49 protein-coding genes (1 of these 49 running past the window's edge) are annotated in these 57,671 nt (G+C 65.0%); 21 read left to right on the forward strand and 28 right to left on the reverse strand.

Annotation, left to right across the window (positions count from 1 at the left end):
* The 5 genes from H585_RS0104960 to H585_RS0104980 form a co-directional block, all read left to right on the forward strand.
* Positions 1-251, forward strand: partial view of a BMP family ABC transporter substrate-binding protein gene (locus tag H585_RS0104960; protein WP_027367000.1) — the 3' end only. It extends 874 nt beyond the left edge of the window; 251 of the gene's 1,125 nt are visible here — the last part of the coding sequence; the start codon falls outside the window, past its left edge; it ends in the stop codon at positions 249-251.
* A gap of 27 nt (positions 252-278) precedes the next feature.
* Positions 279-1,334 carry an ABC transporter permease gene (locus tag H585_RS0104965; RefSeq protein ID WP_014259400.1) on the forward strand — a complete coding sequence of 352 codons (1,056 nt, stop codon included), beginning with the start codon at positions 279-281 and terminating at the stop codon, positions 1,332-1,334.
* Between the two features lie 111 nt (positions 1,335-1,445).
* Complete coding sequence (map, locus tag H585_RS0104970; protein ID WP_027367001.1) at positions 1,446-2,189, forward strand: type I methionyl aminopeptidase; 744 nt, start codon at positions 1,446-1,448, stop codon at positions 2,187-2,189.
* Between the two features lie 292 nt (positions 2,190-2,481).
* Positions 2,482-3,402 (forward strand): ABC transporter permease, encoded by a 921-nt coding sequence (locus tag H585_RS0104975; protein WP_014259398.1) that lies wholly within the window; start codon positions 2,482-2,484, stop codon positions 3,400-3,402.
* Between the two features lie 149 nt (positions 3,403-3,551).
* Positions 3,552-5,060: an ATP-binding cassette domain-containing protein gene (locus H585_RS0104980; RefSeq protein ID WP_027367002.1), complete on the forward strand. Its 1,509-nt coding sequence runs from the start codon at positions 3,552-3,554 to the stop codon at positions 5,058-5,060.
* Between the two features lie 456 nt (positions 5,061-5,516).
* Here the strand turns inward: H585_RS0104980 and H585_RS0104985 are convergent, their stop codons facing one another.
* The 5 genes from H585_RS0104985 to H585_RS0105005 are packed head-to-tail and all read right to left on the reverse strand — an operon-like array spanning position 5,517 to position 9,353.
* The gene (locus tag H585_RS0104985) at positions 5,517-5,780 is read right to left on the reverse strand and encodes a phosphopantetheine-binding protein (protein WP_027367003.1); all 264 of its coding nucleotides are present in this window, start codon (positions 5,778-5,780) and stop codon (positions 5,517-5,519) included.
* Between the two features lie 30 nt (positions 5,781-5,810).
* Entirely contained in the window at positions 5,811-7,100 is a 1,290-nt protein-coding gene (locus H585_RS0104990; RefSeq protein ID WP_027367004.1) for an ABC transporter permease, read from the reverse strand.
* Between the two features lie 3 nt (positions 7,101-7,103).
* Entirely contained in the window at positions 7,104-7,895 is a 792-nt protein-coding gene (locus H585_RS0104995) for an ABC transporter ATP-binding protein (protein WP_027367005.1), read from the reverse strand.
* Positions 7,896-7,905: 10 nt separating this feature from the next.
* On the reverse strand, positions 7,906-8,925 hold the full coding sequence (gene darH / locus H585_RS0105000; RefSeq protein ID WP_027367006.1) for a BtrH-related acyltransferase DarH: 1,020 nt from the start codon (positions 8,923-8,925) through the stop codon (positions 7,906-7,908).
* Positions 8,922-9,353: a DarG family dialkylresorcinol biosynthesis protein gene (locus tag H585_RS0105005; RefSeq protein WP_027367007.1), complete on the reverse strand. Its 432-nt coding sequence runs from the start codon at positions 9,351-9,353 to the stop codon at positions 8,922-8,924. Before H585_RS0105005 ends, darH begins: the two co-directional genes overlap by 4 nt.
* A 246-nt stretch (positions 9,354-9,599) precedes the next feature.
* Here H585_RS0105005 and H585_RS0105010 point away from each other — a divergent pair, with 246 nt between their 5' ends.
* A complete protein-coding gene (locus H585_RS0105010; protein ID WP_027367008.1) occupies positions 9,600-9,785 on the forward strand; it encodes a hypothetical protein in 186 nt (61 codons plus the stop codon).
* Positions 9,786-9,875: 90 nt separating this feature from the next.
* On the opposite strand, the gene H585_RS0105015 is transcribed toward H585_RS0105010, so the two are convergent.
* The 3 genes from H585_RS0105015 to H585_RS0105025 all read right to left on the reverse strand — a co-directional run bounded on the left by H585_RS0105015 (position 9,876) and on the right by H585_RS0105025 (position 13,990).
* The gene (locus H585_RS0105015; RefSeq protein ID WP_051182956.1) at positions 9,876-11,282 is read right to left on the reverse strand and encodes an FAD-binding oxidoreductase; all 1,407 of its coding nucleotides are present in this window, start codon (positions 11,280-11,282) and stop codon (positions 9,876-9,878) included.
* Between the two features lie 339 nt (positions 11,283-11,621).
* Complete coding sequence (locus H585_RS0105020; RefSeq protein ID WP_027367010.1) at positions 11,622-13,271, reverse strand: AMP-binding protein; 1,650 nt, start codon at positions 13,269-13,271, stop codon at positions 11,622-11,624.
* A gap of 161 nt (positions 13,272-13,432) precedes the next feature.
* Complete coding sequence (locus H585_RS0105025; protein WP_027367011.1) at positions 13,433-13,990, reverse strand: helix-turn-helix domain-containing protein; 558 nt, start codon at positions 13,988-13,990, stop codon at positions 13,433-13,435.
* A gap of 246 nt (positions 13,991-14,236) precedes the next feature.
* On the opposite strand from H585_RS0105025, the gene topA reads away from it, so the two are divergent.
* The 4 genes from topA (at position 14,237) to H585_RS0105045 (ending at position 18,945) form a co-directional block, all read left to right on the forward strand.
* Positions 14,237-16,537, forward strand: a complete 2,301-nt coding sequence (topA, locus tag H585_RS0105030; RefSeq protein WP_027367012.1) for a type I DNA topoisomerase — start codon at positions 14,237-14,239, stop codon at positions 16,535-16,537.
* A 298-nt stretch (positions 16,538-16,835) separates the two neighbouring features.
* Positions 16,836-17,636, forward strand: a complete 801-nt coding sequence (locus H585_RS0105035) for an EcsC family protein (RefSeq protein ID WP_027367013.1) — start codon at positions 16,836-16,838, stop codon at positions 17,634-17,636.
* 103 nt (positions 17,637-17,739) lie between these two features.
* The gene (locus tag H585_RS0105040; RefSeq protein ID WP_027367014.1) at positions 17,740-18,324 is read left to right on the forward strand and encodes a TetR/AcrR family transcriptional regulator; all 585 of its coding nucleotides are present in this window, start codon (positions 17,740-17,742) and stop codon (positions 18,322-18,324) included.
* A gap of 102 nt (positions 18,325-18,426) precedes the next feature.
* Positions 18,427-18,945, forward strand: coding sequence for a carboxymuconolactone decarboxylase family protein (locus H585_RS0105045; protein ID WP_027367015.1), 519 nt, complete (start codon positions 18,427-18,429; stop codon positions 18,943-18,945).
* 166 nt (positions 18,946-19,111) lie between these two features.
* On the opposite strand, the gene gspN is transcribed toward H585_RS0105045, so the two are convergent.
* From gspN to H585_RS0105130, 17 genes are all read right to left on the reverse strand, one after another.
* The gene (gspN, locus tag H585_RS0105050) at positions 19,112-20,002 is read right to left on the reverse strand and encodes a type II secretion system protein GspN (RefSeq protein WP_027367016.1); all 891 of its coding nucleotides are present in this window, start codon (positions 20,000-20,002) and stop codon (positions 19,112-19,114) included.
* A gap of 29 nt (positions 20,003-20,031) precedes the next feature.
* A complete protein-coding gene (locus H585_RS0105055; RefSeq protein WP_027367017.1) occupies positions 20,032-20,565 on the reverse strand; it encodes a type II secretion system protein M in 534 nt (177 codons plus the stop codon).
* Positions 20,562-22,184, reverse strand: coding sequence for a pilus assembly protein PilM (pilM, locus tag H585_RS0105060; RefSeq protein ID WP_027367018.1), 1,623 nt, complete (start codon positions 22,182-22,184; stop codon positions 20,562-20,564). The genes H585_RS0105055 and pilM overlap by 4 nt, the downstream gene beginning before the upstream one ends.
* A gap of 19 nt (positions 22,185-22,203) precedes the next feature.
* Positions 22,204-23,307, reverse strand: coding sequence for a type II secretion system minor pseudopilin (locus H585_RS0105065; RefSeq protein WP_161628417.1), 1,104 nt, complete (start codon positions 23,305-23,307; stop codon positions 22,204-22,206).
* Entirely contained in the window at positions 23,304-24,182 is an 879-nt protein-coding gene (locus tag H585_RS0105070; protein ID WP_027367020.1) for a PulJ/GspJ family protein, read from the reverse strand. Before H585_RS0105070 ends, H585_RS0105065 begins: the two co-directional genes overlap by 4 nt.
* Positions 24,183-24,295: 113 nt before the next feature.
* Entirely contained in the window at positions 24,296-24,655 is a 360-nt protein-coding gene (locus H585_RS0105075; protein WP_027367021.1) for a type IV pilus modification PilV family protein, read from the reverse strand.
* Positions 24,649-25,194, reverse strand: a complete 546-nt coding sequence (locus H585_RS0105080) for a pilus assembly FimT family protein (RefSeq protein ID WP_027367022.1) — start codon at positions 25,192-25,194, stop codon at positions 24,649-24,651. The genes H585_RS0105075 and H585_RS0105080 overlap by 7 nt, the downstream gene beginning before the upstream one ends.
* Positions 25,195-25,257: 63 nt before the next feature.
* Positions 25,258-25,704, reverse strand: coding sequence for a type II secretion system major pseudopilin GspG (gene gspG / locus H585_RS0105085; RefSeq protein WP_005984583.1), 447 nt, complete (start codon positions 25,702-25,704; stop codon positions 25,258-25,260).
* A gap of 28 nt (positions 25,705-25,732) precedes the next feature.
* Positions 25,733-27,478, reverse strand: a complete 1,746-nt coding sequence (locus H585_RS0105090; RefSeq protein WP_027367023.1) for an ExeA family protein — start codon at positions 27,476-27,478, stop codon at positions 25,733-25,735.
* Positions 27,479-27,491: 13 nt separating this feature from the next.
* Complete coding sequence (locus H585_RS0105095) at positions 27,492-28,289, reverse strand: hypothetical protein (RefSeq protein ID WP_027367024.1); 798 nt, start codon at positions 28,287-28,289, stop codon at positions 27,492-27,494.
* A 49-nt stretch (positions 28,290-28,338) separates the two neighbouring features.
* Positions 28,339-29,649 (reverse strand): type II secretion system inner membrane protein GspF, encoded by a 1,311-nt coding sequence (gene gspF, locus H585_RS0105100; RefSeq protein ID WP_027367025.1) that lies wholly within the window; start codon positions 29,647-29,649, stop codon positions 28,339-28,341.
* A 3-nt stretch (positions 29,650-29,652) separates the two neighbouring features.
* Positions 29,653-31,413, reverse strand: a complete 1,761-nt coding sequence (gspE, locus tag H585_RS0105105; RefSeq protein ID WP_027367026.1) for a type II secretion system ATPase GspE — start codon at positions 31,411-31,413, stop codon at positions 29,653-29,655.
* Positions 31,410-33,485: a type II secretion system secretin GspD gene (gene gspD / locus H585_RS0105110; protein WP_244432483.1), complete on the reverse strand. Its 2,076-nt coding sequence runs from the start codon at positions 33,483-33,485 to the stop codon at positions 31,410-31,412. The genes gspE and gspD overlap by 4 nt, the downstream gene beginning before the upstream one ends.
* On the reverse strand, positions 33,460-34,284 hold the full coding sequence (locus tag H585_RS0105115; protein WP_027367028.1) for a type II secretion system protein N: 825 nt from the start codon (positions 34,282-34,284) through the stop codon (positions 33,460-33,462). The genes gspD and H585_RS0105115 overlap by 26 nt, the downstream gene beginning before the upstream one ends.
* A 30-nt stretch (positions 34,285-34,314) precedes the next feature.
* Positions 34,315-35,343, reverse strand: coding sequence for a tetratricopeptide repeat protein (locus H585_RS0105120; RefSeq protein WP_027367029.1), 1,029 nt, complete (start codon positions 35,341-35,343; stop codon positions 34,315-34,317).
* A gap of 43 nt (positions 35,344-35,386) precedes the next feature.
* Positions 35,387-36,499 carry a glycosyltransferase gene (locus H585_RS0105125; RefSeq protein WP_027367030.1) on the reverse strand — a complete coding sequence of 371 codons (1,113 nt, stop codon included), beginning with the start codon at positions 36,497-36,499 and terminating at the stop codon, positions 35,387-35,389.
* The gene (locus H585_RS0105130) at positions 36,496-37,491 is read right to left on the reverse strand and encodes a glycosyltransferase family 2 protein (RefSeq protein WP_027367031.1); all 996 of its coding nucleotides are present in this window, start codon (positions 37,489-37,491) and stop codon (positions 36,496-36,498) included. The genes H585_RS0105125 and H585_RS0105130 overlap by 4 nt, the downstream gene beginning before the upstream one ends.
* A 412-nt stretch (positions 37,492-37,903) precedes the next feature.
* On the opposite strand from H585_RS0105130, the gene H585_RS0105135 reads away from it, so the two are divergent.
* The 7 genes from H585_RS0105135 to H585_RS0105165 are packed head-to-tail and all read left to right on the forward strand — an operon-like array spanning position 37,904 to position 45,071.
* Positions 37,904-39,154 carry an ABC transporter substrate-binding protein gene (locus H585_RS0105135; RefSeq protein WP_034627187.1) on the forward strand — a complete coding sequence of 417 codons (1,251 nt, stop codon included), beginning with the start codon at positions 37,904-37,906 and terminating at the stop codon, positions 39,152-39,154.
* Positions 39,151-41,130: an ATP-binding protein gene (locus tag H585_RS0105140; RefSeq protein ID WP_034627189.1), complete on the forward strand. Its 1,980-nt coding sequence runs from the start codon at positions 39,151-39,153 to the stop codon at positions 41,128-41,130. The genes H585_RS0105135 and H585_RS0105140 overlap by 4 nt, the downstream gene beginning before the upstream one ends.
* 10 nt (positions 41,131-41,140) lie before the next feature.
* Positions 41,141-41,860, forward strand: coding sequence for a response regulator (locus tag H585_RS0105145; RefSeq protein ID WP_014259365.1), 720 nt, complete (start codon positions 41,141-41,143; stop codon positions 41,858-41,860).
* Between the two features lie 24 nt (positions 41,861-41,884).
* Complete coding sequence (locus H585_RS0105150) at positions 41,885-42,466, forward strand: peroxiredoxin family protein (RefSeq protein ID WP_027367034.1); 582 nt, start codon at positions 41,885-41,887, stop codon at positions 42,464-42,466.
* A gap of 54 nt (positions 42,467-42,520) precedes the next feature.
* Positions 42,521-44,284, forward strand: coding sequence for a rhodanese-like domain-containing protein (locus H585_RS0105155; protein WP_027367035.1), 1,764 nt, complete (start codon positions 42,521-42,523; stop codon positions 44,282-44,284).
* Positions 44,281-44,757: a MauE/DoxX family redox-associated membrane protein gene (locus H585_RS0105160; protein WP_027367036.1), complete on the forward strand. Its 477-nt coding sequence runs from the start codon at positions 44,281-44,283 to the stop codon at positions 44,755-44,757. The genes H585_RS0105155 and H585_RS0105160 overlap by 4 nt, the downstream gene beginning before the upstream one ends.
* Positions 44,754-45,071, forward strand: a complete 318-nt coding sequence (locus H585_RS0105165; RefSeq protein WP_027367037.1) for a hypothetical protein — start codon at positions 44,754-44,756, stop codon at positions 45,069-45,071. The genes H585_RS0105160 and H585_RS0105165 overlap by 4 nt, the downstream gene beginning before the upstream one ends.
* 20 nt (positions 45,072-45,091) lie before the next feature.
* Here the strand turns inward: H585_RS0105165 and H585_RS0105170 are convergent, their stop codons facing one another.
* Positions 45,092-45,598, reverse strand: coding sequence for a peroxiredoxin (locus tag H585_RS0105170; RefSeq protein ID WP_027367038.1), 507 nt, complete (start codon positions 45,596-45,598; stop codon positions 45,092-45,094).
* 168 nt (positions 45,599-45,766) lie between these two features.
* Between H585_RS0105170 and H585_RS0105175 the strand changes: the two genes are divergently transcribed.
* Positions 45,767-45,970 (forward strand): hypothetical protein, encoded by a 204-nt coding sequence (locus H585_RS0105175; protein ID WP_014259359.1) that lies wholly within the window; start codon positions 45,767-45,769, stop codon positions 45,968-45,970.
* Between the two features lie 60 nt (positions 45,971-46,030).
* On the opposite strand, the gene H585_RS0105180 is transcribed toward H585_RS0105175, so the two are convergent.
* On the reverse strand, positions 46,031-47,305 hold the full coding sequence (locus tag H585_RS0105180) for an L-cysteine desulfidase family protein (RefSeq protein ID WP_027367039.1): 1,275 nt from the start codon (positions 47,303-47,305) through the stop codon (positions 46,031-46,033).
* Positions 47,306-47,585: 280 nt separating this feature from the next.
* The gene (locus tag H585_RS0105185) at positions 47,586-51,788 is read right to left on the reverse strand and encodes an acyl-CoA dehydratase activase (protein ID WP_027367040.1); all 4,203 of its coding nucleotides are present in this window, start codon (positions 51,786-51,788) and stop codon (positions 47,586-47,588) included.
* A 550-nt stretch (positions 51,789-52,338) separates the two neighbouring features.
* On the opposite strand from H585_RS0105185, the gene H585_RS0105190 reads away from it, so the two are divergent.
* The 3 genes from H585_RS0105190 (at position 52,339) to H585_RS0105200 (ending at position 57,583) form a co-directional block, all read left to right on the forward strand.
* The gene (locus tag H585_RS0105190; RefSeq protein WP_014259356.1) at positions 52,339-52,965 is read left to right on the forward strand and encodes a TetR/AcrR family transcriptional regulator; all 627 of its coding nucleotides are present in this window, start codon (positions 52,339-52,341) and stop codon (positions 52,963-52,965) included.
* Positions 52,966-53,183: 218 nt separating this feature from the next.
* Positions 53,184-54,431 (forward strand): efflux RND transporter periplasmic adaptor subunit, encoded by a 1,248-nt coding sequence (locus H585_RS0105195; protein ID WP_027367041.1) that lies wholly within the window; start codon positions 53,184-53,186, stop codon positions 54,429-54,431.
* Positions 54,432-54,433: 2 nt separating this feature from the next.
* Positions 54,434-57,583 carry a multidrug efflux RND transporter permease subunit gene (locus tag H585_RS0105200; RefSeq protein WP_027367042.1) on the forward strand — a complete coding sequence of 1,050 codons (3,150 nt, stop codon included), beginning with the start codon at positions 54,434-54,436 and terminating at the stop codon, positions 57,581-57,583.
* Positions 57,584-57,671 lie beyond the last annotated feature (88 nt).

Here is a 57,671-nt window from a genome sequence, read left to right on the forward strand (position 1 = left end):
AGTCCCTGTGGTGGGGCATGGAAACCGGCATCGTGGACATCGCCCCCTTCGGCCCCATGGTACCCGAAGAGGTCAAGGCCCAGGTCGAGGCCGCCAAGCAGAAGATCATCGCCAAGGAGCTGGTGGTCTTTGCCGGCCCGGTCAAGAACCAGAAGGGCGAAGTGGTCATTCCCGACGGCCAGACCGCCACGGACGAGCAGCTGCTCGGCATGAACTGGTTCGTCCAGGGCGTCGTCGGCAGCACCGAATAACGTGACGCTACGAAATGTGACGGTACAATGCGCCTTACGGTGACAAAACGGCAGGAGCCCTGGAAGTGGGGCTCCTGCCTTATTTTTCCGGCCGCCCTGGCCTTGGCCCTGGGACTGTCCGCGTTGCTGCTCGCCCTGCACGGCAAGCCGCCGCTCGAAGGCATGCGCCTGCTGTTCGAAGGGGCCTTTGGCTCCATGCACTCCCTGGAAGATTCCCTGCGCAAGGCCGTGCCCCTGTTCCTGGCCTCGCTCGGCGTGGCCGTGACCTTCCGCATGCAGGTCTGGAACATCGGGGCCGAGGGCCAGTTCGCCCTGGGCTGCATCGGCGCGACCTGGGCCGTGCTGACCTTCCCCAACCTGCCCATGCCGCTCATGCTCACGCTCATGCTCCTGTGCGCGGCCGCGGCCGGAGCCCTGTGGGCATTGGTGCCCGCCCTGCTCAAGACCAGGCTCGGCGTAAGCGAGATCATCACCTCGCTCATGCTCAACTACATCGGCATCCTGCTCCTGGAGTATCTGGTCTACGGGCCCTGGAAGGACCCGGCCAGCTTCGGCTTCCCCATGACCATCGAGTTCCCGGTCGCCGCGACAATCCCGCGCTTACCCGGCACGCGCCTGCACTGGGGACTGGCCCTGTGCGCCGTCTTCGCCGTGCTGATCCATGTGCTCTTCCGCCACACGCGCATCGGCTACGAGCTGCGCGCCAGTGGCTCCGGCGCGCGCGCCTCGCGCTACGCGCGCATGAACTACAATTTCCTGGTCGTGCTCTCCATGCTCATCTGCGGCAGCCTGGCCGGCATCGCCGGTTTCGTGGAGATCTCGGCCGTGGTGGGCCGCTTGCAGCCCAGCGTCATGGCCGGCTACGGCTTCACGGCCATCGTGGTGGCCTGGCTGTCCAGGCTGCAACCGCTGGTCATCGCCCTGGTCAGCGTGCTGCTCGCGGGCCTGCGAGTGGGCGTGGAGAACCTCATGCTCGACCTGCAGGTGCCCGCGGCCTTCGGCGGCATCATCGAAGGCCTGGTGCTCCTCACGGTCCTGTCCGGGCAATTCTTCCTGATCTACAGGATCAAGCGGGTCGAATAGCAGGCCAGTAGGCCAGCTAGGCGAAGAGAATCGAGGGCGCTGCCGCAGGGTATGGTAGGAAACCCTTTACTTTGGGTCAGCCGAATCTAGCTTGAATAACGAGGAGCAGTTGTGACCGCTGAAGGCGACAAGGACATAGCGGGATTGAAGGCCATAGGCCGCATCGTGGACGAAATTCTGAGCCTTTTGTGCGCCGAGGTGCGCGCGGGCGTGACCACGGCCGAGCTCGACGCCAAGGCCGGGCTGTGGCTCGCGGAGCGGGGAGCGCTGCCCACGCCCAAGCAAGTCTATGATTTTCCGGGCAATCTGTGCATCAGCATCAACGACGAGGTGGTGCACGGCATTCCATCCGAACGGGAGATCCGGTCCGGCGATCTGGTCAAGCTGGACCTGACCGCGGACAAGGACAGCTATGTGGCCGACGCCACGCGCATGGCCTCCGTTGGGCCCATGGACAAGCACGTGCTGAAGCTGGCCCGATGCGCCGAGGCGGCCTTGGGCAAAGGGTTGGAGCAAGCCCGCGCCGGCAAGCGCTTGCGCGACATCGGCCGGGCCGTGGAGGCCGAAGTGCGCCGCCAGGGCTTCGCGATCATACCGCCGCTTCAGGGCCATGGCGTGGGACGCACCGTGCACGAATTGCCCAACGTGCCCAACTACGACGACCCAGCCGCGACCCAGGAACTGCACGAAGGCCTGATCATCACCCTTGAGCCCATCATCAGCATGGGCAAGCCGGATATTCGTCAGCTCTCCGACGGCTGGACCCTCAAGACGCGCGACGGCTCGTATTCGGCGCACTACGAACAGACGATCATGGTCACCAAGGGCGCACCCCTGGTGCTTACGGCTCAGTAGAGCAGATTGCTTTTAAGATGCCCGCTCCGGCGTTGACGGCGCAAGTGAATTGCGCCTACGCCGAAGCTAGCGGCAAGCCATGCCGACGCATAGCTTGCAGAGCATTTTCAAAAGCAAATGCTCTAGCCTTGGCAAGGCTCACCGGTCTGCCCGCGGCCGCACACCCCAGCGCCACGCGGCCCCACGACCGCGAAAATGAAATGTTTTTGAGGAAAGGATGGGGGTCCGGGGGAAGGGAAACCCCTTTTGCAAAAGGGGTTTCCCTTCCCCCGGCCGCCGGAGGCATCATCCCATGTCCATAGATCTTCTTCTTCCTCTTCTCGCGGCGGCGGTGCAGTCGGGCACTCCGATCCTGTACGCCACGCTGGGCGAGATGTTCACCGAGCGCTCGGGCGTGCTGAATCTGGGCGTCGAGGGCATGATGATCGTCGGCGCGCTGTTCGCCTTCGTCACGGCCAAGCTCACGGGCTCGCCCTGGCTGGCCTTCATGGTCGGCGGGCTGGCGGGCATGCTGTTCAGTTCGCTGCACGGCCTGGTCTGCCTGGTCTTCCAGGGCAACCAGGTGGTCTCGGGCCTGGCCCTGACCATCCTGGGCGTGGGCCTGGCCAACTACCTGGGCACACCGCACGTAGGCCTGCCCGCGCCGGGCTTCTACCCCTTCGCCGTGCCGTTCCTGAGCGACATCCCGGTGCTCGGCCGGGTGCTCTTCCGTCAGGACGCCCTGGTGTATCTGTCCTACTTCATGCCCGTGCTGTACTGGTGGGTCTGGAAGCGCACGCGTTTCGGCATGGCCGTCGAGGCCTCGGGCGAGAACCCGCGCGCCGCGTCGGCGGCGGGCCTCAACCCGCGCCGGCTGCGTTGGGCGGGCATACTCATCGGCGGCATGCTGGTGGGCTTCGGCGGGGCCTATCTGTCGCTGGCCTACACGCACTTGTGGACCAACGGGCTGACCGCCGGACGAGGCTGGATCGCCGTGGCCCTGGTCATATTCGCTTTCTGGCGGCCGGAGCGGGCCGTGCTTGGCGCGTACCTGTTCGGAGGCGTCATGGCCTTCCAACTGCGCCTGCAGGCCACGGGAACGGATCTGCCTTCGTCCATGCTGCTCATGCTGCCTTACGCCCTGACCATCCTCGTGCTGCTCTTCTCGGCCGTGCGCGGCAAGGGCGTAGAGGCCCCGGCGGCTCTGGGCGACAACGTGGAGCCGGAGGGCTAGCCGTGATCGACAAACTCAAAGAAAAGATCTTCTACGCCCGCGCCAAGGCCAAGAAGGAACGCACCGCGCATTTCCGTGAAGGCCTGGAGCACAACCCCCTGGTGCCCAAGGTGTTCGTTCCCGAGAGCTTCGCTGCTGTCGGCTCGCCCATGGGCGAGCCGGCGGGCATGCGCGACGGCCATCCCGTGGTGCGCCTGGAGGGCATCAGCAAGTCCTTTGGCAAGGTCAAGGCCAACCAGGACATCAGCCTGGAGGTCTATCCAGGTCAGATACTGGCTTTGCTGGGCGAAAACGGCGCAGGCAAGTCCACGCTCATGTCCATCCTGGCCGGGCGTTATCAACCCGATTCCGGGACCATCCACATCGCCGGTGAGCCCGTCAGGTTCACCTCGTCCAGGGACGCCATCGCCGCGGGCATCGGCATGGTCTACCAGCACTTCATGCTCGTGGAGACCATGAGCGTGGCTCAGAACGTGCTGCTGGGCCAGGAAGGCGGCTTCATCCTCAATCCGAAGGAGATGGAGGAGCGCGTGGGCCGCCTGGCCGAACGCTACAGCTTGGCCCTTGATCCGGCCGCGCGCGTGGGCACTTTATCCATGGGCGAGCGCCAGCGCGTGGAAATCCTCAAGCTGCTCTACCGCGACAGCCGCGTGCTCATCTTCGACGAGCCCACCGCCGTGCTCACCCCGCCCGAGGTGGCCCAGCTCTTCCCGGCTCTGCGCGCCATGGCCAATGTCGGCAAGGCCATCGTGTTCATCTCCCACAAGCTGGAGGAAGTCCTGTCCCTGGCCGATGACGTGGCCGTGCTGCGCCGGGGCCGGATAGTGGACAAAGTGAGCGTCAAGGACGTTTCCTCCAAGGCCGATTTGGCCAACCGCATGGTCGGCAAGGAAGTTCTGCTGGAGGTCGACAAGCAGCCGGTGGAAGTCGGCGAGGTGCTGCTGGAGATCGAAGGACTATCGGGCCACGGCCTCAAGGACATCGATCTGCGTGTGCGGCGCGGCGAGATCGTGGCTATCGTGGGCGTGGCCGGCAACGGCCAGAAGGCCCTGGCCGAAGTACTGGCTGGCCTGCGCGAGCCGCTCGCGGGCTCGGTGAACCTCCTGGGCAAGCCCTGGAAGAAATTCTTCTCGCGGGCCTCCTGGCGGCGCACCGTAAGTTACGTGCCCGAGGACCGCCAGGGCTTGGCCACGGTCAAGGACCTGAACCTCGTGGACAACGTGCTGCTCACCACACGCAGGGGCTTCACGAGTGGGCCGTTCCTGCGCAAGGGCCGCGCGGCCAAGGTCACGGACTGGCTCATCCGCAACTTCAACGTGCAGCCCGGCGACGCGGCGGCCCAGGCCGGCCAGCTTTCGGGCGGCAACCTCCAGAAGTTGGTGCTCGCGCGCGAGTTCTACCGCGAGCCGCAGCTCATCATCGCCGAGCAACCCTCGCAGGGCCTGGACGTGGGCGCGACGGAAGAAGTCTGGCGCCAGATCCTGGCCGCGCGCAACAACGCGGGCCTGCTGCTCATCACCGGCGACCTAGGCGAGGCCCTGCAGCTCGCCGACCGCGTGGCGGTCATGTTCGAGGGCCGCTTCATGGGCGTCTTCCCGGTAAGCGACCAGGAGAGGGTCGACAAGATCGGCCTCATGATGGCAGGCGTAAAGGACTGAGCTTTTCCCCACGCTATTCGTGGAGAGAGCGCTGCCCACCAGACCGGTCCCCTCTCTATACCTATCCTTCTAGAGCATTTTGCTTTTGAAAATGCTCTGCAAGCCATGCGTTAGCATGGCTTGCAGCCGCGTAGGCGTAGGCGCAATTCACTTGCGCCGTCAACGCCGGAGCGGTCGTCTTAAAAGCAATCTGCTCTAGGTTTCGCGGATGAACCGAGAGAGGGCGCTGCCCTCTCTCGGACTCTCTCCCGGCAGGGAGCGCCCCTCCCTGCATCCCCATTTTCATTTCATTTGGAAGGTGCTGTAAGGGAAAGGGCAGCCGGTTTCTCCGGTCGCATACGGGAATTTGGGGACGAGTTGACCCGCGAGGCGTAGCAGCGCGCGCTATTCAACGGCGCGGACTACTGAAGAAAACCTTTCCGAACATCAGCCCGTCGCGCGACGGGCCGCCAATTCTTACTGCCGACTGCGGATGAAGTCCGCAAGCACGCGCAGGCTGGCCAGCACTCGGCGGGCCACGTTCTGGTCGTCGATGCGCACGCCGTAGTGCGCCTGCACGGCCACCACGATTTCCACGGCATCCAGGCTGTCCAGGCCCAGCGGCGAGTCCGGGCCGATGAGCGGGGCCTCGGGCAGCACTTCCTCTGGCACGTCTTGCACATTGCAGGCCTTGACGATGATCGACTGGAGCTCGTGCTCCAGGGCATGGGCAGCATTCATGACGTTGGTCCTCACCGGCGCGGCCGGGTTTCAGGCGCGCTCCCGCGACAGGGCCAGCCAGGCCGCCGTGGCCGTGGCCAGGAAGAAGCCCAGCAGCAGGAGCATGTGCGAACTTACGGAGACAAGGGAGCCTCCGCGTACAAAAATCTCCAGGAAGCCGTCAAGGCCCCAGGCCAGGGGCGAGGCGCGGCTGACGGCGCGCATGGTGTCGGACATGACGTAGACCGGAACCATGACTCCGCCCAGGGCCGCCGCGATGACCACCGAGACCGCGCCGAACAGCGCACCCTGATCGCGGGTGCGCGCCAGCGCACCCACGAGGATGCCGAAGCCCGAAGCGGCCAGGGCCGCGCACAAGGCCAATGCCGCTGCCGCGATCGGGCTGCCGGCCAGGGTCAGCCGGTCCACGCCCAGGAGCGGGAGCACGGCCGCGCCCATGGCCAGCATGAGCGCGAACTGGAGCAGGCAGACCAGGGCGAAGGCGAGCACCTTGCCGGCCAGGATGGCCGCCAGCGGGGCGGGCGAGACCATGAGCCGCAGCATGGTGCGGCTCTGGCGCTCGCGGATGAGCGCGCCCGAGAGCGGCACCACGATGAAGAACATGCCGAACAGGGACCAGGCCGGGACGTTCTGCTGCGTGGAGGTTGGCAGTCTGGTCAGGCCGCTCATGCCGGCCGGTTCCTGCTCCAGAGCCAGCAGCCGGTGCGGCGTATCGGCCTGGGGTGGTTCTGACCCTGCGGGCTGGTTGAGCAGCCGGTTGACGATCTGGCGGTAAGCCTCGCTCAGGGCAGTAAGCTCCACGGCCATGAGCGCCTGCTCCATGGCGCTGCGCACCGCCTGGTGCAGGGCGCCCTGCACCGCAGGATCATAGAGCAGCACCAGCCCCGGCTGCCCGCCATCGGGCCTGTTCTTGCCAGCCAGGTCGGCCCTGGCGGCCTCGCCAGCCCGTTTCGTGATGTTCTCGCTGATGCCTTGGGGCACGACAACGGCGAACTGGTAGCGGCCCTGAGCCACGGACTGGCGGGCGGATTCGCGGTCCAATGGGCGACCGTCCAACTCGCGCAGCAGGCTCACCGAACCATGGTCTCCGAGGCCCTGTTCCAGGGAGCGGCCAAGCCGTCCGCCGTCCTCGTCGACAAATAGCAGCTCAAGCCGTCCCTGACCCCAGCCCAGGCCGCCCGTGGTGCGCAGGATGTTGTCCTGCACCAGGGAGACCACCAGCACCAGGGCCGCGGGCATGAGGAAGAGCACGGCCAGGCCGGCCTTATCGCGGGAAAGTTCGCGCAGTTCCTTGAAGAATGTGGCGACCAGGGCGCGCATGGCCTACCCGTCGCGCAGGGCGCGGCCCGTGAGGGCCAGATACAGTTCGCCCAGGTCCGCGCAGCCGTGCTCCGACAGCAGCGCGCCGGGTGCGCCCTGAGCCACGGCCACGCCGTGGTCCATGATGATGACCCGGTCGCAGAGGCGTTGGGCCTCTTCCATGACATGGGTGGTGTAGAGCATGGTCACGCCGTCGGCCTTGAGCGCCAGGAGCCGCTCCATGATGAGGTTGCGCGACTGGGTGTCTACGCCCGCCGTGGGCTCGTCCAGGAAGACGAAGCGCGGGCCGTGCACTAGGCCGGCGGAGAGGTTGAGACGGCGCTGCATGCCGCCAGAGAAGGTCCCCGCGCGGCGCTGGGCGTGATCGGCGAGATTCGTGAAGCTCAGGGCCTCGTCCACCCTGCGGGCCAGCTCGCGGCCGCCCAGGCCTTGCAGGCTGGCGAAGTAGGTCAGGTTCTCGCGGGCGGTTAGGCTCGGGTACAGAGCGATGTCCTGGGGCACGGTGCCCAAAAGCGGCCGCACCAGGCCGGGCCGGGCCAGGGCGTCGCAGCCGAAGATGCGCAGCCGGCCCTGGCGGGGCGAAAGGAGCGTGCTCATGATGGACACGGCCGTGGTCTTGCCCGCGCCGTTCGGCCCCAGCAGGCCCACGATCTCGCCCCGGCCCGCGCGCACGTCCAGTCCGCGCAATGTGGGAGCCGCGCCGTGGCCGTAGTCGTGGACCAGGCCCGTGGCTTCCAGGGGCACGGCATCCAGATCGATATTCGCCTGGCGGGAGGAACGGTCGTCAAGGAGCATGCGGTCTTACCTAGCGCGCCTTGGCCTGCAGTTGCGGGGCCATTGCTCGAATCTCGCGGAAAAGTCGATCCTCGCGGCCGGCAAGGCCTTCCAGCAGGTCCGCGGCAGCGACGTAGCTCTCGCCCTGGCCTGCCCTGCCCTTGCACAGCCGCGCGCCCATGAGCGCCAGATCGCGCCAGGCGTCGCCGGCAGCCGTGAAGCTGGCGGACAGCTCGGTCAGGCGAGGTTCGGCCAACAGACCGGCGGTTTCCTGCAGAAAGGCCGCGAAGATGAAGCGGAAACCCGCGCCGCCCGTGCCGATCTCCTCCTGCATGCGGATGAGCTGGGCCATGTGGCGGGCTGCCCCGCGCTGGCCGTACCACTCGGGCCAACAGCGCATGCGCCGGGCCAGAAAGCGCATGCCCCGCGTGCCGATAAGCGGCACGGGCAGGAAGGTCATGCGCCGGGCGACCTCGACCAGGCCCTGCACGGCCGGTCCGCGCAGATCTACGTTGGCCGGGGCCGAACGCACCCAGTACATGCGGCCCTTGGGCGCCAGGGGGCCCTTGGCGAAGCGTGCGCGGACCAGATCCTGGGCGGAGATGGACATGGCTACGTCCAGGTTGGGGTCGCTGACCAGGTATTCGCCGTCCTGTTTGCCGTAGACCACGAGATTGTGCGCGTTGAAGTGGTGGCGCAGGGCGGGCGGGAAGTAGGGCAGCCAATAGACGCCGGCCTGCAGGCCCACGGGGATGCCCTGCCCCAGGACTTCGTCCAGGGCGGCCATGCCCTTGTCCTCGCTGCGGAAGCGGCGCTGGGACATGCGCACGCCCAGGCGCTTGGTCACGCGGCTGAAGATGCCGCCCACGAAGTTGCGGAAGGTGGTCAGGGGCAGCCCGGCGACCTTGACCATGGGAAAATGGCCGAAGAAAAGTCCTGCGCCGATGCCAAAGGCCATGGCCTCGCTCAGCGGCATGCCATGATGGGCCAGCAGGTTGGCCGTGGCGCCGCTCTCGCAATGGGCGCTGTGGCGATGGGCGAAATCAATCACGCGCGATCCTTCTCTCCCGGCAGGGGCGCAACGCGCTCGGGCACGCGGCACAACTCCTCGGGACTCAAGCCCAGGGCCTGGGCGTATTTGATGAGGATTCGTTGGGGCAGCTTGGCGAAAACCTTGGGCTTGAGGTGGCGGCGCACCCGCCAGCGGGCCAGGCCCGCGTAGCCGGCAAGGATGGAGTCGTCCATGAGCCGCACGACCATGTGGAAGGCCAAGGGGCTCAACTCGCCTTTGCGCACGCGCTCCAGGGCCGACTCGGCCCGCTCGCGAATATCGGCCCAGGCCTCGGCGTTGGCCGTGTCCACGACGTCCCAGCCGGCGCTGGGCACCAGCTCGTAACTACCGTCGTCGGCTACCGCGTAGCGGACCTGATGCCAGGGGCCAAGGGTCCCGGCATCCTGGGGCACATCCTTTTTGCGCATGCTCGTCCCGTGAGAAAATGTGGGTACTGTCTAGCAGAGATGCTTGCGGCTGGCTACGGAAAGCAAGGGCACGGCGGCGCACGGCCGCCGGCACTTTCGGTTCGTTCTTGGCCAAGTGTGAATGGGGAGTCGTGGACGGCTGGCGTTCAAGGTCAATTTCTGATATTATATTGATATATTGGGTTCATCCGGCCCATGCAACATGAGGAGGCGTAAGCCTCCCCGCTTCTTTTTGGAGGGTGCGACATGCGCCAGGGAACGTGCGAGCGGCGGGTGCGGTTCTTCGAGGAGTACGGGCTGTGCGGCGACGGCGCGTTCACGGGAGGCGTGTTTTCCACGCGCCAGAAAGACGAGGCGTTCATCCGCGAGATAATGCCCGGGATCGGAAGATACCGGTGCATGATTTATCCCAGCCCGCTCGCTCGAATTTGAACTGAAACCCTGCATGTGCAATCCGCAAGGATTCTTGAAATAGCGCGGTTATAAGGCCCTGTTCCGCGTACTCATCTCCTTCGACAAGTTCTAGCCGGCCGGCCTGATGTTCTGGTTGACCCGGAACAGGTTGCCCGGATCATACTTCTTCTTTATCTCGGCCAATCTGGGGTAATTGCCCCGATAGGTGCGCTCCACGCGCTGCTGCCCTTCGTCCATCAGGAAGTTCACGTAGCCGGCTCCCAGCGAATAGGGCTGGAACGCCTGCCAGTACGACCTGACCCAGTCGGTGATCAGCTCCTTGTTGGCCGGGTCGGGATCGACTCCAACGATAACCATGGACCAGCTGGCCTCGCGGTAGCTGAAGGCCGTGTCGGCCTCGGCCACGCGGTTGGCCGCGCCGCTGATGGGATAGAGGTGCATCTGCGATCCCGTCGTGGGGATTTTCGCTGCGTACTCCAGGTGCACGTCGATGGCCTCGTCCGACAGCTCTCCGACGAACTCGCCCCTCCAGTACCACTGCAAGCCCGGCGGGATGAGCGGATCGAACATGGACTGAAGCGCCGGGAAGGGCATGGGCCCGATATGCTCGAACAGCGGCGGGGCGAACGAGCGGATGGGCGCGAAGATATCCTCGGCCTTGTCCATGTCGCCGCTGTAGCACCAGACCACCGCGTAGACCGGGCGCCTGTGCAGCTCCTGCGGGAAAAGCGGTATGGGCGGCACGGGCAAGAAAGCCGGGTAGCCGTACAGATCCTCGGACGCTTCGGTGATAAACCGTCGATGCCAGCGCAGGACCTCGCGCGCCTGATCCAGGCCCCAGAAGCTGAGCCCGGCATAGACCGTATGCACGGGATGCGCCTTGAACAGGAATGACGTGACCACGCCGAAATTCCCTCCGCCTCCGCGGATGGCCCAGAAGAGATCGGGGTTCTCCCGCTCGTTGGCCGTGACGAACCTTCCATCGGCCAGAACCAGATCAGCCTCCAGAAGATTGTCGATGGTCAGCCCGTACTTGCGGGTCAGATAGCCGTGTCCGCCGCCCAGGGTCAGGCCCGAGATGCCCGTGGTCGAGATGACCCCGGCGGGCACGGCCAAGCCGAAGGCGTGCGTGGCGTGGTCCACATCGCGTTGGATGCAGCCCGCCTCAACTCGCGCCGTACCGGCGATGGGATCGACCCGGATGCCCTTCATGGGTGAGAGATCGACGACCAGGCCGTTGTCGCATGTGCCGAGGCCGGCCCCGTTGTGCCCGCCGCCCCGGATGGCTAGGAGCAGTCCGTTGTCGCGGGCGAAGTTCACGCAGGCCATGACGTCGGCCACGTCCGCGCAGCGGGCGACCATGCGTGGCCGTTTGTCGATCATGCCGTTATAGACCTTGCGGGCAGTTTCGTATTGCGGGTCGCCGGGCTCGATGAGTTGGCCGCGCAGACTTTTCCTGAACACATCCACGGCGCTTGGAGCGATCTCGACCTCGGGTTGCTCGGGAATCTTCATGGTCTTCCTCTCCGCGTAAGGTTGAGGCCTCCGGCGGTTCGCCGGCCTTAATAGCGGCAGACCCCAGTATCCTGGCTATGAAATTTCGCCTGGTTTGGCAATTCGAGGCTGGCGGGAGAAGAATCATGGGCGCGTATTCACAGGAGGCTTATTCACACGCGCCAGGAAGCCGAGGCGTTCATGAAGAAATAGTTATGAATATCATTTACATAGACAGCCAAACAAAAAGGGCCGGGAGAGCTTCTCTCCCGGCCCTTGCCATATCTTAGAATACGCGGGTCCAGGGCGTCGTTACGCCTGGTGGGTGGGGTCTGGGGAGGACAACGCCCTTCCCAGTGCTTAGCCTTTCTTCTCGTCCCGCTCCCGGATCTCGGCGCGCTTGATCTTGCCCGAGATTGTCTTGGGCAATTCATCAACGTACTCAATGACGCGCGGGTACTTGTAGGGCGCGGTGACCTTCTTGACGTGCTCCTGGATTTCGTGGGTCAGCTCGTCGCTCGGGTCGTAGCCCTTGGCCAGCACGACGGTGGCCTTGACGGCCTGGCCGCGCACGGGGTCGGGCACGCCGGTCACGGCCGCCTCCACCACCCCCGGGTGGGTGATGAGCGCGCTTTCCACCTCGAAGGGTCCGATGCGGTAGCCCGAGGACTTGATGAGGTCGTCGGTGCGGCCCAGGAACCAGAAGTAGCCGTCCTCGTCCATCCAGGCCTTGTCGCCGGTGTGATAGAAGCCGTCATAAATCACGGCGGCGGTCTTGGCCGGCTCGTCCAGGTAGCCGGTAAACAGGCCCACGGGCCGTTTGGGCTCCACGGCGATGCAGATCTCGCCCTCTTCGCCCGGGGCGCAGGGCGAGCCATCCTCCTTGAGCAGGCGGAGGTCCCAGCCGGGCGCGGGCCGGCCGATGGAGCCGGGTTTGGGCGTCATGCAGGGCAGCGTGAGAAGTTGCAGGGTCGTCTCGGTCTGGCCGTAGCCCTCGTAGATGGGCAGGCCGGTCATGCGCTTCCACTCGTGGAACACGCCGTCATTGAGCAGCTCGCCGGCCGTGGTGCAGTGGCGCAGGGCCGACAGGTCGAACTGCGACAGGTCCAGGCGGATGAGGAAGCGGTAGACCGTGGGCGGCGCGCAGAAGCTGGTGACCTTGTGCTCGGCCATGAGCCGCAGCAGGTGCTCGGGCTCGAACTTGCCGCGAAAATCCCAGGTGAAGACCGTAGCACCGGCCATCCACTGCCCGTAGAACTTGCCCCAGACCGCCTTGCCCCAGCCCGTGTCGGCCAGGGTCAGGTGCAGGTCGCTCGGTCCCAGGTCGTGCCAGTAAACGCCCGTGACGTAGTGGCCCAGGGCATAAGCGTGGGTGTGCTCGGCCATCTTGGGCATGCCCGTGGTGCCCGAGGTGAAGAAAATCAGCAGCGGGTCGTCACCGCCCGGCTTGTCCTTGCCCTTAGGCGCGGGATAGCTGTCCCCGGCTTTTTGCAGGATGGCGTTGTAGCCCACCCAGCCGGCCGGGAGCTTGTCGCCGGCTACCTGAACCAGGATTTGCAGTGTCGGGCACTTGGGCCTGGCCTGCTCAACGCGCTCGGTGAGCGTGTACTCGCAGACCACGGCGCGCACCTTGGCGTAGTTGATGCGCTGCTCGATATCCTTGGCCGTGAGCAGGTTCGGCGAGGGAATGGGCACCGCGCCGATCTTGTGCAGGGCCAGCATGGTCACCCAGAACTCCACACGGCGATAGAGGATGACCATGACCCGGTCGCCGCGCTTGAGGCCCTGGGCGACCAGGGCGTTGGCCAGCTTGGCCGACTCGCGGCTGAAAAAAGCCAGGTCGTAATCGCGGCGTTTGCCCTCGGGGTCGATGTGCACCATGGCTGGCCGCGTGGGGTCCTTGGCCGCCTCGGCGTCCAGGAAGTCGAAGGCGAAATTGTAGCCTTCGGGCACCTCCAGGGAGAACTTGTCCTTGAAATCCTCGTATGACACGGGCGAAAGCTTATGCATTCTCGTTCTCCTCGCGGGAAGGGTCTAGTGTCATGTCACGTCTTACCTGTCGGTTCGACGTGAAGGTCGCCAGGCGAAAGTGCGATTATTGCCTGGCTCACGCCGCCCATGGCGGCGCGCTGACCCTGGCGGGTCAGCGACTAGTGTCGCCTGACGCGACACTAGATGATCACGTCCAGGAACACGGCCGGCTTGTCATCCAGGCCGCGCAGGGCGTGGGGGAAGTTGGAGTCGAAATAGAGGCTGTCTCCGGCCTGCAGGATCACGCTGGTCTTGCCGATATGAATCTCCAGGCGGCCTTCAAGCATGTGGATGAACTCCTGACCCGGATGGTGGGAGAAGGTCAGTCCGTCCCCGGGCTTGGGGGGCACGGTGACGATGAAGGGCTCCATCTTGCGGCCCGTGAAGCGGTAGGCCAGGCTCTTGTAGGTGTAGTCCTTGCGCCGGTCCACGGCCAGGCCTTCGCCCTTGCGAATCAAGGTGTAGGCCTTGAGGTGCGCGTCGCCGCCGGAGATGAGCACGGTGGTGTCCACGCCACAGGCTTGGGCTGCCTTGAACAGGTAGCTGACCGGAATTTCGGAGGTGCCGGATTCGAATCTGGATACTTCCTCGGCGCTGGCGCCGGTCCTGCCGGCCATGTCTTCCACGCTAAAGCCGCAGGCGTCGCGCAGGCCGCGCAGGCGCGGAGCGATCTCCTCGTAGGGCTTCTTTTCCGACATGGGAACTCCTTAAGGATGGGATGGAAACGGGGAGGGCTGCCGTACTCTAAAGATGGGTGGCGGGCTGCCCGCGAGGCTGGAAATCACATATTTAGACAATGAAAGCAAACGCTCCGGCGGGATTATCGGCGGACGGCAAACTGCGTTCGGTGAGCGGCGCCCGGCCGGGAAGCCCGCCGGCGGCTCTCGGCAGGCGCGGGGTTTGCGCTTGCCATGGGGTATGGTCATGACTATACACCGCAAGTCATGGCAAAGAATCTAATCATCGTCGAGTCGCCGGCCAAGGTGAAGACCATCAAGAAATTCCTGGGCCGCGACTATATGGTCGAGGCCTCGGTGGGCCACGTGCGCGACTTGCCGCCCAACAAGATCGGCGTTGACGAGGAGCGGGGCTTTACCCCGGACTACAAGGTCATCCCCGGCAAGCAGAAGGTCGTGGCCAAGCTCAAGGCCGCCGCCGACCAAGCCGAACATATCTATCTCGCGCCCGACCCCGACCGCGAGGGCGAGGCCATCGCCTGGCATGTCGCCCATCTTATAGGCGACAAGAACAAGCAGGTCAGCCGCATCCAGTTCAACGAGATCACCAGCCGCGCGGTCAAGGAGGCCTTGGCCAACCCCAGGCCCCTGGACGAGAATCTGTTCCACTCGCAGCAGGCCCGGCGCATCCTGGACCGGCTCGTGGGCTACAAACTTTCGCCGCTGCTCTGGTCCAAGGTCAAGCGCGGCATCTCCGCCGGCCGCGTGCAGTCCGTGGCCCTGCGTATCATCGTGGACCGCGAGCGCGAGCGCCAGGCATTCCGGCCCGAGGAGTACTGGGTCTTCAAGGCCCTGCTCGAAGGACCCGAGCCGCCAGCCTTCGCGGCCGAGCTGTGGAAGGTGGAGGGCAAGAAGCCGTCCGTGGGCTCGGGCGAGCAGGCCCAGGTGCTCTACGACCGCGTCAAGGACGCGCCCTTCGTGGTCTCGGCCATCGAGGAGAAGGAGCGCCAGCGCCATCCTTCGCCGCCGTTCATCACCTCGACCCTGCAGCAGGACGCCAGCCGCCGCCTGGGCTACACGGCCAAGCGCACCATGTCCACGGCCCAGCGCCTGTACGAGGGCGTGGAGCTTGGCGAGAGCGGCGTGACCGCGCTCATCACCTACATGCGCACCGACTCCGTGCGCGTGGCAGACGAGGCGCGCGACGCGGCCCAGGCTTTCATCGTGGAGACGCTGGGCACAGACTACTACCCGCCCAAGCCCCGATATTTCAAGACCAAGTCCGGCGCGCAGGACGCCCACGAGGCCATCCGCCCCGTCGATGTGCGCGTCACGCCCGAGTCCGTGCGCAAGCACCTGCCCGCGGACCAGTACAAGCTCTACACGCTCATCTGGCAGCGCTTCATGGCCTCGCAGATGGCCGCCGCCCGCCTGCACGACACGACGGTGACCGTGGACAGCGGCCCGGCCCAGTGGCGGGCCAAGGGCGAGCGTGTGCTCTTCCCCGGCTTCCTCAAGGTCTACGGCGTGGACGAAGCCACGGACGAAAAGACCGAGGGCGAAGGCGGCGAGTCGACGTCCACCAAGGCCGCCATGTTGCCCAAGCTGGAAAAGGGCATGCAGCTCACGGTGCGCAAGCTGACCAAGGATCAGAAGTTCACCCAGCCGCCGCCGCGCTACACCGAAGCCTCGCTGGTCAAGGAACTGGAAGAGCAGGGCATAGGGCGTCCTTCGACCTATGCGGCCATCATCTCCACCCTGCTGGACCGCGACTACGCCCGACTGGAAGAGAAGAAATTCGTTCCCTCCGAGCTTGGCGTGACGGTCGTTGACCTGCTGACCAAGCATTTCCAGAGCCTCATGGACGTGCACTTCACCGCGGGCATGGAAGAGCAGCTGGACGACGTGGCCGGCGGCAAGGTCAACTGGGTCGAGCTGCTCAAGCATTTCACCGGCGACTTCTACCCTACCCTGGACAAGGCCAAGGACGAGATGGTCCAGGTCAAGGGCGGGCTGGAGACCGGCATCGTCTGCGATCTGTGCGGCAAGCCCATGAACATCCGCTTCGGCAAGAACGGCGAGTTCCTGGGCTGCTCCGGCTACCCCGACTGCAAGGGCATCAAGAACTTCACCCGCGACGAGCAGGGCCAGATCCAGATCGTCGAGCGGGCCAACGAGATGTCCGAGAAGGTCGGCACCTGCCCGGACTGCGGCAAGGATCTCGTGCTCAAGCGCTCGCGCACCGGCAGCCGCTTCATCGCCTGCTCCGGCTACCCCGAGTGCAAGCACGCCGAGCCTCATTCCACCGGCGTGGCCTGCCCGCGCGAGGGCTGCACCGGCCAGCTCGTGGAGAAAAGCTCCAAGCGCGGCAAGGTCTTCTACTCCTGCTCGACCTACCCCAAATGCGACTACGCAACCTGGGACTGGCCCATTGCCAAGCCCTGCCCGCAATGCGACTCCAAGATCCTGACCATCAAGACCACCAAGGCGCGCGGCGAGCACGTGGCCTGCCCGGAAAAGTCCTGCCGCTTCACCCGCGAGTTGGAGCCCGACGAGTCGGTTGGTTAAGAGTAAGAACTGGGAAAGGGCGCTGCCCTCTCCCAGACCCTCACCCGCCAGGGCTTAACAACGCCCTGGACCCGCGATTTATTAATGGGAAAACCCGCCAAGCTGATGTTTGGCGGGTTTTTTTTGCCTTACGGCACCCTTTGCCGATCAATCAGGGCCTGATGGCCTTGCCGTACGAAAAGCGCTATGGTCGGCAAAAGCGGAGGAACGCAGGTCCTCTGCCGATTCCGGGCGCGAGGCGCGTCCGGAACCACTGTCCGCAACCGCTCCACATGCGGAGCAAGCCGCGGAGTAGGCCATGACGGAAAAGGATCGTGAAGAGCTGCGACAGGCCCGTGAGCTGCTGGAGAGTCCCGGCCTGGCCGCGAGGCTGAGCAACCTGGCCGGCGCGCCAGTGGAAGCGGCCCTGCGCAAGCTGCCCGTAGGCGTGCGCGACGGAGTGGACAAGGCCACGCGCAAGGCCCTGGAGGGCGCGCTGAACACCGCGCTCAAGACCCTGGACAGGGACGGCACGGCCGAAAGGACCTCGCGTAACAAGCTGCACAAAACCTGGGCGGCGGCAGCCGGCGGCGTGGGCGGCCTGTTCGGATTCTCCGGCCTGCTGCTGGAGTTGCCCGTGACCACGACCATCATGCTGCGCTCCATCGCGGATATCGCCCACAGCAACGGCGAAGACCTGCGCCAGCCCGATGCCAGGCTGGCCTGTCTGGAGGTCTTCGCCCTGGGCGGCCCGTCCACGGGCGATGACGCCGCGGAAACGGGCTATTTCGCCGTACGCGCCTCCTTGGCCAAGGCCGTAGCCGAGGCGGCCAAATACGCAGCCGGCGCAAGCGCGGCCGAGAAAGGCGCGCCCGTGCTCGTGCGCCTCCTGTCCGCCATCACCAAACGCTTCGGGGTCACGGTCTCGCAGAAATTCGCAGCTCAGGCCGTGCCAGTCGTCGGGGCGTTGGGCGGGGCCGTGGTCAACTCCATTTTCATGAGCCACTTCCAGAACGTGGCCAGCGGCCACTTCACCGTGCGCCGCCTGGAACGCGCCTTCGGCAAGGACACGGTACGCACGGCCTGGGAGGCGCTTGGCAGTCGGGAACAAGCCAGATAGGTTAATGGCAGGTCATGCCGTCCTGCCAGGCTCGACAAATGGAGGACTGGAGGCGACCTGAAAACTGCTTGACGCCTATAGACGACCGGTCTAGTAGAAATCCATGCCCAAGATCGACACCAAGGAACGCATTCTGAACGCCGGGGCCGAGCTGGTGCACAGCAAAGGCTTCAACAACACGGGCATCAAGGAGATCCTTGATCTCGCAGGTGTGCCCAAGGGATCGTTCTACTTCTACTTTCCCAGCAAGGAGGCTTTCGGAGCCGAGTTGGTCGAGCACTATGCGCGTTCCGTCGGCTCATCGGCCATGGCCGTGCTCAAGGACGGCTCCCTGTCTCCTCTGGAACGCTATCGCCGTTTCCTGTTGGGCTTCGAGGAGATCTTCGCCGAACAGGGCTTTTCCAAGGGTTGTCCCATAGGCAACCTGTGCCAGGAAATGGGCGACCTGAGTGGGACCATGCGCGACAAGCTGGCCGAGGTGGTCGGCCGCATGGCCGGAGCTGTCGAATCCGTGCTGCGCGAGGCGATGAACGCGGGCGAGATTTCCCCGGATCTGGATGCGGCCGAGATGGCCCGTTTCCTCCTGGCCGGCTGGCAGGGCTCCATTCTGCTGGCCAAGGTGGACAAAAGCCTGGAGCCCATGCGCAGATTCAGGCGCATGGCCCTGGATAAGCTGCTCAAACCCTAGGATTATGGATTAGTGGTCAAGGCAGGCCGTCCCCTCATGGGTGCGGTCTCTTTTTGGGATAATTCTATATACGACCGGTCTACTACAATTTAAGGAGGACACATGAGTCTGCTTTCCTGCGTGCGGCCCGAGGCAGCCACCGGCCTGGTGGCCCAAGTCTACGAGCGTTTTCCTGCCAAGGCCGGCATCCCGGCTCCGGCACTGCTCCTGAGCGTGAGCCCTGACCTGCTGGCTGGCCAGGGCCGCTTCCTGGCCTATTATGGCGCGCATGAGCGCCTGGACCACCATTTCCTGGCCATGCTGCGCTTTCTTGTGGCCACGGCCATGGGCTTTACGCCCTGCGAGCGCTTCAATCGACAACTGATGATACTTATGGGCATGAACGAGGCCGAGGTGGATTGCCTGGCCAAGGAGCCGAGGACGGCTCCTTTCGACGAAAAGCACAAGGCCCTGCTGCTCCTGGCCCTCAAGTCGGTGACCAGGCCCGAAGCGGTAAACGCCGAAGAGACGCAGGCCCTTCGCGACATGGGCTGGACGGATCAGGACATCCTCGACGCCAGCTTCCATGGCGCGTTGCTCTTGGGTCCGGCTGTCCTCTGCCGCGCCTTTGGCGTGGAGTAGCCCGGGAGGAGCTTGTGTAGGAAGATCCGCTCTCCCTCCTAGATGAACCGTTGCTGTGGTGAAAGCAGTTTGCAAATGAAAGGATTTCACTGCTCTCTTATTTGCAAGCTGCTCTACCCGCCAACCGTCGCAAGAATGAACGCGACTGGCTGGAGCGTATGAAGCGTTACAGCATGCCTGCCAGGCTCACCAATGGCGCCACAGGGCCGTTCCATTTGGGGTGCAGGGGTTCCTTTCGGCGCAACCTGTCCGCGATGCTCCTGTCCGGAATCTTGTCCAGGTGCAGCAACGAAGGCTCCACGAGCAGCGAGCCATCCACGGTTAGCTTGCCGCCGCTCAGGGGCTTGCCTTCTTGGCCGGGCTGGAACGAGCCCTTGAGCTCCCCTTGCAAATCCCCTTCAGCCATGGCCAGGCGCTCCACGCCGAGCCGGCCGTTCAGCCAGGTCAGATCGGCTTGGACGTTGCCCAGCCGAACGACGTCGCGGGTCAGAAAGTCGCTCTTGTAGCGCGCCGCGCCGCCCGTCACGACAAGATCCGCGTTGCCCTGAAGCGCTTGCGACCCGCTCAACGGCCCCGCAAGGCTGATGCGGCCCGACAGGAGACCCTGCGCGCCGGCCTGCTCGGCCAGTTGGGGATGGCGACTTAGGTCCAGGTCATCCAAGCTTAAATCGACTTCGTAATTTTCGGGCGACGTGATGCCGTCGGCGGTGATAAGGCCCTGCAACTCGCCGCCGTAGGCCTCGGCCCGCAGCGTGAACCCGGCCTTGCCGACCAGGAATGACAGCCAAGCAGGCGTGAGCCTGACGCGGCTGGCGGTGAACAGCGGCGTATCCGGGTCCTGGGCAGAAGTCAAAGCCACGCCTTCGAGCACGAGGCCAGGAGGAAAGCGCGAGGGCGTGGCTTCCAGATAGGACAGGCGGACCACGCCCGAAGCGTTCACGGTCGAGGTCAGCCGGCCGGCCAGCACGGGCCAGGGGAATTTGATCATCGCCAGCAGGACGAGCACGGCCAAGCTAAAGCCCGTGTAGAGGAGAATGGTCGGTATTCTGCGTTTCATGTCACTTCGCCCGGCGTAGTTTTGGCTAGTCATGGCGTCTTGGTTTCAGGCGTCTTGCGCAAAGCGCTGAAGACCAGGTCCACATCCAGGGGTTTATTTTCGTGCGAGCGCATGTTCAGACGCTCCACGCCGATCCCCCGGCCTGTCGCCTGCACCGCCTGCAGGTAGGGCACCAACTGGTTCAAGCCCACGCCGTTCAGGCGCATCTCCACCACGTCATGGCGCGAGCCGTCCGCGCCCTGACGCACCGAGGGCCGGATGTACTCGATGTTCGCGCGCAGTTGCCTCTGGGTGGCCAGGTTTTCCAGCAGGGCGAACAGGGTCTGCTCGGGCTTGCCCTTGCCGGCATTGGCTGGTCGGCCGTTACGCGGGGCATTGGCCGCCAATTCGGCGTACTCCTGGCCCTGTGCCGTGACAAGGGACAGGTCTTGCTGGGCCTGGACGACACTCCGCCCCAAACTTTCACGATAGTGGGCCACGGGCAGCACGATCCACTGGATCATGGCCGCTATCAGGGCCAAGGCCAAGGCCGCGCCGAGCAGGAGTTGCCGGTCCGGCTTCATGGCTTGCCTCCCGAGGCGAGCAGTATATCCAATTGGAATTGCACGCTATTCCCATCTGGGCTGGCGGTGGCGCCCTTGAGCTCCACTTCGCCCAACCCGGCCTGCTGCAGGCCGTCCTTGATCCGTTCCACGCTGGCGAAGGCGTCCGAGCGCGCGCTGATGCGCACGGCCTGCTCGTCCAGCCCCAATTGGCTGATGGTCATGGGCAGGTCCGCGGGCACGGCCTGGGAAATCGCGGCCAGGATGTGCAGGGCAGTGGCGTGGCCAGCGCCGTCATTCTGGCTGCCCTGGCGCAAGCCGGCCAGGCGCTCGGCCAGGATGCTGGCCCGCTGGCTGCGCGTGAATCCGGGCTGCACGTCGGGCAGGGCTTGCTTGTAGGCCTCGTCCAGGCGAGCCTCCAGCGCGGCCAGACGTTGCCGCTTGAGCACTATATCCGTGGTGTTGGACAAGACGTAGCCGAGCACGAGCACGGCCAGCAGCGCCGAAACCAGGGCCAGATAGCGGCGCGGATCAAAGGCGTTGCGCCGCATGGCCGCGCCCTCGGCGTGGAAATTCATGCCCGCCTCGGACGGCAGGAACATGGGCGCGCCGCGCAGGGCCAATCCGTATGCCACGGCCAACTCGTCCCCTGGGACCTGCGAGCCGTCGGGCATGGCGCGCAAACCGAAGCCGCCGCATTGCGCAATGCGCTGCACCGGGGCCTGCAGGCGCGTTTCCAACAGCCTGCCCAATCCCTGCACGGCGGCGGCCCGGCCGCTGAGCACAACCAACTCGGGCGGCACGGACTCTCCATCGGCTGCGGCGCGCAGGGTCAACCGGATATCGCGCGCCAAGTCGTCCACGGCCGCCTGCACGCGCCGGGCAGCCTCGCCGCCGGCGGCCAGCGCGGCCTGCAGCTCCATGCCAGCTTTTACGGGAACAGTCGCGCGGGTGGCTGCAAGGTTACTTGCGGACGTTTCCCGTTCGCCATCATTCGAGGATTGATTCGCGGCCAAGGCCTTGTCCAGGTCCAGCAGGCCGAAACGCAGGCCGCGCATGGCCGTCGGTTTGCCGTCCACGCGCCAAAAGATGGCGCTGGCCTCCGCCCTGATATCGAGAAAGAGCACCTTGCCGGGCAGGCCGGTCAAGGGCGCGGCGGCGGCCAACAAGGCGTCGGCGGTCACGTCCACGACCTGCAGGGGCATGCCGGACGCGGCAAAGGCCTCCAGCCAGCTTTCCAGCGCCTTGCGCGGCATGGCCGCGGCCAGGACCTGCTGCTCGCCGCCAACTCCCCGGCCGGCCTTGACCATGTCCAGGGCCAGCGCATCCACGGACAAGGGCATGTGCGCGTCCATCTCCAGGTCGAGCACCTGGCGGATCTTGCCGGCGGAGGTGAAGGGAAAGTCCAGGCGGCGGAACATGGCCTGGCTCGTGGGCAAGCCCAGGGCATACACGTCGCTCAGCAGTCCGCGAGTTTCGGCCAGCCGACGCACCGCTGCCGCCGTGGCCGGCAGGTCGGCTCCGGCGGGCAGGTCCGCCCTGGCCCAGCCCGTGACCGTCAGACGCACGAACTGCCTCGTGAGCTGCACCATGCACACGCCGCGCGGCGTGAGGTCTATGCCCAGAATTGTCTCGGCCATGAATCTCCTTCAGCCGGGCTCAGCCCAGCACCTTGCGTTCCAGGCTTACCCGCGACACGGGCTTTTGCGGATCGGCTTGGCCCGCCGTGCGCCGCAACACGGCGCGCAGACTGCGTTGCACGGCCCCTGCCTTGGCCGTCACGACAACCTGGAACACGTCACTAGACACGCTCAACAGCTCTTGCTGCAAGGTGACCTGCTCATAGCCCGACAAGGCCGTCTTGTACCAGTCCGTCTTGTTCAGCAAGCCTGCATTGTCCTGGCTCGCGCGGAAGGCGAGCATGTCCTGGGCCAGGTTGGCCGCCGTGGCCCGGCTCACGTCGTCCGGACACAGAGCCATGAGCACCAGGGCCGGGGCTGTATTGATGTTGACCTTGCTGCCGTGCACCGTGAGCAGGTCGCGCAGGCCCGGAACGCCCTGGCCGCCGTAAAAGAGTCCCCTCGGCATGCCGCGCACCAGCAGCAGCTCGTCCAGGGAAGCCATGGCTGCGTTGCGTGGGCGGTAGGCGACTTCCTCAGCCATGTAGAGCGGCTTTTCGAACTCGCCATCCTCGTCGGCATCGATCCAGTCGCGCATGGCCGTCACCAGCCGCGCGGCCGACTCCTGCTCCAGGTTGTACGGCGGCCCGACCAGCAGGCGCTGCATGACCTGCCGGCCCGTCTCTGTAGTCATGGCGCTCAACGGGAAACGGCCGTCCTCCGGGCTGATCTCCACCCGCAGCACGCCCGTCTGGAAGTTCAGAGTCTTCTTCGCATCCTCGTCCTCGAAGAAGGTGACCCAGAGATCCGTGGGCGCATCGTAGTCGTTCAGGTCCATGTCGCGCTCCAGGAGCAGTGCGGCCAGACGCAGGCCGGATTCGCACAGCTCGCGGCACTGCACGCCGCCCAAATAGGTCCCGGCGCTTTCAACCTCGATCTGGGCCCGGCGCAAGGACTCGATGGCCACCATGGACAGCACGCTCATGAGCACGAGCACGAGCATGAGCGCCCCGCCGCGTTGGCCGCCGGGGCGGTCCGGGGGAAGACTGGGAAGGGCTTTGCCCTCCCCAGACCCCACCCACCAGGGGGTGACGACCCCCTGGACCCGCGAGGTTCTTTTGTGAGGTCCTGTGGCCCAGTTCATGGAGTTTCCTCGCCTTGCTGGGAATCCTCCTGCTCCAGCTGCGTATCCTCCTGTAGCAACTCTGGGTCGAGGCTCAACCAGTCCGTGAATTCCCGCCTGCCTTCCTCGTCCGCCAGCACGAGGCGCACGCCGGCGCTGGCAGGCAGCGCCTTGGCCGTTACGGGCTGGCCCAGGCCGCCCGTGCCCCAGGAATCCAGCTTCTGGCCGCCGCGCGCGCGAAAGCCGATGGTCAGCTCCTTGACCCGGTCGCACAGCTCCACCTCGGTCCAGCCGTCGCCCACAGAGTCCTCGGGATAGATGTCCGGGTCCAGGCGCTCCTTGCGCACCAGGCGCATGGGCTTGCCCTTGTCGAACATGCCCGTGTCCTCCAGAGGCCGCAGCACGTACTGCACGCGCACGAGCTTGTCGCCCCGCGCGGCGTCCTCGAAATCCAGGCTAGAGCAGGTGGTCAGCTCCAGAACGATCCTGCCCCGGCGGAAACTCCTGGCCAGGTCCGGGTTGCGGCTTACGTCCGGCAGCTCCTCCTCGCGGTCGCCGCCGGCCAGCAGCGGGACCACCTGGGACTGGTCGGCCTGGGTCGCCTGGCTCTGACTCTGGGTCTCCTCGGCGGGCGGATGCAGCCCTGCCAGGTCGTCGCCGATCTGGCGCAGCACGAGCCTGCCGGTCTGCAGCAGCTCGCCCTGGCCGCGCACCTGCTCGGCCACGTCCATGACCCCGGCATAGACGCCGTACAGGCCCGTAAAAGCGATGGCCATGACAAAGGCGGCGATCATGACCTCCAGCAAGGTGAAGCCGGCTTGAGCAATATGCCTCCGGCGGCCGGGGGAAATCATTCCCCCCGGACCCCCCGCATTTTTAGAAAAGCCGCAACGCATCGAGTAGGCCGGTTCCTCCGGCCTACTCGAAATGTGGGGTCCAGGGGAATCATTCCCCTGGTGGGGAGAGGTTTGGAGAGGGGCAACGCCCCTCTCCACCTCTTCTCTACTTCTTATCTCCGCCACAGCAGCTTCTCCACGCGAGCGGGTCGCGGGTCGTTCTTGCCCCGGCCCACTTCCACGCGCACGAGGAACAGTTCCGGCAGGCTCGTGGGGTTGATTTCCAGTTCCCAATGCCATTCCCTGGCATCCTCGAAATCGCCGTCAAGCAGGGACCAGATATTGGGCCCGGCGGCTTCGACCTCGTCGAGCTTGGACAGGGCCAGCCCCATGGCCTGCTGCGAGTCGCCCGAGCGGATGAGGCCGTCCTGGCTGAGCAGCCCGGCCTTGATCACCGCGACCAGGGAAATGGACAGCACGGCCACGGCTATGAGCACTTCCAGCAGGGTGAATCCGGCCTGTCGCCTCACCATGGATTGGCCTCGGCCAGGGTTTCCCAGGTCACTTCACCCTGGTATGTCGCCAGGCGCGCGTCGAAGGGCCGCACGGCCAGGGTCCAGGCCTCCTTGCCGCTGCGCAGCACGATGAGCGCAGGCCGAGCCAGCCCCTTGGCCTGTATGGCGATCCGGGCCACGCCGCTGGTCACGGGCTCTGCATCCTGAAAGGACACGGACGCGCAACGCAGGCCGCCCGGCAGGCTGCGCCGGCCCTTGCGCTCGCCGCCCCCGGCCAGCCAGCACGTGCCCTTGGCCAAGTCGATGCACAAGGCCCTGGACTGGCCGCTCATCATGGCCTGGTTGCGGCCCTCGGCCAGCAGTCCGGACAGGCCGCGCAGGGCGGCCTTGAGGTCACCCTCGCGCGAGACCAGGCCCAGGTTGGGCAGCAGCAGGCCGAGCATGATGCCGATGATCGCCAGGACCACCACCAGTTCGGCCAGCGTGAAGCCGGCGCTGCCCTTTTGGCTTGGGAGCGGCTGCCTGCTGTGTTCGAAATGGGTGCGAACTGGCGTCAAACCGGGAAAACCTCGTTCATGCGCCAGCCCGCGATGCAGTTGCGAGGCTGGCTATGCGCTACGCTACTGGATTTCCCAGTTCCTGACGTCGGCATCGCCGCCCTCGCCGCCTTCCTTGCCGTCGCCGCCCAGGGAGATGATATCGAAATCGCCGTGCTGGCCGGGGCTGATGTACACATAGTCGAAGCCCCAGGGGTCCTTGGGCATCTTGGGCAGATAGCCGCCGCGCGGATAGTTGCGCGCATCGCGGCCCACGCTGGGCTTTTGCACCAGCGCCTGCATGCCCTGCTCGGTGCTCGGGTAGAAGCCGTTGTCCAGGCGGAACTGCTTGAGCGCGGTGGACAGGCTCTCCATCTGCATCTTGGCCTTTACCTGCCGGGCCTGATCGGGCTGGTCCATGATGCGCGGCACGATAAGCCCGGCCAGAATGCCCAGGATGACGATGACCACCATTAGCTCGATGAGCGTGAAGCCGAGTTCCTTGTTACGCTTGCTTTCTTTCCGACACATGCTGTTCTCCTTGCGCGTTCGACAGCCCCTATCGCCGGGGCATGATTTGCAACAGGTATCTTTCGCCCTGCATGACCACTAATACGTATTCCTCGCCGATGGCCGCCACATTGCCGCCGGCCAGTGTTTCGCCAATGCGCACGATGGCCTCGCCCACCAGGGCCATGCGCTCTTCGGGCACGGCGCTCCAGGCGATGGCCTGTACGCGCGCCTTAGCCAGCTCCGGCGGCAGATCCTGGCCATGGCGGATGGGACCCCAGATCGGCTCCAGCTTCTCCACGAGCGCCCGCGTGACCTCCTCGGGCGGCGGAGGAGCCGGACGGGCCGGTGGAGCTTGCGAGTCGTCCGCCCGTGGCGGATCTTCCGCCTGAAGCTGTTCCATGGTCTCCAACTCGGATTCTTGCGGCGACCGTCCCTCCGGGAGTGCGGGCACTGCGGACGGGTCGTCCATACCAGGCCTGATCTCCGGCTCCGGAGTCGTTTCCAGGGCCCAACTTCCGTCCACGGGATCGGGCAGCGTCCGCCAGCCATCGCCAGTCGTGGTCCTGGGCTCCCTTGAATTCTGAGCCGCCTGGATTTCTTGGGGCGACGTTTGCGCCCCTTGCTGCACTGGAGCCGCCCCATTGGGCGCACCGAGTGAATGCGCGTTGCTGGCGACACCGGCCATCGGGACTGGTGGGACTGCCGGAACGGCTGGGACAAGCGGGGAAGGCTCGGCCGCCGGGGCGGCGGCTGACTGCGTTGACATCTTTTCCCGGCCCAGCATGGCTCGCCAGAGCTCGGGCACGTGCACTTCGCGCACAACCAGCAGCAAGGCCAAGCCGACGGCCAGGGCCAGAGGCGTGGCGGTCATCCAGGCTAGCCAGCGGCCTCGGCGCATGCCTGCCTCGCGAAACAGGCTATCGTAGGCAGGCCCAGCGGCCGCAAGGCGCACCATGGCCGGGCTGACCTGGGATTTGCCCGAGCGCGCGCAGACCTCCAGGCTCAGGCGGCAGAGCATGTTCACCAGCCGGGGCCTGCCGCCCGAGCGGCGCTGCACCGCCGACAAGGCGCGGGGGCTGAACAGCTCCTGGTCGCTGCCGGCATGGGCCAGCCTGTGACGCACATACTCGTTGAGTTCGGCCTTGCCGAGCGGCTGCAGCCAGTGGCGGCTGCCGATGCGCTGGTTGAGCGAACCGAACCTGGGGGTGGCCAGCAAGTCCAGCAGGCCGGGCACGCCGGCCAACACCACCTGCAGGAGCGGCACGCCCGAAATCTGAAGATTGGAGAGCACCAGCAGCCGATCCAGCAGGGCCGGGTCCAGCAGATGCGCCTCGTCCACGAAGACGACGCAGACCTTGCGCTCCATGTGCTGGCGTCGCAGGAAACCTTCCAAGGCGTCCAGGCATTCCTTGGCCGAGGCCGTTTCCGGCGCCTCGACCCCCAGCGCCGCTGCGATCTGCCGGAAGAACTCGGTTTCGTCCACGAAGGGGTTGCCCAGGTAGCCCATGACGAACTCGTGGCCATAGGCCATGAGCACGAAGTTGCACAGGGTGGTCTTGCCCGTGCCGAAGTCGCCCAGCACGAGGTGCAGGCCCAGTCGGTCGCGCAGGGCGCGCACCAGGCCTTCCAACAGTTGTTTGTGCACCGCGCCGCTGTAGAAGAACGTCGAGCCCGGCGCGTTGGCGAAAGCGCGCATGGCCGCTGCCATGCCAGCGGCCCTGGCCGCCTGGTCCGGGGCCGGAGCGGCGGCCGGATTGGGGCGGGATCGCACCTTTGGGCTTCGCTTCAGCATGGCCGCGCCTTTGTCAGCGGATTACGTTCCACGTGCCGGAGGTCGTGTTGTCCGCGCTCGTGGTTGGCGAGGGCGGGGCTTTCCCGGCCTGCTGGCTTTCGGGCTTGGAAGGCTTCTCCGGCTCTTGCGCGGGCGTGTCCACGCGGGCTGCGGGGTCCGGAGTTCCGCGCCGGCCTTGAAACATCTCCTGCATGCGTTGCCAGCTCTCGGGCTGGCCTTCGGCCTGTCCCGGACCTTGCGCCTGGGCCTGCTGCGGCTCGCTCATGGACACGCTGAAGGTCTGCCCGGTCTGGTCCTTCATGGTCACGCGGCGCTGCTCCACGTCCACGAGGGTGTAGTTTGGACCGCTTTCGCCCTCGCTCGTAGCCTCGTCGCGCACCGTTTGGCCCTGTTCCACGATGTGCGCCTTTTTCTTGTCGGAGAAGAGCAGGAAGCGCAGCATGGCCGACTTGCGCTCACCCAGGATGCTGGTGCCCAGGAGCTGCACCTCTTCCTTGCGTTCGGGCGCATCCTTCTGCCCTGCCCGTTGCGCGGCTTGGTCCGCCACCGCCCGGCGATTCTCGGAGAACAGGTTCTGTTCCGCGATGACCTGATACCGGCTCGGGTCGCTGGGCGGCTCCTGGAAGAGCGCCTCCATTTGGCCGATGTCCACTTCCGCCTTGGGTTCGGGCGCCTTGCTCGGCGCTTGCAGGTCGATTTCGGCGCTTTCCTGGTAGATATCCCAGGCCAGGGCCAAACCCGCCGCGCTGACGATGATGAGCAAGGCGGATATGTAGTACCTGATGCTCAGGCCTTTGGGTCTTGGTCGCATATGTTTTTTCCTCGGCTTCTCCGGACTCGCCATGGAACGTCGGCGGATGTCAGCGCACCAGGCTGCTCATCTCGAAGATCGGCAAAAGCACGGCCAGCACCACGAAGCCCACGATGCCTCCGAGCGCCAGGATCATAACAGGTTCCAGCAGCGAGGTCATGATTGCCAGTCGCGTGGATATCTCGTTCTCGTACAGCTCGGCCACCTTGAAGAGCATGGAGTGCAGCTCGCCGCTCTGCTCGCCCGCGGAGAGCATTTGGATCATGGTGGGCGGAAACACGTCGTGCCGGGACATGGCCTCGGCCAGCCCGGCGCCTTCGCTGACTTCCTTGCTCACATCGTCCACGGCGTCCTGCAGAATCACGTTGGAAACCACGCTGCGCACGATGTCCAGAGAGATAAGCAGCGTCACGCCGTTGGCCAGCAGCGTGCCGAAGGTGCGCGAGAAACGCGCGATGGCGATGGCGTGCGTCAGCCGGCCCACCACGGGCATGCGCAGCCGCCAGGAGTGCAGCTTTCTGCGGCCCTGCGGCTTGCGTGCGTACCTGGACAGGCCGAACCAGGCTCCCAGGCCGGCCAAGGGAGCGAGAAACCACCAGTCGCGAAAGGCAGTGCTCACGGCGATGAGTATGGTCGTGGGCAGGGGCAGGGCCCGTTGCAGATCCACGAATATCTCGGTGATGCGTGGCACCACGTAGACCATGAGGAAGAAGACGATGCCCAGGCCCACGAAGAGCATGAGCAGCGGGTAGGTTATCGCGGACCAGATCTTGCGCCGCAGCTCCATCTCCTGTTCGGCGAAGTCGGCCAGCCGGGCCATGACCAGTTCCAGCGCGCCGCTCTGCTCGCCGGCCTGAACCATGGTCGCGTAGGTCGTGCCGAATACGCCGGGATGCTGAGCCAGGGCCGATGAGAGGCTCGCGCCCTCCTTGACCCGTTCGCGCACCTGGGCCAGCACCGTGTACAGGGCCGTTCCCTTGATCTGCGCCAGAATCGCCGTGAGCACCTGCTCCAGGGGCAGGCCGGCGCTGAGCAGGGTGGACATCTGGCGCGTGGTCGCGGCCAGCTCCGAGCGCTTGACCCGCTTGAGCCCCAGGGACATCGAGAACAGGCGGGAGCGCCGCCCGGGCGCGTCCTTGCGGGCGATGCGCCCGGCCCGTCCGGCCCGTCCGGCCCGTCCGGCCAGGCCTGGCCGCCCGGCTTGCACGGCCGGTTGTTCGGACCTGGCCTCGTTGATGCGGCTGGGGAAGAGGCCTCCGGCGCGCAGCTTCTGGCGCGCCACGCGGGCGTCGTCGGCGTCGATGACGCCCTTCCTTGATTTGCCCGCGGCATCTATGGCGACATATTCGTAGACCGGCATGGCTTACAGCAGGGTCACGCGCATGACTTCGTCGAGGGTGGTCACGCCGTTCAGGACCCGGCGGATGCCGTCCTGACGTAGTGTGACCATGCCCTCGCTCAGGGCCAGCTTGCGGATCTGGTTGGCGTCCGAGTTGCGCACGACGAGATCCTGCAAGGACTCGGTCAGGCGCATGAACTCATAGATGGATGTCCGGCCGCGATAGCCGGTCTGCATGCACTCGGAACAGCCCACGGCGCGGTGCACCACGGGCGCGGCGTCCTCGCATAGTCCCATCTCGCGCAATTCCTTGGCCGAGGGCGTGTCTTCGCGCTTGCACGCGGGGCAGAGCACGCGCACGAGGCGCTGGGCGATGATGGTGCGCACGGCCGAGGAGACCAGGAAAGGCTCGATGCCGATGTCGATGAGCCGGGTCACGGCGCTGGGCGCGTCGTTGGTGTGCAGGGTGGAGAAGACGAGGTGGCCCGTGAGAGAGGCCTGGATGGCGATCTCGGCCGTCTCGCGGTCGCGTATCTCGCCCACCAGGATCACGTCCGGGTCCTGGCGCACCATGGAGCGCAAGCCCTTGGCGAAGGTCAGGTCGATCTTGGCATTGACCTGCATCTGGCCGATGCCGTCGAGCTGATACTCGATGGGGTCCTCGATGGTCAGGATGTTCTTGTCCGGCGAGTTGATGGACGACAGGGCCGCGTAGAGCGTGGTGGTCTTGCCGCTGCCCGTGGGGCCGGTGACCAGGATGATGCCGTGCGAAAGCTGGGTCAGGCGGCGCATCTCGGCGTGGTGGTCCGGGCCCATGCCCAGCTCCTCCAGGGACAGCAGGCGCGCGTTCTTCTCCAGCAGGCGCATGACCACGCGCTCGCCGAAGGCCGTGGGCAGGCTGGACACGCGCAGGTCCACCTGACGGTTGCCGATGCGCACCTCAATGCGGCCGTCCTGGGGCAAACGCTTCTCGGCGATGTTCAGCTTGGCCATGATCTTGATGCGCGAGGCCACGGGGGCCTGCAGCCGTTTGGGCAGATGCAGGATGTTGTGCAGCACGCCGTCCAGGCGGAAGCGCACCAGCAGCTCGTTCTTGAAGGGCTCGACGTGGATGTCGCTGGCCCGGCTCTTCACGGCCTGGGCCAGGATGTGGTTCACGAGCTTGATGACCGGCGCGTTGGACGTCTCGTCCAACAGGTCCTCGCTGCCGCCGCGCTCCAGCTCCGAGAGCAGCCGGTCGTCGTCCTCTTCCACGCCCAGGTCCTGGATGATCTGGTCGGCCCGGCTGTCGGCCTGGGCAAAGGTCTGGTTGATGGCTTCCAGGATGACCTCGGCCGGAGCCATGGCGAAATTCACTTCGGCCTTCGCCCTGCCGTCCGCCCCTCCATCAGTAAGAATCAGGCGAAGCTCGTCCATGACCTCCACGCGCAGCGGGTCGCCCACGAGCACGAGCAGACAGCCGGCCTCTCCCTTTACCGGCAGCACGAGGTTCTGCTTTAGGTAGGCGATGGGCAGTCCGCGCACCAGGGACAGATCCAGCCAGCCCTCCTCCACGTGCGGCACGAAGTGCAGGCCCAGCTCCAGGGCCAGTTCCTCGGGGCTCGGCTCCCGGCCGCCGGAGTCCGGCTTGCCGAGCGAAGGAGGCGGGTAGGTCTGGAACGGCGCATCATTGTCGAGTCTCACCTGACCTGATCTGGCCTCACCGGAGAGCTTCGCGTCGCTTGAGTCGGCGGGGTTCAGCATGGCCCGCACACGACCCATTTGTTCGCGCAGCGTGACACTCATCTCACCTCCGCCGGCACCCGCGTCTCGGCACGATCCTCGACACGGTCCAGGCGCGGGCCGGGCGAAACCAGGGGCATGAGCACGGGCAGCACCCGGTCGTCGCCGTCAAACTGGAGGCGCTCAAACTCCTTGAGCTTGGCGATGTACAGGTCCTGGGCCTTCTCGGGGCTGTCCACCACGCGCGGGGTGATGAACACGAGCAGGTTGGTTTTGCGCTCCTCACGGGTGTCGTAGCGGAACAGCCAGCCGAGCAGGGGGATGTCGCCCAGCAGCGGAACCCTGCTTGAGCTGTTCGTCGCGCTCTTGCCGATAAGGCCCGAGAGCACCACGGTCTGGCCCTCGCGGATGACCACCGCGGTCTCGGTGGTGCGCTTGCGCGTCACGGGCAAGGTGCTCACGCCCGTGGCGGCTTGGTCGACCTCCGAGAACTCCTGGAAGATCTTCAGCTTGATCATGCCGCCCTCGTTGATCTGGGGCGTCAGTTTCAGGATGGTGCCAACGTCGCGGTAGGTAAACTGAGTGACTATATTGTTCAAATCATTGAGGGTTGACGTTTGACTCGTCTGGTAGGGCCTGTTCTCGGCTACGGTGATGGAGGCTTCCTGGTTGTCCAGGGTCATGATCTGGGGCGTGGAGATGATGTTGAAGTCACTGTTGATCTTGCCCGCGGCGATGAGGGCGTTCAGGTTGGTGTAAGTCACGCCGTTGATGGTCACGGGGATGGCCGCCGCGCCGATGCCGAACACGGTTCCGGGGTTGAGCACGCTTTCGCTCAGGCCCGCCGGGTTGGAGAAGCCGCCCGCCACGCCCTCGCGGCCGCCGATGCCCACGTCCACGACGCCCTGGAGCTTGCTCCCGAACTCGACGTTCTCAGTGGAGGAGACCTCCATGATGAGCGCCTCCACGAGCACCTGCTTGCGTGGGGTGTCCAGGGACCGCAGGAGCTCCTCGATCAGGGTGAAGTCGTCGGCCCCGGCGGTGATGACCAAGCTGTTGGTGGCCTTGTCCGCCAGGATGGTCACGCCCGAGGAGATGACCGGCGTGACCACGCCGGATTCCTTGGGCGCCTGGCCCCCGGCCGCGGCCGAGCCGGTGGTTTTGCCCACCAGCCCGTTGAGCACGTCGGCCAGCTCCGTGGCGTCGGCATGCTCCAGCTTGTATACGCGCACGTTGCCCTGGCCCCTGGGCGAGGGGCGGTCGATCTGGACCACTATGGAGCGCAGCCGCTCGATGTCGCGGGCCTCGCCATAGGCTATGAGCGCGTTCATGCGCTCGTCCGGCACGATGCTCAGGCTCGTCTGAGCCGTCTTGCCCTGCTCGCGGACTCCGCTCTCCCAGAACTTGGCCAGGCTGGACGCGGTCTTCTCGGCCGAGGCGTATTCCAGGGGAATCACCGCAACCGTGCCTTCGGTCCCGCGCACGTCGATGGCCCGCACGATGGTCAGCAGGCGGCGCAGGTTGGATTCGGAATCCGTGACGATGAGCATGGACGAAGGCGCGTAAGCCGTGATGAGCCCGCTTCTGGAGACCATGGGCGCGAGCATCTTGAGCACGTCCTCGACCCGCACGTGATTGAGCTGGACGAGCTGGGTTACGAAAGAGTCGCCGTAGCGGTCCAGGCGCGGAATGGTGAAGGTTTCCAGGCCCGTGGTCGGGCTTTCGCGGATGGGCAGGATCTTGGTCACCTGGCCTGCCGGCACGGCCATGAAGCCATAGACCGCCAGCACGGACTCGAAGACCTTGTAGGCCTCGTCCACGGAAATGCGCCGAGGCGAAACTACGGTTACCCGGCCGCGGACCTTGTCGTCCATGACGAAGTTGCGGCCCGTGAGCTCGCTTATGAATTTGACGAAGATCTGGATGTCCACGCCGTTGAAGTCCATGCTGATGTTCTGTTGACCCTGGGCGGCCTGTGGCCGCGCCTGAGCCTGGAGGGAGTCGGGCAAGACGGCCAGGATCAGTCCCGCCAGCAGCGCGGCCAGGACTAGGCGTTGAGCGACCTCTCCCAGCCTGAGCGTGCTGGTGTGCATGGCGGCTTGCCCGGCGTTACTGGAGCGTAAAGGTAAGGTCATGCTTTCTTCCGCGTCGATATAGGTTCACGGTGACAGTATCATGTTGCGGCAGGGAATTGTAGAGTTCCGTGAACTGATTTGGGTCCGTGATCTCCTGACCGTTGATCCCGGTGACGATATCTCCGTTTTGCAGGTTCAAGCGCTCGAAGACGCTGCCGCTCTGGATGCTGCTGAGCCTGTAGCCTTTCGTGTCCCCGCGCGAAACCTTTTCGATCTGCGCCTGCTGCATGACCTGACCAAGATTCTGCATCGATTCCTCGATGGTCTGGCGATTCAAGGCAAAGTCCGAAGATGAGCCGGACTCTGGCGGCTGTTCGGAAGCTGACGCAGCCCCCAGGTCGTCGCCCATGGTCAGCAGCACGTCGCCCTGGGCCGTGCCCAGCACCGCCGACTTGCGCTGCACGGACTTGAGCGTCACGCCCGGCCGCACGGGCTGGCCCACGCGGAAGAAGTCCTGGGCCTTGCCGGCGCGATCGAAGATGATGGCCGCCACACCCTGGTCGGCGTCGGCCACCACGGTGCCCACAAGGTCGAGGCCGATCTCTCGTTTGACCGGCTCCGCCTGGACGGACTTGCTTGGGCCGACCAGAGCCGCCTTGCCGAAGAGATTGCGCTCCACGATGCGGCTGATGGGCAGCTTGGCCTGAGCCTGCTCGGACTTTTTCGCGTTGGCGCGACGCGGGGCGACAATGGCCGTTTCAGGGGTCAGCACGTGCGCCACGACGGTCATGCCCGCGTCCACGGCGAAATAGAGTCCCAGGGCGATGAGCGCCAGGTGTGCGACCATGCGCAAGCTCATGTCCCGCTCCTTGCCGCCTCGAGGCCGGCGTTACCAGCACAAGCCAAGTTTCTTGGTTGCTTCATGCCTGTGGCAAAGTCCCAGTTGGCAGGCCGCCTCGAAGTCCTCGCAGGCTCGTGTTCGGGCCGAGAGGCGCATGAACAGAACCCCTCGGTTGTGCAGGGCCTGGGCATAGTCCGGCTTGAGGGCCAGGGCGCGAGTGTAGTCCTGAATGGCTTTGTCGTAACGATTCTGGTTCTCGTGGGCGATACCCCGGTTGAGATACAGGTTCGGATTCTTTGGAGTCAGGGCGATGGCCGCGTCGAAATCCAGCACCGCCGCCTCGTAGGCGCCCGTGCGGTTGCGCAGGATGCCAAGGTTGTTGAATGCCGGAGCCAATTCGGGGTCCAGCTCGACTGCCCGGCTCAGGTCTTCCTGGGCTGCGACCAGCAGCTCGTCCCGCAGACGCAGGGTTCCGCGGTTGTAGAAAGCCTGGGCCAGACGGCCGTCCGAGACACGGATGGCCGCGTCAAAAGCCTGCAAGGCTTCCTCGGGTCGGTCCAGGGCCGCCAGGGCCAGGCCCATGTCGTTGTGCGCCACGGCCAGGCCCGGGTCCAGATTCAACGCCTTGCGCTGGTCGTCCAGAGCCTCCTGGGGCCGCTCCAGGGCAAGATAGGCCGTTGCCCGGTCATAATAGGCCACGGCCCATTCGGGACGCAGGCTTACAGCGCGGTTGAAGTCGAACAGCGCCTGTTCGGGGTTGCCCAGGGCGTGCAGGGCCTTGCCGCGCGCCAGGTAAGCTTCGGCCAGGCGGGGGTCCATTTCCAGGGCGCGGTTCAGGTAATTCGTGGCCAGCTCGTATTGGCCCTGGGCCAGGCTCTCCTCGCCCTTGGCCAGGGCTTCGGCCGCCGGCAGCTTAGCGGCGGAGGCGGGAGCCTCCAGCGGCTTGGCCTTGGCCGTGCAGCCGGACAGAACCATCGCGGCCGCCAGGGACGCCAGGGCCAGCAGGAGGCAGGCCAGCCGCGCCATGGCTATCCAAGGCCCAAGGGGCCGGATTCCGGCCTTGCTCACATTCGTCATCGTTCTCCGCTCCCTCTCCCAAAGCCATCCAACAAGTATGCGCCTAACGGCCAGCGACATCCGTCATGCGCTCCAGAAAGCGCGTTATATCAAAAAGTTGCGCCCTTGTCCGGCAGGGCTCGCGCATGGCTCGCGCCCGGCCGGGCGTCATGTCGCGCACGGCTTGAATCAGGTCCTGGACGCCGAAGGCAGGCGGCAGGAGCGTGCCCGTCTCGCCGTGCAGGACTGTTTCCAGCAGTCCCCCCTCGGCCACGCCAATGACCGGCTTGCCCGCGGCCATGGATTCCACCGGCGTCAGGCCGAAGTCCTCGTCCACCGGCACATAGACCGTGGCCACGCAACGACCGAGAAGTTCGCGCAGGCGAGTTTCTCCTACTGGTCCTATTATACTGATAGTATTCAACCCTCGCGCCCGCAACTGAATTTTTGCCAGCTCCGGGCCGGTCGAGGCTACAACCAGGCGTTTGTCCGGCATGCGGGCGAAGGCCTCCACCACCATTTCCACGCGTTTGAGCGCGTCCAGCCTGGCCAGAGACAGATAGTATCCATCCTGGCCAAGCCAAGCATAGCGTCCAGTGTGACATGGAGGATAGACAATTTCGGCGTTAAGCACCTGGGGAGCCGAATCGACCAGGTGCCCCAGGAATGACCGAATGCGTCGCTGTACATTTCCGGAATTGGCCAAAACGGTGTTCATGGCCGTTACCGCAGCTTCGTAGCGGGACTTGAGCCAACCGGTCAAGGCCAAAAACAACGGGCGCTGCCAGGGTGCGACCAGAGACAGGAAGTGCTCGCGTTGATCATACAGGAAACGCGGTGGTGTATGGCAATAGAGAATATTGTGCAGTGCTGGATTGCGTACAGCCAGGGGTGCATAAGAGCCGCTATAAATGGCTGTTTCGTAATTGCTGACGAAGCTGGATCGCCTCAAGAAAGCCAAGGCCAGGCGCAACTGGCGCAAACCTGGGGTGTCACAACGCACGCCGAGGTCGATGCGGCTCGCCTCGGGCACTGCCTCCGGTCCCTTGAAAAAAGGATGGCCGGGTGACAGGAACCCATAGGCCAAGTCCGCACCAAGCCCGGCCGCCAAGTCGCAGCTAAGGCGGCCGCCGCCGTCGGGAGTCTCGAAATAGTCGTGCAGAACCAAGGACTTCACGACAGACTCCGGCGGCCCCGCCTGCCCCACCTGCCGATGAAGAAATCGACGTAGGCCTGGACCAGTGGGCCGAGCAGACGCCACTCGCCCCGCGAGGCCAGGGCCGCGGCCTTGCCTGCCAGGCGGATGGCCGCGGCCAGGGGCAAAAGGCCGGTGTGGTGGGCGCGCGTGTAGACGAGCGTGCTAAAGTTTTCGTGGTAGCAGGCCAGGGCCTGGCCCTCCCTGCGCACGCTGGAGCCGCCAGCATGGCGCACCACGCTGCCTCTGCACCAGCGCAGGGAAAAACCCGCGCGTTTGGCTCGACGGCACAGGTCCAGCTCCTCGTAGTACAGAAAGTACTCCTCGCACAGCAGGCCCACTCGCTCCAGCAGCGTGCGGGGCAGGAACATGCTCGCGCCGTACACATAGTCCAGTGCGGGCTCGCCTTCCGAGTCAAGGGCCTGATCCAGGCTCTTTTCACCAAGGTGCGGGGTCAAGACCGTGGTCAGGGGGTTGTAAAAACAGCCTCCGGCCGCCTGCACGCGCTGCGGGTCATGCGCGTGCACAACGCTGGAGCCCAGCATGGCGCTGTCGTCGGCGCACTCCAGCAGGGTTGCCAAGGCTTCCGCTTCGGGCAACGCGTCGTTGTTGAGCAGCCACAGGAAGTCAGCGCCCATGGCCAGGCCCAGGCGCAGGCCGGGATTGCAGCCCGCGGCGAAGCCCAGGTTGCCTTCGTTGCGCACCAGCGCCAGGCCGCGAAAGCCCGACGGCGGCGGCTCGGGATGCGGGCCATGGCGGTGCAGTATGTCCAGGCCGCGATCCGTGGCCCAGGCCGCGAAGGTCTCGACCGAGCCGTCAGTCGACCCGTTGTCGCAGACCGTGACGGCGCCGATGTCCCATGGCTTTGGGCGCATGACTGCCAAGGCGTTCAGGCAGGCCAGGGTATCCTCCCGTCCATTGTAGTTCAGGACCACGACGCACACGCGCGGGCCGTCGAATGCATTCAAGCTCATACCGAGTCCACACTCCTGCCCAAGAATACTCTTCCCTGAGAGTTTTGGCAAAGCATACGCGGCTTTCAGCTCATTCCTCACATACGTTGTGCGAGCTGGTGGTTGTGGATGCCGTCTGGTGTCTGATCCAGGGAGCATTCGCCATGATAGTATCCCATGCTCCTGCTTTGATTACTGATCGATGCAGGCACCCTTGACGGATGCTTCCAGCTCACATCGATGCATTCTCCATACGCTGGGCGGACGCTTGGCGGATGATGCAATGAGCCGAGGATGGATTATCGCGCATGGCTCAAGGGATTCCATCCGCAACGGATAAAGATTCCGCGCCTGGCGTTCTTGACGGCCTTACGCTATGGAGATAGCAATTGGTAAAAGATATCATATCTGGCCAAGTCACTTGGGACAGGACATGCAAATATTCAAGAAGCTGTTGCTGCTCGGCCTGCTCACAGTCGCAGGCTTTCTGGTCGGCTGCGGTCAAGAGGCCGTACTCGACGAGCAGGGCGGCCGGCCTCTGGGTGTGAGCGACGACGAGATCCGCATCGGCGCGTCCCTGCCCCTGTCGGGTCATGCGCAATATCTGGGCATCCAGACACTGCGTGGCGCGATGGCCTATCTGGATCACGTCAACGAGCAGGGCGGCGTGCACGGCCGCAAGATCAGCCTCGTGGCCTACGACGACGCATACGACCCACCCCGCTGCCTGGCCAATACCCAGAAGCTCATCATCGAGGACCAAGTTTTCGCCCTGTCCTGCTACGTAGGCACGCCGACCACGGTCAAGATCATTCCTTTGGTTGATCAGGCGGCCATCCCGCTGGTGGGAATGTTCACCGGCGCCAACGACCTGCGCGTGCCCTTCAACCGTTATCTCATCAACGTCCGGCCCTCATATTACAAGGAAACGGAAGAGGCCGTGCGGCACATGGTCGAGGACCTGGGCCTGTCCAAGATCGCGGTCTTCTATCAATACGACGCTTACGGCTTCGACGGCCTGACCGGCACCGAACTGGCTCTCAAGAAGTACGGCCTGGCGCCCATCGCCAAGGGCAACTACATCCGCGGCACGGACCAAGTGGACGAAGGCCTGGATAAAATCGCTTCCTCGGGAGCCGAGGTCGTGTTCATGATCGGCACCTACGAGGTCTGCGCCACATTCGTGCACAAGGCCCGGGCCCAGGGCTTCGATCCGCTGTTCTATCATGTGTCCTTCGTCGGAGCCGAGGAGTTGGCGCGGAGGCTGGAGGGTGAGGAAGACGCCCTGGTGCTGATGTCCCAGGTCGTTCCGCCGCCCATGCAGGATCTGCACGGCGAAGGCCATGATGTGGCCGATTACGCCAATCTGCTCAGCCACTATTATCCGCAGGATAAGCCCAACTACGTGGGCCTGGAAGCTTTCCTCAACGCAAGAGTGCTCGTGGAGGGCCTGCGCCGCGCCGGCCCTGATCTGACCCGCGAGAAATTCATCGACGCCATCGAGTCCATGCAGGACTACGCCCTGGTGCATGGCATCTCCGTGATCTTCGGCCCCGATGACCACCAGGGGCTGGACCAGGTCTACTTCACGAAGCTCACGAACGGCTCATTCGCGCCCATCAAGGACTGGTCAGATCTGCGCAGGGCTCTCATCAAGAAGCGCGGGCCCGCGGAATCATCATGAAGAGATTGCGCGCGCTAGGCCTCAAAAGCAAAATCTTCTTCTCCATCCTGGCGGTCATTCTGTTCATCAGCGTGGCAATAGCCTTCCTCGCGCGCTGGATTCTCGTCTCCAGCCTGACCAGCGAGCTGCAGCACCGCGGCTTGGCCATCGCCCAATCCATCGCTGACCGGGCCAGCGGCTACATTCTGGACAAGAACACTCCGCAGATGGTCAGCCTGGTCTTCGACACGGCTCATCTCGGCGAACGGCGACAGCTCATCGCCTATATCTTCATCACCGACACGGACTCCGAGATTCTGGCCCACACGTTCACCCGGCCTTTCCCCCCGGATCTCAAGCGGGCCAACATCCTGGACCAGGAAGTACCCCAGGCCTTCGAAAGCGTGGAGGTCTTCGGTCAGCAGGCCCTGGACATCGCCGTGCCGGTCAAAGAGGGCATCTATCAGATCGGCACCGTGCACGTGGGCCTGAACAAGGAGCACATCGACAATCTAGTGGGCAAGCTGCGCATCACCTTTTTGGGATTCATACTGCTCATCATTATCATCGTCTTCGCGGTCAGCTTGCGTCTGACGAGCAGCATCACCCGGCCCATTCAGAAGCTCATAAGCATTTCCGACGAGCTTTCGCGCGGCAATTTCGACATAAAGCTCGACTTCGCCGATTCCGGCTGGAACGTCCTGGACTGCCCGGCCTACCGCAACACGGACCTGCCCTGCTGGCACTTCGACCAGACCGCCCAGGCCCCTGACGACGGCGAGCGGTTGCACACCTGCGCAAAATGCAATTTCTACCGTAAGCGCCCCGGCGACGAAGTCTCCCAATTGGCCGATTCCTTCCGCAACATGGTCTGGTCCATCAAGCTCTACCGCCGCCGACTGCGCGAGTCCGAGGAGAAGTATCGCTCACTGTTCGTCTCGGGACCGGACCCGGTTTTCGTGGTGGATCATGAGGACGTGTCCATCCTGGACGCCAACCCCCGCGCCGAGGAACTGTACGGCTACAGCAGGGGCGAGCTTCAGGGCATGAACTTCATGGACCTGGACCCGGACTTCAACAGTCAATGCCGGCCGTATTTCGATACTCTTGGCGAGGAGAAATCCTGCGTCTACCTGACCAAGATCATGCATTTCAAGAGGGGCAGGCAGCCCTTTTACGTGAATCTGCACGCCTGCCCCATCAGCTACAAGGGCCGCCACGCCGTGATCATCGCCGTGACGGACATCACCGAGATGATCGAGAAGGACGCCCAGCTCATTCAGGCCAGCAAGATGAAGACCCTGGGCGAAATGAGCGCCGGCATCGCCCACGAGTTGAACCAGCCCCTCAACGCCATCAAGATGGGCAGCGACTTCCTGAGCATGATGAGCGAGCAGGGCCGTGAAATACCCACTGAAAACATGCATCAGGTCACGGTCGAGATAAGCGCGCAGGTGGACCGAGCCACGGAAATCATCAATACCTTGCGCGCCTTCGGCCGCAAGGCCCATTTCGTCAAGGAACTGCTCGACGTGAACCGCTCCATCCGCGGGGTCATGAACATCGTGGGCCAGCAGTTCAAGCTTTCCAACGTGGACGTGGAACTGGACCTGGCCGAGAATCTGCCGACCATCCTGGCCCACGACAACCGGCTGCAGCAGGTGCTTTTCAACCTGGTTTCCAACGCGCGCGACGCCATCCTCGACCGCGGCGACCGCGTGCCCGGAGACGGCAAGATCGTCATCCGCACCTCGGCCGACAACGGATCCGTCACCGTGTCCGTGTCCGATACAGGCGTAGGCATCGCCGAAGATGACCTGCACAAGGTCTTCGAGCCGTTCTTCACCACCAAGGAGCTTGGCCAGGGCATGGGCCTGGGCCTGTCCATTTCGTATGGCATTGTAAAGGATTACAATGGCGACATCCGTATCCGGAGCAGGAAGGGCGAGGGCAGCACCTTCACCCTGACCTTCCCGGCGGCCAAGCCGCAAGCATAAGGCGGGAGCCATGCACAAGATCCTCATCATCGATGACGAAAAGCCCACTCTAGCCATGTTCCGGCTCTTTTTGGGAGCCTATGGCTTCGAGGTCCTGACTGCTGAGAACGGCGAGGAGGGCTTGGACGTCTTCCAGCGCGAAAAGCCGCCCATCGTGCTCACGGACATCAAGATGCCGGGCATGGACGGTATCGAGGTGCTGGGACGCATCAAGGAGATTGACCCGCACACCGAGGTCATCGTCATCACCGGCCATGGCGACATGGATCTGGCCATCAAGGCCCTGAACCTGGACGCCACGGACTTCATCAACAAGCCCATCCGCAAGCAGGATCTGGACAACGCCCTGAATCGGGCCGGCGAGCGCATTCGCCTGGCCCGCAACAAGGTCGAGGAGGTCGCGGTCACCAGCCAGGACGACAAGGGCATCATCGACATCCAGGGCAACGTCACCTCGCGCTCCGAGCCCTACCTGCAAAAAGCCTTCGAGCAGGCCAGCAGCCACAAGGGCGGGCTGCTGCTGCGCTTCTCGGACAATGCCTCCATAAACGGCGCCGGCATCGCCATTCTTACCCAGCTCCTGCTCGATACCCGCAAGCGCGAAATCCCCTTGGCCATATCCGGGCTGTCGGACAACTTCCGCAAGGTCTTCGATATCGTAGGCATCACCAAGCTGGCCCCGGTCTTCGCCAGCCAGGAAGAGGCGCTGAGTTCGCTCAGTCGGCCTTAACCCAGACAACGTGCGAGGCCAGCCATGACAAACCGCTATATGCGTGCCGCATCCTGCCTGCGCGCTATTTTTGCCTGTCTTGCCTGTGCGGCCTGTTTTGCCAGCCTGGCCTGGAAGGCTTCCGCGGCAGGGCTACCGGCCGAGGGAGACAGGCTGCCCGACTTTAGCATGGATTCGCCTGGCGATCCCGCAAGCGCGGCGGATTTGGGCATAGCCGTCGATGCCCCTTTCGGTTTGGCCCAGCTTCAGTCCGAGATGGTGCTCCTCGAGGTCATCGGAGTTTACTGTCCGCAGTGCCATCGCCAGCTCCCTGGCTTCAACTCGCTCGCAGCGAAGCTCAAGAGAGCCGGCTTGAAGGGGCGGGTCGCGATGCTCGGCCTGGCCGCCGGCGGCACGCCGCAGGAAACCGCCTACCTGCGCGCCAAAGGCGGCTACGCATACCCTGTGGCGCCCGACCCCGATTACCGCGTGCACAAGATCCTGGGCGAGCCCCTGACCCCCTTCACCCTGCTGGTGGACAAGACGGGCACCGTGCGTTTCGCCCATCTGGGTGTCATCGAGGATGTGGACGCGCTCTTCGCCCGCATCCGGGACCTGCTGCGTTAGCGCCATGCAGGCAGCCCTTCCGCGGACAGTTCACTTTTGCGCTCGGGTAGTCTCATGAGCATGGATGTCCACATAGCCCGATCTGACTCCGCTACGGGAGACTGGGTTCTAGACCGCAAGGTCTTTCTGCTGGAGTCCCTGGCCGAGATCACCCGCGAGTTGGCCGGCCAGGCCACCCCCGCCGGCATCATTCGCGCTTTCCTGCCCATGGCCATGGGCCCTCTGGGCCTTACCTGGGGCTTCATCGCGTTGTGTACGCCCGACGGCCAGACTCTGGCCCAGGCCAGCCGAGGCCTGGAAACGCCCGAGCTTTCCAGGCTGGCGGTCGCGGCTCCCAGCCTGTCGGCACGCTTCTTCACCACGCCCGAGGCGGCCGGAGCCGCTCCCCCGGACCCAGGCCAGCCTCCCGTGTTGCTCACGGGTCAGCATCTGGGGCGCAACGGACTCCTACCCGAAAGCGCCGAAGCCTTGGCCGTATGGTCCGTGGACCAGGACCTGCGCGGCCTGGCAATACTGGGCGGAAGACTCACCGATGCGCTGCTGGACGCGGAAGAGGTCGTCTACCTGGAAAAGCTCATCGGCAACATAAGCATGGCCGTCCGCTGCGCGGGCAACGCCGAAGCCGTTGCGCGCATGAGCCGCGTCCTGGCGGAGCGCACGGAGCGCCTGGAGAAAGCCATGGCCGCCATGGCCACGACCCAGGACGAACTGGACCGCCGCAACTTCCATCTGTCCGTGCTTTTCGAGACCACTCGCGAGCTGTCCGGCGAACTGGACCCGGCCAGGGCCATGGATACCTTTCTCAAGACCGTGGCCGGCAGCTTCGGCCTGGAGCGGGCCTTCCTGGCCGTGCTGGATGACGCGGACGATGTTCCCGCCTTGGCTGCCCTGGGGCTTTCGGAGCAGGAACGCGCGCTTCTTGTCACGCCGTCGGCCCGCCAGACCTTGCTTGGCTTGTTCGTGGCTTCCAAGGACCGCATGCCCCATCCGCTCGAGTCGCGGATATTGGCTCAACCGCCGACGGGATTGCCGGGCGAACCCCGGATTGTGCTGCTTTTCGCGGTGGACGAACAATGCCGTGGCGTACTCGCCCTCGGCCCGCGCATCTCGGGCCGGGAAATGGCCCGCGCGGAGCAGGAGCTCCTGCAGGCGCAGCTCGACAGCTTCATGCTGAGCCTGGATGGCGCCCGTCAGCACGAGACAGCGAAGCGCCTGAACCTGAATCTCTCGCAACGCAACAGCGAACTGATCGAAACCATCGCCCAGCTGACCAACGCCAAAAAAGAAATCGACCTGCTCCAGGCCGCCAAGATGCGCATCGCCGCCGCCCTGCGCGGCGAGATGGAGCGCCTGAAGCGCTTTTCCTGGCGCGATCTGATATTGATTCTGCTGGCCAGCCTGTGCCTGGGCCTGCTCTATAACCTGGTCAGCCCCGGCAGGGTGGAGATAGTTCCCAAGGCCCTGTTCAATCCCGGTCCGCCGGCCGTGACCGCCTTTGTGGTCAAGGCGGAGCTGGACGCAGGCCGCGCCGTGCTCATCGATGCCCGGCCGGCCGAGTTCTTCCAGCAGGAGAGCATACCCGGCGCCGTGAACCTGACGCCGGCCCTGTTCGATTTCGTCTACGCCATGCGCTTCGCCGACTTGCCTCTGGATGCGCCCATCATCGTCTATGGCCGTAGTGTGAGCTTGCTCTACGATCGTCAGGTAGCCGAAAAGCTGTCCCTGCGAGGTCACGAGTCGGTGGTGCTTCTGGATGGTGGTCTGGACGCCTGGCGCAAGGCCGGCTTCTCGCTGGAATCCAAGGAAGCCAAGCCATGAGTGGTATTCCGCGCCTACTGAGCCATCCACTGCTCGCGCTGATCTTCCGCCTCTATCTGGGCGGGCTGTTCGTCTACGCGAGCATGTACAAGATCAACTACGCGGCCGAGTTCGCCGAAACTATCGCCAGCTATCAGCTTGTGCCCTGGTGGTCCGTGAATTTCCTGGCCGTGGCCATGCCCTGGTTCGAGCTGGTCTGCGGCCTGCTGTTCCTGGCCGGGGTGCGCGTGCGCACCGTGGGCCTGGCCATGGCGGGATTGCTGGCGATGTTCACCCTGGCCATCTTCGTCAATCTGCTGCGCGATGCGCCCATAAGCTGCGGCTGCTTCCACTCCCTGGAGGACGCCATAAGCTGGCGCACGGTGGTCCGCGACCTGACCTGGATGGTCATGGCCCTGCACGCGACCCGTTTCGATTCCTGGCTTCAGCTCGACAAGATCTTCCTGCAGGGCTTCAAGGAGATCGAGGCATGATTCCGCGACTGCTGACCGCCCTGGCCCTGACGGCCGCACTGGCCCTCGCGCCCGCCTGCCGACGCGGGGAAGCCGTGGGCGCTTATGACGCGCAGCCGCCCTCCGGACCCGTGAGCATGGTCCTGCAGGAAGATGGGCGGGGCGTGTGGAAAACGGACATGGACGAGATTTCCTTCAGCTGGTCTCTGCGCCAAGGAAAGCTGGTCCTACACACGCGCGACGGCGGAGTCATCACCGGCCGCCCGGCAACCGAGGGCTGGCTAGTGAGTGTGCCCGGCGCGGATGAATACCTCTTTCGGCGCACGACGCCCTGAGACGACAGGACGACCTCCTTTCACTTGCACTTGCCCGCCTCCGCCAGCCCAACAACTATCTCCCTGAACTTTTCGAGCACCTCGGCGGCGTGGCCCGAGGCCCTGCGTACGCTGGGCCAGGCCGCGCGCACCACGCCCTGCGGGTCCACGAGGTAGGTCGAGCGCACCACGCCCATGGTCTCCTTGCCGTAGACCTTCTTGGCCCGCCAAGCCCCGTATGCCTCGATGGCCGACAGCCCCTCGTCCGAGAGCAGCGGCACCATGAGCTTGCACTTGTCGATGAAGCGCTCGTGCGAGGCCAAGGAGTCGCGGCTGATGCCCAGCACCACGCAATCCAGGCCATGAAACTCCCGCAGCCGTTCGTTGAACTCCATGGCTTCGGCCGTGCAGCCCGTGGAGGCGTCGCGGGGATAAAAGTAGACCACCACCCACTGGCCTCGCAGGTTCGACAGGCAGACCTTCGTGCCCGCCGGTGAGGGAAGGCAGAAGTCCGGGGCCAGGGAACCGATCGCGGGCGGGTTGGGCATGTCATCGCTCCTTGGATTGCGTGTGCGTCCGTCCGATTGCCTTAACACGATCCGCCCGCAGGCACAGCCGGGAAGTCCACATTCCCGTCGTTAATCCTTCCCCTTCTTTTCGCCAAATCGTATATTCGCCACTGATCACCCCAAGCATTCGCTGCAAGGAGGCGCGGCATGGAAGAAAGAAAAGTTGAAAAAGTGCAGTGCCCGACCTGCGACGGCACAGGCGAGTGGAAAGGCGAGGAATGCCCCGAGTGCGGCGGCGAGAAGGTCGTCAACCGCGTGTATTGTTGGACGTGCGGCAAGGCCAGCAGGACCATTGATCTTGAGAAGTGCGATTTCTGCGACGACACCGGACATGTGGCGGGCATCGACTGAACGCTTCGCTCCTGGCGTCCAGGCTCCGTCATGAATCCGGATGCTTGACCCTAAACGCCGTCAGTTCGTGGAATCCAGGAGCCGGAGAATGACTCCGTCCACGGCCCCAAAGCCAAGGGACGAGAGTTCGCCCACCACCCTGGCGTTATCGGAAAAATCGAGCCCGATGACGCCTTGCCTGTCCGAGATGCCGGCTCCGTGCAGCGCCAGCCTGGCGGCCGTGAAGGCTTCTCCGGCGGCCGTGGAGACCTTCAGGGCGCATGAAGCCTTGGCTCCGTCGCAGATCATGCCCAGGACCGCGGAAAGCACGTTGCCGATGGCGGCCTCGGCTTGACGAGGAGTGCCGCCGTTCAGGCGGGTCAACGCCGCCGCCGCGCCCGAGCCGGCGGCGACCGCGCAGCCGCAGACGGGAGTGAGCTTGCCGGTGCGGGCCTTGATGTAGCCCGTCACCAGATGGCTCAAGGCGAGGGCTTCGGACAATGCGCGGTCGTCGCAGCCGCTGGCCCTGGCGTACAGAGCCGGAGGAATGATGGCCGTGAGGCCGTGGTTTCCGGAACCCGCGCTGCTCATGACGGCCTGGGAACCTCCGGCCATGCGCACATCGGCGGCGGCGGCCGACCAGGCCTTGATGTCCCAGAGCAGGTCGTTCGCTGGCCCGCACTGACGCAATCCATGACCGACTCCGAGACCCCAGGGAGAGGCCAAGCCCTCCTCGGCCACCTTCAGGTTCATGGCCGCGCCATGCAGCAGGAAGGCCTGGAGGCCTTCGTCTATGCTTTCCGCCAGGCTCCAGATCTGGCTGAAGCTCAGGCGCGAAAGGTCCTTGATGTATGAAGGAAGATCGGAGCGACCGCTTTGCGCTTCGCCGGCCCGGCTGACAACGAGCCCTTCGCGGCGGACTTCGTGCAGGAAATCGTGGGCGAAAGCCACGACGGCGGAAGCCGAGCGCCCGTCACGGCCGGTCAGCTCGGCCTCGGCGTAGACGGCGGGCACATCGTGGACGATCTCCAGGCTGACGGCCCCGGCCTCGAGCAAGGCCTTGGCGGCTGCCACATCCTGGGGAGCGACTCGCTCCAGGACGAGCAGGCCTTTGTCCGGCTCTCCTGCGAGGGCGCCCAGGGCGGCCGCCAGCAGGTTCCCGCGCAGGCCCGGAGCGCCGGGGATGCCTACGTGCATGCCGTTCTTGGCGATGTTGGCCGACAGGCGCAGGTGAATCCGCTCGAGGCTTGAGCCGAGCTGGCGCGCGGCGGCGGCCGCGGCGAGCGCCACGCACGCCGGCTCGGTGCAGCCCAGGGCCGGCTTTACTTCGTTGCGGAAGAATGCCTGCAGGTCCATTGCAGCCTCGTGGAAAAGGTTCGATGGGACAGGCCGTGGTGTAGGCCCGGGCCTGAGGAGCGTCAAGCCCGGACCCGCATGCCCGGAAGCCAAAACCGCATGGCGGCTGCTCACCGGATTCCGCCGGATGCGAAACCGCCATCGTTGGAAGCATCGCGCGAAGCTCACTCCGCACGCGACAGCACGTTGCAAATAATGGAGGGTCCAGGGCAATCATTTCCCTGGCGGGAGAGAGTCTGAGAGAGGGCAGCGCCCTCTCTCAGTTCAAACACAAATTGCTTTAGGCCTGCACCTGCCGCCCGCCCCGCTCGCCGCGTTGCCGGGCCCGCGCCTGCTCCATGAACGTCTCTAGTGTAAGGCCCAGGCTGGGTGAGCGGGAGCCGTCGAAGGGCATGGAGATTGTCGGCACGCCGAAGCGTTCGGACACGGGGTGCAGCAGCGCAGTGGTCACGGTGCCGGGCATGCAGCCGAAGGGCATGGCGTTGATGATGCCCGCCGCGCCCTGGCGGCACATGTCCACGGCCTTGCCCACGGACAGAATGGCCTCGCCCTCGAAGGATATGTGCACATACGGCGCGGCCAGGCGCATGACCTCTCCCACGTGCGGCTCGGGCGCGGTCTCCAGGAATCCGTCGAAGATGTGCTCGTAGCGGTGGCTGATGCGCTTCTGCACGAAATCCTTGATGGCCAATTGCAGCAGGTGGCGCACGTCGCGCTTGCGCACGGCGCGGCGCTTGGCCATGGCCGCCACGTAATAGATCCACTCGTCCACGGGCGCGAGCCAGGCCCGGCCGCCCAGATTCTCCACGGCCTGCACGAGCTGCTCGTTGGAGAAGGGGTTGGAGCGCACGAAGATCTCGCCCACGATGCCGATGAGCGGCTTGCTCTCGCCCGTGCGCTCCACGTCCTCGAAGTCCAGGCGCATGTCCGCCAGCACGGACTCCAGCTCCGCGCCCCGCCGCTCCACCGCCATGCACACGCGCGGAAGGTAGTCCGCGTACAGGGCGTCGCACTGGCCGGCCTGGACTTCCAGGGGCCGTGTCTCATGCAGGCATTTCTGCAGCAGGCTGATGGCCACGATGGCCTGCCAGGACTTGCGGGCGAAATCCGAGCCCTCCACGCCAAGCTCTTCGTAGAAGGTCTCGCTCTGCTCGGGCGAGTAGACCTTGGCTTGGCCGAAGCCTGCTCGCTCCAGGACCATGCGCTGGAACACGTTGTACTGGCCGAAGCGACACGGCCCGGTGCCCGAGGGCATGAAGAAGGCTTGCCGGTTGGGGTCGAAACCCGGCGTGAAGCATATCTTTAGCATGTCGCCCGTGGTCACGGCGCAGGGATAGCACTCCTTGCCCGTGACGAACTTGCGGGCCAGGGCCACGGCCTCGTCGTCGGTCTCCTCCATGATCCGCGCATCCACGCCGCAGTAGCGGAAGGCCGCGACCAGGCCCAAGGCGTGATCGCTCATGCGCGGCACGTGCATGACGATATCGCGCGAGCGCGTCGGCCTGGGCACTCCGCGCGACTTGCGCTCGACCGGGCCGGGCTTGGCGTGGCCCATGGCCGTGAGGCTGTCCAGGAAGGCCTCCAGGCGGGTGATGACGCCCGCGTCGGCCGAATGCTCGTCGATCTCAAGGTGCAAGGCCGGATGGCCTCGCAGCTCCTCCTCAAAGTACTTGAGGATGAAGGAGTCCGGACCGCAGGAAAAGTTGCCGATGAACAGCGGGAAAAGATGCGGGTGGTTGCGGATGTAGCGTGCGGCGGTCAGGATGCGCTGGCCCGAGCGCCAGTACATGTGCGGCCAGTCGGCCGCGACCTCGCCGGCCAGCTCCTCGCTGGGCAGAAAGTCCATGGGGATGCACGGCTCGTCCAGGCTGGCCAGCTTGCGCGGAATCTCCAGGTTCATGCCCATGTCGAAGGCATTGTAGGGCCGGCCCATGATCACCAGGGCCCGGCTGTTCAACGTGGACAGGAACTCGCGGCCCTTGGCCTGGATGGCCGCGTGGAAGCGCTCCTGGGCCTCCTTGGCGCGGGCCATGGCCTTGCGCAGCTCGTTGCCGCGCACGCCGAAGGGAGCCAAGGCCTTGCGCAGCCGATCAAAGTGGTGCCGCTCGCCCCAGCTCAGGCTCACGTCCGGCGCGATGACGGTCAGCTCCGGGAAGGCCGCGCGCACCTGGTACGGAAAGGATTGAGTCAGCGGGCAGCCCTGGGAGTTGGTCCAGGCGTCGCCGGGTTTCCCGAGGTTGACGAAGCTGGGCAGGAAAATCCTGTCCAGGCCCCGCTCCTTGAGCCAGCGAATGTGGCCCTGTGCGGCCTTGATGGGAAAGCAGGTATCGGCCAGGACCATCTCCACGCCCAGGCCCACGATGCGCGGCGTGGCCTCCGGCGAGACCACGGGCTCGAAGCCCAGCTCCCACAGCAGGGTCGCATAATAGGGCAGCGAGTCGTGCTGAAAAAACACCAGCGGCAGGCCCAGGCGGCCGCGCGGAGCAGGTTTGCCCTCGGCCTCGAACAGCTCGCGCCGGGCCTCGTGCGCGCCGGTCAGGGCCTGGTGGCGGAAGGCGAACAGGTCCGGGACCGTGGCCTCCTTCTGGCGCCGGATATCCCATTTCTCGCAGCGGCCGCCGTAGAAGAGCTTGTCCTCGCGGCCCTTGATGCTCACCCGGTTGATTTCGCACAGGTTGTCGCAGCCCTTGCAGGGGAAGGACTTGAGGCTGTAGGGCCGGCGGGCCATGTCGAAGCCGCCGAAACGCGATGGGCCCTTGCCCTGGGCGTGCTCGCGGGCGATGAGGGCCATGCCGATGGCCCCGGTCACATCGTGGTCCGGCGGCACGGTTACCTGCCGGCCCAGGTACTTCTCGAAGGCGGCAACCACGGCCTTGTTGAAGGCCGTGCCGCCCTGGAAGAATATGCGCTCGCCGATCCTGCGTCCCGCCACCACGCGGCCGATGTAGTTCTCCACGATGGAGTAGGCCAGCCCGGCCAGCAGGTCGTCGCGGCCAGCGCCGCGAGACAGGCTGGCCTGGAGGGAATTCTCCATGAACACGGTGCAGCGTTCGCCCAGGCGGCAGGGCGAGTCGGAGCCCAGGGCCAGGCGCGCGAACTCGTCCTTGATGGCGATGGACAGCTTCTCGGCCTGCTCTTCCAGGAACGAGCCCGTGCCGGCGGCGCAGGCCTTGTTCATCTCGAAATCGACGATGATGCCGTCCTTGAGCGAGATGTACTTGGAGTCCTGGCCGCCGATCTCGAAGATGGTGTCCACGGACGGGTCGATGTGCGCCGCGGCCTTGGCCTGGGCCGTGATCTCGTTCTTGACCACGTCCGCGCAAAAGAAGTCGGCGATCATGTAGCGGCCCGAGCCCGTGGTGCCCACGCCGGCGATCTCGGGCAGTTTTCCGTACTTTTCAATCAGCTCGGCCTCGATCTCGGCCAGCCCTTGGCGCACGGCCTCTATGGGCCGGGACGCCGTGCGCAGGTAGCGCTTGGCCACCAGGTTGTCCGCCTCGTCCATGAGCGCCAGGTTGGTGGAGATGGACCCCACGTCGATGCCCATGTACAGCCTGGAGACGGAGGCGGGCGCGGGCGTGTCCTGAACCGGAGCGAAGTGCCGGGCCGCGAATTCGTCGCCGTCCAGCAGCAGCGGCGGTTGGCCCGGATCGGCATAACTGTTGTCGGCCAGGGCCAAGCGCAGGACTTCCAGGTCCATGGGCTTGGCCGCGCCCTCGGCTTGGGCCTTGAATCCCGCGCCGATGGCGCCCATGAGCGTCGGGTGCTCGGGGACGACCAGCTCGTCTTCGGCCAGATCGAAAACCTCGCGGAATGCGCGCACCACGCCGCGATTCAGGGCCACGCCGCCCATGAAGGCCACGGGCCGCTCCACGGGCCTGCCGCGCACGATGGCGCCCTTGAAGTTGCGCGCCACCGAGAAGCACAGGCCGGCCACGATGTCCTCGAGCGGCGAGCCGATCTGCTGCAGATGGATCATGTCCGATTTGGCGAACACGCTGCAGCGGCCGGCTATGCGCGGCGGGTTCTCGCTCTGCAGGGCCAGGGCAGCGAACTCCTCGATGGACAGGCGCATGCGTTCGGCCTGCTGATCCAGGAACGAGCCCGTGCCCGCGGCGCAGACCGAGTTAAGGGCGAAATCCTTGAGGCTGCCGTGCCCGTCCAGGAGCATGAGTTTGGAGTCCTCGCCGCCCATCTCGAATACGCTGCGCACGCCGGGCAGCAGGCGGGCCGATGACAAGGCAAAGGCCGCCAGCTCGTTGTAGTGCGGGCAGCCGATCAGCGTCGCCAGCCGCCTGCCGGCCGAGCCGGTACAGGCCGCGAGCAGGCCGGGGTACTCGGCCGATAGCCGGTCCAGGATGTCCAGGGCTCGCTCCAGGGGATGTCCGCCATGGCGCTCGTAGACGCCCGCGACAATTGCGCCCTGCGAATCCAGCAGCGCGACTTTGATGCTTACCGAGCCCGCGTCTATTCCGGCTAGCACGATTCCAGGCCTCCTCCGGACGAGATTGGAAATTGAACCTGTCTTAAGTAGTAGCATGGGCAGGAAGAAATCAAGAGCAAAAGGTGCTCAATGTTGGCGCGGCACGGCGGGCGGAAACAATCACCCGGTAAGACTCCGAAGTCCTCTGATTCCACTGATGGTTTCAAAAGCGGATAAGATCCGTTGTCGGATAGTGCATCTTGCGTACGAATTGCGCGGTCAAGGACATTGTTCATCAAGGACAACCCTGGTGGATGGGACCGGGGAGGGTAATGCCGATCCTGGTTTTTTATGCTTAGTTGAATGCCGCAAGTAAGCTCGCCCAGCCTTGTCGTAATCTTGCAAGCGACTTTCCAGGTCTTAAAAGGTTAGCTCGACAACCATATTTTTTGAAGGCAGCGCCGCTCATCTTTCTCAAGTCACGAGTGACTTCTGCGTCGCTTGTTTTTATTGTCTGCGGCTTATTCTCCCCGACCACTTGACGTAGCAACAATTTTGGATAATATGACCGGCTGGTCAGTTAATTATGGAAGAAAACACTACTCAAGCTATGGCAGGACGCACGGGGCCGGGCAGGCCGCGCGACCCGGATCTGGCTCGCCAGCGCCGGGAGGCGATCCTGCGCCAGGCAATCACGCACTTCGCGCGCGAGGGCTTTCCCAAGGCCGACATGGGCGCCATCGCCGAGGCCGCCGGCTGCGCCAAAGGCACGATATACAATTACTTCAAAAGCAAGCGCGAGCTGTTCCGGGCCGCCGTGGACTACGTCATGCTAGGGCTGCTGGCCGCCACGCATTCCTCCAGCGCCACGGACCCCATCGAGCGCTTCGGTCACGCCATCCAATCCTTCCTGGCCTACTTCGACGCCCACCCCGAGTACATAGAGCTGCTCATACAGGAACGGGCCGAGTTCAAGGACCGGGAAACGCCGACCTATTTGGAATACCGCAAGACCCACTGCGAACAGGCGCGCATCGCGTTCAGGTCGCTCATCGATGCGGGCCGGTTCCGCGAAGTGCCCCTGGACCGGACTTTCGATATCCTCAGCAACCTGCTCTACGGCACGATCTTCAACAACTATTTCGCGGGACGCTCCACTAGCTTGGAGCAGCAGGCCGCGGACATCAAGGACATCCTGTTGCGCGGGCTGCTCTCGCCGAAAGCGGCCGCCAAATGACGGCGTGACCGCATTTTTCAGCGTTTATTATCCCAGACGGCTCCGGATGATCCCTTGGAGTTTTCAAACAATAGATCCTTAGGCATGGCATAGCGCCGCGCTGCTCTGCTTCGCTCGGCAAATCGACCCGACATTGGCGGAACGGAAGACGCATGACGGCTGGCCGACCGCGTTGGCCGAATACAGGAATCGCAAGCAGGAATCCCAGGAGATAGGCAATGGAATTAAGAAACGACACTTTGAACTCCCGGCGGGGCGGGGCCATCAGCCTCATGCGCCGCGCCTTCGTGCTCATCATCCTCGCCGGCGCCGTGGTCGGCGGCATCCTGTACTGGCAAAAGGCGGACCATGCCCCGCAGGTCGTGCAGACCCAGGCCCCGCAAAAGGCCATGCCCGTGCATGTGGTCACGCTCCAGTCCAGGACGGTGCCCCTGCAGCCAGTATTCCTCGGCCAGACCGAGGCCTCGCAGACCGTGGAGATCCGCGCGCGCGTGAACGGCTTCCTGGAGAGCAAACATTTCGAGGAAGGCGGCAAGGTCATGGAGGGGCAAACGCTCTTCCGTATCGATCCCCGGTCATTCCAGGCCGAGATGGATGTAGCCCAGGCCCGGCTGACCAGCGCCGAGGCGCAGCTCATGCGCGCCCGCCAGAAGGTCAAGCGTTACACCGAGCTGCTGCGCAGCGATGCGGCCACCGAGGATGAATTGGAAGAGTGGCAGACCGAGGAACGCGTGGCCGTATCCAACATCGAGCTGGAAAAGGCTCGCATCACCCAGGCCAAACTCGACCTGAGCTATACGACCATCACCTCGCCCATCGACGGCCGCATCGGCATGGCAAAGCGGGACGTGGGCAGCTACGTGGACGGCTCCAGCGACGGACTGCTGGCCGTGGTGGAGAAAACCGATCCCATCTACGTACGCTATAACATAAGCGAGCAGGATCTCCTGCAGACCCGCCGACTGGTCGAAAGCGGCAAGACCACCGAGCCGTCCATGAACAACATGCGCCTGCGCATCACTCTGGCCGACGGCACGCCTTATGCCCAAGAAGGCGAGATTACCTACACGGACCCGCAAATCGACCCGGCCACGGGCTCCTTGGTCGTGCGCGGCACCTTCCCCAATCCCGACGGTCGGCTCCAGCCGGGCCAATTCGTGCACGTACGCGTGACGGGCATCGACCGTCTGAACGCGCTGCTCATCCCCAAGGAAGCCGTGATCCAGAATCCCACCGGCTCCATGGTCTATGTGGTCAATGCTCAGAAGCAGGCCGAGATCCGGCGCGTGGTCCTGGGCCCCTGGCAAAACGAGCAGTGGATCATCGAGTCCGGGCTTGAGCCCGGTGAAACAGTCATCGTCGACCGGCTCATGCAGCTTAGGCCCGGCGCGCTGGTCGAACCCATGCCGGCAGTCACGGCCGAAACTCCCGCCAGTGGGCAGCCCCAGGCCGCCACGGAGATGTAGCCATGTTTTCGCGCTTCTTCATCGACCGCCCCGTTTTCGCCTGCGTGCTGTCCATCCTGATCCTGCTGGCGGGCTCGGTGGCCATCTTCGTGCTGCCCATCGACCGCTACCCGCAGATCACGCCGCCGACCATCCAGATCAGTGCGACGTATCCTGGCGCGGATGCCCAGACAGCGGCCGAGTCCGTGGCCGCGCCCATCGAGCAGCAGTTGAGCGGCGTCAAGCACCTGCTCTACTTCAGCTCCCTGTGCTCCAACAACGGCTCGGTCAAGATCGTGGCCACCTTCGAGATCGGCACGGACCAGGACATGGCCGCCGTGGAGGTTCAGAACCGGCTGTCCATCGCCGAGCCGCGCCTGCCGTCGGAGGTCGTGCGCCAGGGCATCACGGTCACCAAGTCCTCGACCAGCATGCTCGGCGTGGTCTCCCTGGAGTCCGACGGGCGCTATGACGACATATTCCTGAGCAACTACGCCACCATCAACCTGCTGGACTCGCTCAAGCGCGTGCCCGGCGTGGGCGACGTGGCCGTCTTCGGCACCAAGGACTACTCCATGCGGGTCTGGGTCAACCCGGACCAGTTGGCCATGCGCGGCCTGACAGTGTCCGAGGTGGCCGAGGCCATCCGCGAGCAGAACGCCGTGTTCCCGGCCGGCACCATCGGCCAGCGCCCCACGGCCGGCGAGATCGAGCTGACCGTGCCGGTGCTGACCCGCGGACGCCTGCAGGAGATTTCGGAATACGAGAACATCATCCTGCGCGCCAACCCCGACGGCTCCACACTGCGGCTCAAGGACGTGGCCCGCGTGGAGATGGGCGCACAGAGCTACGACCTGTTCGGGCGCGTGCAGGGCAAGCCCACCACGCTCATGCCCGTCTACCTGCAGGTCGGAGCCAACGCCCTGGACACCGTCGTGGGCGTGGAGAAGGCCCTCAAGCAGGCCTCGGCAAGCTTCCCGCCGGGAGTCTCCTACCGGATGCCCTACGACACGACCACCTTCATCCAGGACTCCATGTCCGAGGTCGTGAGCACGCTGTTGGAGGCCGTGGGCCTCGTGCTCGTGGTGGTCTTCCTCTTTCTGCAATCCTGGCGCGCCACGCTCATCCCGCTTTTGGCCGTGCCCGTGGCCATCATCGGCACTTTCGCCGGCATGCTCGCGCTCGGCTTCTCCATCAACACCCTGACCATGTTCGGCCTGGTGTTGGCCATCGGCATCGTGGTGGACGACGCCATCATCGTGGTGGAGAACGTGGAGCGCCTCATGGAGCATGAGGGGCTGTCGCCCCGCGACGCGACCATCAAGGCCATGGAGCAGGTCACGGGACCGGTCATCGCCGTGGTGCTCGTGCTCTCCGCGGTCTTCGTGCCCGTGACCTTCCTGGGCGGCCTCACGGGCCAGCTCTACAAGCAGTTCGCCGTGACCATCGCCGTGTCCGTGGCCATCTCGGGCTTGGTGGCGCTGACCCTCAGCCCGGCCCTGTGCCGCCTGATCCTTCGGCCCACCCACGGCAAGAAATTCGTCCTCTTCCGCTGGTTCAACAGCGCCTTCGACGCCATGACCTCCGGCTACACGGCAGGCGTGCGCCAAGCCATCCGCTTCGTGCCCGTGTCCCTGGCCATCTTCGGCCTGCTCTGCTACGCGGCCTACTCCCTGCAGCAGCGCGTGCCCACGGGCTTCCTGCCCGACGAGGACCAGGGCTTCGTCATGGCCTTCGTGGTGCTGCCCGACGGCGCGTCCCTGGATCGCACGGACGCCCTGACGCGGGCCGCCGAGGAATTCTTCCTCAACCATCCGGCAGTGGAAAACACCGTCGTGCTGGGCGGCCTCGACTTCCTGAGTGGCGGCATCACCAGCACCAGCGCCAGCAGCATGTTCGTCAAACTCAAGCCCTTCGAGCAGCGCCAAGGGCCGGGCATGAGCGCGCAGGCCGTGGCCGGCGCAGCCTACATGAACTTCGCCGGGCGGGGCGACGGCATGGTCCTGGCCTTCAACCCGCCGTCCATCCAGGGCCTGGGCACCCGCGCAGGTTTCCAGATGGAATTGCAGGCCAGGGGCGGCGGCAGCATCGAAGAGCTGGCCAACACCGGCAACCAGTTCATCGGCGCGGCCAACGCGAGCGGCCAGCTGGCCGGCGTGCGCGGCACGCTGCGTGTCACGCAGCCGCAACTGTTCGTGGACCTGAACCGCGACAAGACCAAGATGATGGGCGTGCAGGTGGCCAGCGTGTTCGACGCCATGCAGGCCTATCTGAGTTCGCTGTACGTCAACGACTTCAACAAGTACGGGCGCATCTGGCGCGTGCAGTTGCAGGCGGAGCCGGAATTCCGCGACAATCCTACGGATATCGGGCGCATCTTCGTGCGCAACGACCAGGGCCAGATGGTTCCGCTGTCCGGCGTAACGGACGTGAGCTACCGCGCGGGCGCAAACGCCGTGTCGCGCTTCAACGGCTTCCCATCCATCCAGATATCCGGCGCGCCCGCGCCCGGCGTGAGCAGCGGCGAGAGCTTGGATTTGATCAAGAAGCTCGCGGCCGAGACTCTGCCGCAGGGCTACGGCTTCGAGTGGAGCGGCGCATCCTACCAGGAAGTCAAAGCCGGCAACCAGGCGCCCATGGTGCTGGCCTTCGGCATCGTGGTGGTCTTCCTGGTGCTGGCGGCCCAGTACGAGAAGTGGAGCCTGCCCATCGCCGTGCTCGGAGCACTGCCTATCGCCGTGCTCGGCGCGCTTGTGGCAGTGTGGATGCGCGGCCTGGCCCAGGACATCTACTTCCAGATCGGCCTGCTGACCCTTGTGGGCCTGTCGGCCAAGAACGCCATCCTCATCGTGGAGTTCTGCGTGTCCGCGCACCGCGAGGGCATGGGCGTGGTGGAAGCCGCCCTGGAGGCTGCGCGCCTGCGCTTCAGGCCCATCATCATGACCTCGCTGGCCTTCATCCTGGGCGTCGTGCCGCTGGCCATATCCACTGGCGCGGGTTCGGCCGCGCGCCACTCCATCGGCACGGGCGTCATCGGCGGCATGATCGCCGCCACCTTCCTGGCTATCTTCTTCGTCCCGCTGTTCTTTGTGCTCATCCAGAAGGCCAGCGAGTTCGTTGTCCGGCGCGAGGAAACGATGCTCGAAAACCTGGACAAGCCGAAGAAGAAGTAGAGTTAGGATTCGTCGTTGAAAAAGCAGACATGAGGGCGGTATGCCCTTGTGGATAAAAGGAAAGGCCGGTCAGCGGAATGCTGGCCGG

Origin of the sequence: Desulfocurvibacter africanus subsp. africanus DSM 2603 (assembly GCF_000422545.1) — a bacterium.
In the GTDB taxonomy this organism is placed as follows: Bacteria; Desulfobacterota; Desulfovibrionia; order Desulfovibrionales; family Desulfovibrionaceae; genus Desulfocurvibacter; species Desulfocurvibacter africanus.

Coding starts and splice junctions, on each gene's coding strand:
- H585_RS0104965 (WP_014259400.1), top strand. CDS start 279: ATGCGCCTTACGGTGACAAAACGGCAGGAGCCCTGGAAGTGGGGCTCC.
- H585_RS0104975 (WP_014259398.1), top strand. CDS start 2,482: ATGTCCATAGATCTTCTTCTTCCTCTTCTCGCGGCGGCGGTGCAGTCG.
- H585_RS0104980 (WP_027367002.1), top strand. CDS start 3,552: ATGGGCGAGCCGGCGGGCATGCGCGACGGCCATCCCGTGGTGCGCCTG.
- H585_RS0104985 (WP_027367003.1), bottom strand. CDS start 5,780: ATGAATGCTGCCCATGCCCTGGAGCACGAGCTCCAGTCGATCATCGTC.
- H585_RS0104990 (WP_027367004.1), bottom strand. CDS start 7,100: ATGCGCGCCCTGGTCGCCACATTCTTCAAGGAACTGCGCGAACTTTCC.
- H585_RS0104995 (WP_027367005.1), bottom strand. CDS start 7,895: ATGCTCCTTGACGACCGTTCCTCCCGCCAGGCGAATATCGATCTGGAT.
- H585_RS0105005 (WP_027367007.1), bottom strand. CDS start 9,353: ATGCGCAAAAAGGATGTGCCCCAGGATGCCGGGACCCTTGGCCCCTGG.
- H585_RS0105010 (WP_027367008.1), top strand. CDS start 9,600: ATGCGCCAGGGAACGTGCGAGCGGCGGGTGCGGTTCTTCGAGGAGTAC.
- H585_RS0105015 (WP_051182956.1), bottom strand. CDS start 11,282: ATGAAGATTCCCGAGCAACCCGAGGTCGAGATCGCTCCAAGCGCCGTG.
- H585_RS0105020 (WP_027367010.1), bottom strand. CDS start 13,271: ATGCATAAGCTTTCGCCCGTGTCATACGAGGATTTCAAGGACAAGTTC.
- H585_RS0105025 (WP_027367011.1), bottom strand. CDS start 13,990: ATGTCGGAAAAGAAGCCCTACGAGGAGATCGCTCCGCGCCTGCGCGGC.
- topA (WP_027367012.1), top strand. CDS start 14,237: ATGGCAAAGAATCTAATCATCGTCGAGTCGCCGGCCAAGGTGAAGACC.
- H585_RS0105035 (WP_027367013.1), top strand. CDS start 16,836: ATGACGGAAAAGGATCGTGAAGAGCTGCGACAGGCCCGTGAGCTGCTG.
- H585_RS0105040 (WP_027367014.1), top strand. CDS start 17,740: ATGCCCAAGATCGACACCAAGGAACGCATTCTGAACGCCGGGGCCGAG.
- H585_RS0105045 (WP_027367015.1), top strand. CDS start 18,427: ATGAGTCTGCTTTCCTGCGTGCGGCCCGAGGCAGCCACCGGCCTGGTG.
- gspN (WP_027367016.1), bottom strand. CDS start 20,002: ATGAAACGCAGAATACCGACCATTCTCCTCTACACGGGCTTTAGCTTG.
- H585_RS0105055 (WP_027367017.1), bottom strand. CDS start 20,565: ATGAAGCCGGACCGGCAACTCCTGCTCGGCGCGGCCTTGGCCTTGGCC.
- pilM (WP_027367018.1), bottom strand. CDS start 22,184: ATGGCCGAGACAATTCTGGGCATAGACCTCACGCCGCGCGGCGTGTGC.
- H585_RS0105065 (WP_161628417.1), bottom strand. CDS start 23,307: ATGAACTGGGCCACAGGACCTCACAAAAGAACCTCGCGGGTCCAGGGG.
- H585_RS0105070 (WP_027367020.1), bottom strand. CDS start 24,182: ATGCGTTGCGGCTTTTCTAAAAATGCGGGGGGTCCGGGGGGAATGATT.
- H585_RS0105075 (WP_027367021.1), bottom strand. CDS start 24,655: ATGGTGAGGCGACAGGCCGGATTCACCCTGCTGGAAGTGCTCATAGCC.
- gspG (WP_005984583.1), bottom strand. CDS start 25,704: ATGTGTCGGAAAGAAAGCAAGCGTAACAAGGAACTCGGCTTCACGCTC.
- H585_RS0105090 (WP_027367023.1), bottom strand. CDS start 27,478: ATGCTGAAGCGAAGCCCAAAGGTGCGATCCCGCCCCAATCCGGCCGCC.
- H585_RS0105095 (WP_027367024.1), bottom strand. CDS start 28,289: ATGCGACCAAGACCCAAAGGCCTGAGCATCAGGTACTACATATCCGCC.
- gspF (WP_027367025.1), bottom strand. CDS start 29,649: ATGCCGGTCTACGAATATGTCGCCATAGATGCCGCGGGCAAATCAAGG.
- gspE (WP_027367026.1), bottom strand. CDS start 31,413: ATGAGTGTCACGCTGCGCGAACAAATGGGTCGTGTGCGGGCCATGCTG.
- gspD (WP_244432483.1), bottom strand. CDS start 33,485: ATGACCTTACCTTTACGCTCCAGTAACGCCGGGCAAGCCGCCATGCAC.
- H585_RS0105115 (WP_027367028.1), bottom strand. CDS start 34,284: ATGAGCTTGCGCATGGTCGCACACCTGGCGCTCATCGCCCTGGGACTC.
- H585_RS0105120 (WP_027367029.1), bottom strand. CDS start 35,343: ATGACGAATGTGAGCAAGGCCGGAATCCGGCCCCTTGGGCCTTGGATA.
- H585_RS0105130 (WP_027367031.1), bottom strand. CDS start 37,491: ATGAGCTTGAATGCATTCGACGGCCCGCGCGTGTGCGTCGTGGTCCTG.
- H585_RS0105135 (WP_034627187.1), top strand. CDS start 37,904: ATGCAAATATTCAAGAAGCTGTTGCTGCTCGGCCTGCTCACAGTCGCA.
- H585_RS0105140 (WP_034627189.1), top strand. CDS start 39,151: ATGAAGAGATTGCGCGCGCTAGGCCTCAAAAGCAAAATCTTCTTCTCC.
- H585_RS0105145 (WP_014259365.1), top strand. CDS start 41,141: ATGCACAAGATCCTCATCATCGATGACGAAAAGCCCACTCTAGCCATG.
- H585_RS0105150 (WP_027367034.1), top strand. CDS start 41,885: ATGACAAACCGCTATATGCGTGCCGCATCCTGCCTGCGCGCTATTTTT.
- H585_RS0105155 (WP_027367035.1), top strand. CDS start 42,521: ATGAGCATGGATGTCCACATAGCCCGATCTGACTCCGCTACGGGAGAC.
- H585_RS0105160 (WP_027367036.1), top strand. CDS start 44,281: ATGAGTGGTATTCCGCGCCTACTGAGCCATCCACTGCTCGCGCTGATC.
- H585_RS0105165 (WP_027367037.1), top strand. CDS start 44,754: ATGATTCCGCGACTGCTGACCGCCCTGGCCCTGACGGCCGCACTGGCC.
- H585_RS0105170 (WP_027367038.1), bottom strand. CDS start 45,598: ATGCCCAACCCGCCCGCGATCGGTTCCCTGGCCCCGGACTTCTGCCTT.
- H585_RS0105175 (WP_014259359.1), top strand. CDS start 45,767: ATGGAAGAAAGAAAAGTTGAAAAAGTGCAGTGCCCGACCTGCGACGGC.
- H585_RS0105180 (WP_027367039.1), bottom strand. CDS start 47,305: ATGGACCTGCAGGCATTCTTCCGCAACGAAGTAAAGCCGGCCCTGGGC.
- H585_RS0105190 (WP_014259356.1), top strand. CDS start 52,339: ATGGCAGGACGCACGGGGCCGGGCAGGCCGCGCGACCCGGATCTGGCT.
- H585_RS0105195 (WP_027367041.1), top strand. CDS start 53,184: ATGGAATTAAGAAACGACACTTTGAACTCCCGGCGGGGCGGGGCCATC.
- H585_RS0105200 (WP_027367042.1), top strand. CDS start 54,434: ATGTTTTCGCGCTTCTTCATCGACCGCCCCGTTTTCGCCTGCGTGCTG.